Below are 41,286 nucleotides of genomic sequence, written 5' to 3'. Positions count from 1 at the left end.
TCTACACAACTATCCAAAATGGTGGAGTACTTAAAAACAAAAAAGGAGTTAACGTTCCTGGTGTATCTACAAAATTACCAGGTATTACTCCAAAAGACGAAGAAGATATTCGTTTCGGATGTAAAAATGATATTGACTTTGTTGCTGCTTCATTTGTTCGTACAAAAGAAAATGTGCTAGAAGTTAGACGTATTCTTAAAGAAGAAGGATGCGAACACGTTCAAATCATCCCTAAAATCGAATGTCAAGAAGCTATCGACAATATCGATGAAATTATTGAAGTATCTGATGGTATCATGATCGCTCGTGGAGACCTTGGGGTTGAAGTACCAGCAGAAGAAGTACCAATCATGCAAAAAGATATTATTGCTAAATGTAATGCAGCTGGTAAATTCGTAATCACAGCTACTCAAATGTTAGACTCAATGCAAAAAAATCCACGTCCAACACGTGCTGAAGTATCTGACGTAGCGAACGCAATTTACGATGGAACTGATGCAATTATGTTATCAGGAGAATCTGCAGCGGGAGCATACCCAATTGAATCAGTTCGTACAATGGCTACAATTGCTAAACGTACTGAAGAAATGCAAGATTACTCTCGTATTTTAAAAGCACGTTCTAAAAAAATCGTTTCTAAAGATATTACGAATGCAATTGGAGTATCTGTAGGATATACAGCTTTAAACTTAGATTTACACACAATCGTAACATACACTGAATCAGGACAAACTGCTAGATTAATTTCTAAATACCGTCCAAATGCAGCTATTTTAGCTGTAACACCGAGTGAAAAAGTTGCTCGTGGATTAAGTTTAGTATGGGGAGTAGATGCTCAAATCTCTAACCAAGTTAAATCAACTGACGAAATGTTAGAAACAGCTAAAGCTATCGCAGAAACTTCAGGATATGCTAAAAAAGGTGATGCTATCGTAATTACTGGTGGTATCCCAGTTAACACTTCAAGAAGTAATGTAGGATCAACTAACTTCTTAAAAGTTTCTGTAATTGATTAATATAAGAAAATCAAATAAAAAGGACAGAATTCAAAGTCTTAGATTAAAAAAGTTTATGAAAACGTGTAGACGTAGAGGTCTACTGCTATCTAATAAGCTTTAAGGAGTAATTCGGCAAAATTGATTTTGCCGAATTACTCCTTTTTTTATTAATAATAATGTTAGTGAATGACTGTTATATCTGTATCTATTTGTGATGTAAGAATTTTTACAGAAAATACATTAAAACAAAAAACAGCCCTTAAAGGACTGTTTTTCGTTATATGAACACAAAATAAAAATTTAGGATAAATAGTTATTTTGTAGTAATCAGGTTAAAACCTGAAATTAAATTAAAAGTTTATTGTTAAAAAAATTTTAACAACCGAAAGGAAATTTATGACTATATATAGTATAGTCGATTAAATGAAAGTTAAATAACTTCCACAGTTCTAAGAACAATCCAAAGGATTGTATGAGATATATAGATATATCCCCTTTATCTATTGACCCATATAATAATTATCATTTTATTTGAAAATACTTAATAATGTATTCCCAGGATTATATATTTTAGTAGTAATTAATATCAAGATGCAACAAATAGTATAATTGGAAAGAAATAAAAATAATATTAATTATACTAAAATATTTTAATGATAAAATTATCTTACTAACTGTTTACACCTCTATTTTATCAAAATATAGACTGTTGTCAATTGAAATATAACAGGGAAATAATTCTTGTTAAAAATATTTTTACATACTTAATCATGTATATACAAATAAAAATATTGTAAAATTACCGATGATTGAAAATGTTTTGATTATGCAAACTGACAAATAGTGTCATTTGCAAAATTAAAAATTATAAAAAATTATGGGAGTGACTCAAAAATCGTGATTTCCAAGAAACAAGATTTTGTCGAATCATCCCCATAACATATGTAGTGTTGTATTTAATTGTTAAAATAGTATCTTTAAATATATTGTTGTTAGCGAATTATTAATGTAGAATATAGTGTGAATAATATCTTCTCGTCATACTCCAATTATATCTGAATTATCTATTAACAATATTAGGAGAATCTCCAGTAGTTATTACATCAACTGCAGCATTAAGTGCACCTTCTACAAGGTTTTTTACTGCTGTTTCTGTATAGAAAGCAGTGTGTGGAGTATAGACAATATCGTCTCTATCGATCAACTCTTGCATTAAAGAATCATCGAAATCTTTATTTGAGAAATCTTTTGGTACATAATTTCCTTCGTGCTCATATACATCAAGGCTAGCCCCTAATAACTTACCACTATCCAAAGCGCGAATAACAGCTTTTGTATCCACAAGAACACCACGAGCGGCATTAGCGAAGATAGAACCGTCCTTCATTTTGCTAAAGAACTCATCATTTACCATATGAGTATACTCCTTAGTAGCAGGAACATGAATTGTAACAACATCAGATTGAGCTAATAATTCATCGATGCTATCAACATAATCCAATACCTCACGAGCAGCATCAGAAGGGTACAAATCATAACCTATAACTTTACATCCTAATCCTTTGAATAAAGTTGCAGCTTGTCTACCGATATTTCCTGTACCTAAAACCCCAACAGTAAGTGTTCTAAGCTCTCGAGAAATAATATTTTTATTCCATGTAAAATCATGTTTTTCAACGTTATTTAAAATTTTTCTAATATTTCTACTTATATATAATACAGTTGTTACGACATGTTCAGCAATTGCATTAGGTGAATATCTTGGAACGTTTGTCATACTAATTCCTAATTCACGCATATATTTTATATCGTAAATATCGAATCCAGCCATTCTGTTTGCGATAACTTTTACACCTTGCTCTTTAGCGTAATCATAAACTTCTTTTGCAAATGGTCTATTTTGGAACATTACAGCTCCTTGTTTTCCATCTAATAGGTGTTTTGTTTCTGCTTGAAGTTCGCCTTCATGTAGATCAATCTCTACCTCTGGATGTTCTTTTAACCATGCATCAACAAATGGTCTTTCATCTTCTCTCAAGTTAAATAGTGCTAATTTCATAATAGAATCTCCTTTTAATTTTTTTATATTTTAACTGAATATTAGATTGAGAAAAAGAAATAAATAAGTATTAATTGTATCTAATTTTCAGTTAAAACATAACGGTATAAAAAGTAATAACACATAAAAGATAGCGTTTACAATTCTTATTTTAACAGAAAAATAGATTATGTCAATAGGGAGATAAATAATAATACAGAAAATATATTTAATAAACAGAATCCTATATGGATACCTATATAGATGTGTTTATTATGAAATATATAATGAAAGCATAAATTAAATGCATATTTGTTTGAATTAAGTGATAATTGAAATTTTTAATTATTAAATGTTATTTATATTAATTAAAATTACGATTATAAAAATTTTTTATTTAATAGTACAGTTGGGATAGTGTCCTATATAACTATCAAGAACTATTTAGAAATTTTTCTAAATAGTTCTTGACTTTAATATAAGGTGGAGTTATAATCTATTTAGAAAGATATCTAAATAGAATTGCAGTTTGTTATATGAAGGAGTGATATACATGGGATGAGTGAAACTTTAAAGGCAATATCTGATCCAGTAAGAAGAAATATACTAGAAATGTTGAAAGAAGAGAAGAAAAGTGCTGGAGAACTAGCTTCGGAATTTCATTTAACAGGAGCTACTGTCTCCTATCATTTAACTCAGCTAAAAAAAGCGGGTTTGATATTAGAAACTAGGCATAAAAACTTTATTTATTACGAATTAAATGCCAGCGTATTTGAAGAAGTACTGGTGTGGATTTATGGTTTAGGAGGAAAAGATGATGAGAGTAGATAAAAAGAGTTTGTTTTTAGGAATTGCAATATGCTTGTTACCGATATTAATGGGGATGTACTATTATAATGTATTACCTGAACAAATAGCCGTACATTTCAATGCTAAAGGAGAACCGGATAATTTTGTGAGTAAAACTTATGCGATTATTGGTGTTCCTATATTCTTAGCGATAGTTCAGGGAATAATTTCGCTAGTAGTTGATTTTGATAAAACTCCGAAAAAAGGGGCGCTAATAATTAAGGGAATTATACCTTTGATAAGTGTTCTAGTTCAAGGTGGCATAGTAGCATATGCTTTAGATAATAATTTTAATGTACCACAATTAACAGTGTTTGTTATCGGAATAGTGTTTATTATACTTGGTAACTATCTGCCTAAAAAAGAATTTTGGGGAAAATACAATTTTAATCTTTTTGGTTTAGAAAAAGGTGTCAATGAGCAAAAAGTGATTAGAGGTTACGCATTGCATATGACTTTTAGTGGAGTTGCTATATTTATTAGTGGATTCTTTAGTTCTATAGTAGCATTAGTTTTAATAGTTATTTTTGCAATTGCCTCTGCGGTTTTACCCTTTTATTTGGTTAAAAAGTATAAAGGTTAGTAACTTATTCTATTTTAAACTTTTAAAGTAGATTACAGCTAAAAATTATTCTTAGGTTAAATTCCAGTTCTTTTCTTTGAACTGGAATTTATTTTGAAGATTAACTTAAGATTAATTTTAGATTTAATCATTTAGGATATTACTTTTAGAGATTAGAAGTTTATGGTATAATTGAAACTATGAAAATAATTTATGTAAACTAATTATTATTTTCAATGAAATTAGATTAGGAGGACATAGAGTGTTAGAACTTAAAAATATAGTTAAGAAGTATAATACTGGTGGTAGTGAAGTAGAAGTACTAAAATCTGTGAATATTCATTTTAGAGAAAATGAGTTTGTATCGATTTTAGGTGCTAGTGGAAGTGGGAAAACGACGTTATTAAATATTATAGGTGGTTTAGATAAATACACATCTGGCGATATGGCTCTTATGGGGCGTTCTACTAAAGAGTTTAGAGATAGAGATTGGGATAGTTATAGAAATGGGACTATAGGTTTTGTATTTCAAAGTTATAACTTAATATCTCATTTAAGTGTTATTGAGAATGTAAAATTAGCTTTGTCTATCTCAGGGCATTCTAATTCAGAAAATCATGAAAAGGCTAAGAAAGTATTAGAAGATGTTGGCTTAGCGGAGCATCTGTATAAAAAACCTAATCAACTTTCTGGAGGTCAGATGCAAAGGGTGGCGATCGCTCGTGCATTAGTAACTGATCCAAAGATTATTCTTGCTGATGAGCCTACAGGAGCGTTAGACAGTAAGACTAGTGTTCAAATTATGGAACTTATAAAAGAGATAAGTAAGACGAAGTTAGTTATAATGGTAACGCATAATCCAGAAATAGCGAAAAAATATAGTGATAGAATAGTAAGGGTTAAAGATGGAGAGATTCAAGAAGATACAAATCCGTATGTAGCTGAAGAGGTCGCTGATAATGGCTTTACTTTGAAAAAAACTGCGATGGCATTTGGTAGTGCGATTAAATCTAGTTTTAAAAACCTTCTTACGAAAAAATTCCGTACATTTATGACGGTTGCCGCTAGCAGTATAGGGATTATTAGTATAGGTCTAGTATTGTCTATTTCATCGGGAATGGATAAATATATTCAAACGATGCAAAACGAAAACTTATCATCTATGCCGATTATGATTAGTGCAAATCAGGTAAATTTCGGACTTAGTGTTGATGATGATAATTCAGAAAAAGACTCTAATGGCTCAGAATTAGTACCGAAGTCTAGCCGTGATGTACATAGAAACTTGTATTCGGTGGACGCATTAGGAAATGGAGAAACATTTATAAACTATATTCAAAATAATGCAAAGGATTATTATTCCGCGATTGAATTTACTCAAGGATATACAATACAGGCATTGACTAAAAATACAAAAGGTGATGTAATTGCTGTAAAACAAGATCAAGATGCATTAGGTGATGGTATTTTTGGAGTACTACCAGAAGATAAGAATATGATTATGAATCAATACGAAGTGATAAAATCATCTAAAGATAATTTTGAATATCCTAGTGAAAATGAAGTTGTATTATTTACTGCGAAAAATAATGAAATCGACAAAGCTACGTTGAAAGCATTAGGTTTTGATGAAAATTCAAAAGTTAAGTATGAAGATATTATTGGAAAAGAATTTAGCGTTATAGATAATAATAACTATTATAGAAAAATCAGTGATGGTTTTGTTCCGCGTGATGTTGATACTAAGATGTATGATTCGGGAACGAAGGTTAAAGTAGTGGCTATATTAAAAGCTAAAGATAGTTTCACTAGACCTCAGATGACAATCGGATATACAAAATCATTACAAAATAAGATGTTGGAAAAAGAGGCTAAATCTGATATTGTAGTTGCTCAAGAAAAGGATAAAACTGTAAATGTGGCGACGCGTCAGAAGATTGATGCGGATATGGCAGATCAGATTCTTGCGACAATAGGTGGAAAATCTACACCAAGCGCAATTATGCTTTATCCAAAATCTTTCAATGATCGTGATAAAATAGCTGAGGTTATTAATAATTTTAATAAAAAAGTGGCTGACAAATATGGTTCAGACAGCTCAGATTATCATAAATATAGTATTACATATGCGGATATGGCGAAGCAGATGACAACAATTATGTCACAGATGATTAATACAATTTCGTTAATCCTATCGGCATTTGCGGGAATTTCATTAATTGTATCATCTATTATGATAGGGATACTAACGTATGTATCTGTAGTAGAAAGAACGAAGGAAATTGGTATTCTTCGTGCAATCGGTGCTCGCAAAAAAGATATTACAAGAATCTTTATCGCAGAAGCAGGATTAATCGGATTTATTTCAGGAACTGTAGGTGTAGTGGTGACTATGCTTCTATCTATTCCTATTAGTAGAGCAGTTGCTAAGGGATTAGAAGTGGAGAGTTTCACAGCGTCATTAAATGCTCAAGCCTCAATAGGGTTAATAGCTCTTAGTTTAGTACTAACGCTTATCGCAAGTATTATTCCATCGAGAATAGCTGCGAAGAAAAATCCAGTAGAAGCGCTAAGAACGGAATAATAATCTATCTGCTATTTATTCTATAAGAAAAAAGACAGCACGCTATAGTATTAGGTGTGTTGACATTCCTGTTCATAGCAGATGTCCTAGTGGAAATATATTTTTGGACTAATAATTAGGAGAGTTAAAGAATAAAATAAAAACACATTAAGAAAAACTCGAGAAAACCAACTTAATTAAGATTGGAATTTTCGAGTTTTTTATTATTTTATTTTAGGTATAGAAAATATCATTTTAGGTAATAAATGAACTAAACTAACAAATCTTTGATACAATAAGAATGTAAACAACGTTGAGTACAAAATTTATCCTACAGGAGGGAATTATAATGATTAAATTTAAAGAACTTAATAAGGTAGAGTTGCACAATATTGATGGTGGTGGAGATAAGTTGGGATTTGCCCTAGCTAGTTGTGGGGCTGCTATAGCAACAGGAGCTGAAGAGCTGGCATTACTATCTATATATGGATTACCAGGAACGTTAGCAGGAGCAGCAGGACTGTGTGCAATCGGAGTATTAGGTATTCAATATAAATAAAGGAGAATTATATTATGAAATATACAGAATTAAATAAAGAACAATTAGTTAACGTGGCAGGTGGATTCAATTGGGGTGGCACAGCTCTTTGTAGTGTAGCATGGACAGGTGCAGGGTATGTTGTTGGAGGAGTAGCAGGCGGGCTTATTGCAGCACATTATTCACCACTTCTTTGTGCTGGAGCATTTGCCTGGTAGAGATTATGAAGAATATTATAGAATTATCTTTAAGATTTGTGGTATTCTTTATACTTATATACTTCTTAACATTCGGTTTTACAGAGGTTAACCCAGGTATTATTCTTACGTTACTAGCAATATTTGTAATGACAGTATTTGTTCAGGTGTTTGCTTTGGTTAGGAAACTTCCTGCTACACATCGTGTAAAATCGAAAATAATAGGAAATACAAGCACATTAGTAGTAATATTGCTTTTTGCATATATTAATCAAAATTTTGCAGAAGCTAATTTAAAATTATTTATGCTAAGTTTAGGTGTGTTAGCTATTATTGCTACAAAGAATATTATTGAATATAAAACGTTAACTAAATAAAACTAAAAAGCATGGCGACGATATAATTTGTATCATTATATCGTCGCCATGTTTTATTTTTAATTATTGGAGTTTTCTTTAATAGTTTTTTTGATTTTTCGTATTGTGTTTTCTGATAATAGTAATTCGACATTATTTGTAAATACTAGTTTATCTTTTTCTATTTCTAATAAGTTGTCTATATTCATGATGTATGATTTATGACAGTATATAAGTTTTTTATTAAGTTGTGCAATTTCTGATAGTTTTCCATAGAACGAGTAGTTTTTGTTATCTTTTAATACGATTGATATTTTGTGATTTCCGAAAGTTTCGAAGTACAGTATGTCATCTATATGGAAAAATAATTGTCTTGTACCCACTTTTATGGGTATTTTGTTAGTATTTGGATTTGTGACTATTTCTTTTTTATATTGACTATAAACAGATTCTAAAACGGAGCATATTTCTTTTTCTAAACTGACCTTGTTTTTTAAGATATATGCAAAAGGTGAAATCATTTTTTGTAGGATAATGTTTTGCATATTATCATGAGATGTAATGTAGATAAGCTTAGCAAAAGGATCTATATCACGAATTTTTCTACCTAACTCAATACCATTGATTTCATTATTTCCAAGATCAATATCAAGGAAAAAGAAATCTATTTTTTTGCTATTAATGATCTCTAATGTTTCTGTTGCATTATTAGTTGGGAATATAGTAACGTTATTCCAATCATGAATCATAGTGTAGTTTGCAACAGTTTTATGTATAATATCGAGCATTATTTTGTTATCTTCACATATTAAGATTTTCATACATTTCTCCTTCGATAGTTAATATTTGTACAAAAGTATTCCCATCTATTTCAGTATTCAACAGCATATTTAGTTTATTGGCAATTTCATGAGCGGAACTTAGACCTAATCCTCTATTAGTGTCTTTTGTTGAGAATCCTTCTTTGTTAAAATCTGCTATAGGTGTTCCAGTGTTATTAAAGGTATTAGATATTTGGATATCAGTAGTTTTATCGATTTGAATAATATTCATCTCGATTTTTTTATCGTGAGTAAGTTCAAGGGATGCTTCTATAGCATTGTCTAATAGAATACCTAAAACTCTACTTAGTTGCATTTCATCTGTGTAAAAGTCATTTATCTTACCTTGAATATTGATATCAATATCAATGTTATTATTTTGTGCTACTAATACTTTGTTTGTAATTAGACTTTTAAGTGAACTTACTTTTATCGAGTCTAGTTTGGCTATAACGATATTATTGAGTTCTATATTATTGTTGAAGTTCATAATCGTGCTGTTAAAGTATTTTTTTAGTTTTTCTTTATTAAAGTCATCGTTATTGATGTAGCCATCTAATCCTAAAATGATATTATTGAAATCATGTTTGAATTTCCTAATTTCATTATTGTTTTTCTCTAGTGCTAAAATATACTTCTTTTGCTGTTCAAGTTTCTGATTTTCGCTTTTGACTTCCGACTTAATTTTAGTATTTTTTACTAGATTATATGTGATTGAAGAAAATAATATAAAAAATACTGAAATGGTTATAATAGACATATAATATAACGGAATATCTTCTTTTCCTAATAGAGAATATATACTCAAGTAATTATAGAATATAAGTATAAATATTATTATTGATAGTAGAAATATATGAATTTTTCTATATTCTTTTATAAATATCATATCTAAATTTATTTTTACTTTTTTAGTGATAATCACAGTTAAAATACAGTATACAAGTAGATCTACGAAGTTGATAAGTTCTGGTTTAATATGTATAAATATGTATAAAAGTCCTGTTACCATCTCAGAGATTTTTATTAAAACTGTGATATATAAAATGATTATTAAAATATTGAAAATACGTACACGCATCTTGTTATATATAAATGCAAACGTAATTGGTATTGCGGCAAATATTATAATAAAGTATCCCAGGATAGAGAAAGATGCCAGATAGATTGAAGAAAATATTGTAATGAACAGTATATATGATTTGTTGTTGAATTTTAGAGAAAATTGGTTTTCTAATATATATAATATAGGGATTGATAATAATAGTATTTTAATAATACGTTCACCTAAAAGTACATAATGATTTTCCATGTTTTTTCTCCTTTATAATTATAAGTAAAATTTTATCATTATTTACATGGATAATCAATAAAAAATCAGTTTTAGGTATAGAAAATATCAGTTTAGGTAAAATTTGATTTTTAGAAAATAGAACAGTGTATAATAAATATAAATAGTATAATGTTGATAATTAGATGCTTATCAAGAGAGTACTTATAATAATATACATGAGGTGATAAAAAAATGAATAAAATATTAATGTCAATTATGGTTGTATCAGCTATATTTTCTAATACTTCAACTATTCATGCGAATGATACAGTGGTTAATAATAAGATAGAAGAAAAGGGAGTTACAGAAGATGAATATCTTCAAAATGTGGATAGATTTAATAAGTTAAATATGAAAGAGATTTACTCTAAATTTGAAAATAAAGAGACATTTGTACTATATCTCGGAAGAAAAACTTGCCCACACTGTAGAAAATTTTCTCCAATATTGAGAGAATTTAATATTTTATATGGAAATAAGCTAAATTATTATGATATAGAAAGTCCGGATTTAGATAAAGATGCTAAAGTTTTTCTTTCAAAATTAAAAATCCCTGGAGTACCAGCTGTATTATATGTAAAAGAAGGTAAAGTAGTAAATGGTTGGGCAGGAATTGGGATAACAGCTAAGGGTTTATATGATAGATTTTTTAAAGAAGATACTAAAAGCATAGATAAGAGAGAAGTGAAAAACTCTAATATTAATAGAAAAGAAAATAATAAAGAATCAATATATATCAATAATAATATAGAAAAAATTCAAAGTACTAAAAGTAGTGTAGAAGTTAATAAAGTTAAAATTTTGCCTAGAACATCAGGTGTAAGATAAGGAGAATTATCATGAAAACAGATAAAAATAATATTAAACAAAATAAGAAAAATAGTAAGTTTTTAAAATTAACAAAAATTGAAGTAGAAACAATAAATGGTGGAGGATATTTTATGGATTTTTTAGAGTATTTTTGGGTAAAGAAAAAGGAAATAGTGGAGGGAAAACATAATATTAATATTTCTTAATTTAAGGAGCATATAATGAGAAAAAGAATAAAATTTATAAAACAAACAGATCCAAAAGACTGTGGACCAGTTTGTATGGCTATGATTTCTAATTATTATGGTTATAGCGTATCTGTGACAAGATTGCGTGAGTACGGGGGGACAGATCTTCAGGGCACGAATATTGCAGGGCTTATGAAAATAGCTGAGAAGCTAGGGTTTAATGCTCGGGGTGTTCGTGCCGAAGATCCTTCGGCTTTAAACGAAATACCTACTCCATCAATAGCACATGTAATAACAAAAGACGGATTTGCTCATTTTGTTATAATAGAAGAAGTGAGAAATAATATAGTTACTGTTGTGGATCCTGCTAAAGGACGTAGAACAGAAAAAATAGAGGAATTTTGTCAATATTGGACAGGGGTATTGGTATTAATAGAAAAGAATAAATACTTTAAAAAAGGTGATGAAAGCATAAAATTCCTACCGATGATGTTGAGTGTGCTGAAGCCGAATAAAAATCTTATTATCGCCATATTTATAGCGTCTTTATTTTTAAACCTATTTGGTTTTTTAGGAACGTTTTATTTTAAATTTTTGGTTGATGATATAGTACCAAATCAACTTTTAACCAGTTTACATACTATATCGCTTGGGATATTATTTATGTATGTATTACAAAATGTTTTAACATTTGCTAGAAATCATTTGATACTATATTTTGGAATGCGTACAGACATTAGCTTGATGTTGGGTTATTATAAACATGTGCTAAGTCTGCCTATGAATTTCTTTGAAACAAGAAAAGTAGGAGAGATTTTATCTCGTTTTATGGATGCGAGTAAAATAAGAGACGCGATAGCATCGGCGGCAGTAACATCTCTAATAGATATAGTAATGATAATAGTAGGAAGTATAATTCTATATATTCAAAATTCTACTTTATTTTTAATAACGTTACTGACTATTCCGATATACATATCTTTAGCTTATGCTTTTTCTAAACCATATAACAGATATAATGAAGAACAAATGGAATCAAATGCGAAGTTAAATTCATATTTAGTTGAATCGATAAGTGGTATTCAAACAATACGAACATATCAAGCTGAAGATGAAATTTTTGTTAAAGCAGAAAGTTATTTTATAAAACTAATGAAGAAAATATTTAAGCTTGGTATGTACACGAATGCTCAAAGTTCTATAAAAGGTTTCTTAGATTTAGCAGTAAGTTTATTTATTCTATGGATAGGTTCGACTTATGTTATAAGAGGAGAAATGACATTAGGAGATTTACTAACATTTAACGCATTAGTAATATATTTTTTAGGACCTATAGAACGTTTCATAGAATTACAACCTAAAATACAGTCAGCTACAATAGCGACAAAAAGACTAGGAGAAATATTAGAACTCAAGAGTGAGAGTGAAGCGCAATCTGGAACTAATAGTTATAAATGTACAGTGCCACATTATCCATTGTATTGTGTTCATTCTGAAATGAAAGATGTTAGTTTTGGATATGGAAATCGTGGAAATGTTTTGGAAAATATAAATATAAAATTTTATCCAGGGCAACACATTGCCTTTGTAGGAGAAAGTGGTAGTGGGAAATCTACACTTGCGAAATTATTGGTGAGATTTTATCAACCAGACGAAGGAGAGATAAAAATAGATAGTCATAGAATAGAAGCAATAAAAGATGAATATTTACGCTCTCGAATATCATATGTTACACAAGATACCTTCTTTTTCAGTGGAACTATACTAGAGAATCTTTTATACGGTATTGATTTTGTAGAGAGTATAGAGGATGTGGTAAAAGCTTGTGAATATGCGGAAATACATGAATTTATTGAGAGTCTACCTCAGAAGTATGAAACTGTACTAGAAGAAAATGGGAAAAATTTAAGCGGAGGTCAGCTGCAACGCCTTTCTATTGCCAAAGCACTACTGAAAAAACCTAGTATTTTAATTTTAGATGAGGCAACTAGTGCATTAGATTCTATTACAGAACAAAAGATTATAAAAAGATTAAAAACAATAGATTTTGAAACAGGATTTAAAGATGAAAAGCCAACAATAATAATGATAGCCCATAGGTTAAGTACGATAAAACATGCAGATCAAATATTTGTATTAAAAGATAAAAAAATTGTAGAAACAGGTAAACATGAAGAACTGATTTGTAATGAGGGCGAGTATTATGAGCTATGGAAGAATCAAATGATATAGGAGAAACTACTATGGTAAATAAAAATGGAATGAAAAAATTATATAGTTTAAAACAATTAGAAGATAGTAATGTTCTCCTAAATAAAAAGCCACCAGTATTTATAAAGAAACTTCTTATGATATTAGTAGGAGTATTAGTTATATTAGTATTATTTATAACATTTTTTAAGGTTGATATTAGTGTAGATGCTAATGCAAGTGTAGAACCTTCTAAAGATATTATAACTTTAAAAGCTACGTCAAAAGCCGAAATAGAAGAAGTTTATAAGAAAGATGGAGATACAGTTGAAGAAGGTGATAAAATATTAAAACTGAAAAATATAGAAAAAGAAGTAAATTCAAAACTACTTAATGAGACTAAAGAGAATTTAGAGAAGAAAAAACAACAACTACAAAGATTACATGATAGTATTAGTAGTGGGGTAAATAAACTAAATTCAGATGATCCGGTAAGTTATATTGATGAGTATAATAATTATATTCAAAGTATAAATACACTTCAAACAGAAAATAATGTTCAAGCGAATTCGGCACTGAGAGGAAAGAACGATACTTCAGCAGTGGATAATTTAGAAGTGGAAAAAGAAGTGTTAGTTGAAAAAATAAATAAGATTATCGAATTATATAATAATGAGCAAGATTCTCAGATGAAATTGAGATTAAAAGAACAAATATCGCAAGGACAAAGCGATTTATCAAAATTACAAAAAACAATAGATGTATCCTATAAAAATATTAATAAAAGAAATAGCGAAATTAATGCAACGGCAAGTGATATAGCGACTCAGGGAAATGCAAAAGTAGAAAATTTAAAAACTACTACATTAAGTAGTATAAGTTCAAAACTTACTGAAGTAGATGACGCATTAAAGCTGAAAATTAGTGAGGTTAATGGTAATAAAGTGTTAATGAATGATTTAGAAATAAAGGCTGTTCATAAAGGAAGAATAAGATTAGAAAAAAATCTAACAAAAGGCAATGGGGTAGAATTATCACAACCACTAGTAAGTATCCTTCAAGAAGAAAGCAAAAATAAGGTTATCTTATATATTCAACCGAAGGATATTAAAAGTATGAAAAAAGATAAACAAATTACTATTCAGTTTGATAATGAGGATAAAAGTATTGTTAAAGGGAAAGTTCAAGAGATTTCAGAATTACCAACTACTTTTACAACACAAGTTAAGGATTCTAATAAAGAACAAAATATTACTGTCTATGAAGTGAAAGTAGATGTACAAAGTGGAGATGAAAAACTTGCATACGGAATGGTTGGTGCTGCAAATGTAAAAGTGGGAAAAGAGTCTATGTGGAATTATGTAAAAAGACATTTATTTGGTGGTAGTAAAATTAGCATTTAATGATACATTGTAGATTAATTTATAATAATTATGTCTAGGAAGAGATGGTATAGATAAAATTTGTATTGATATTAGAAAGTCGAATTATAGAGAAGCTGACTTTTTTAAATTCAAGGGATAAAACAATTTCTATACTATCTCTTTTTTACCTCCAACGATTTCTAAATATGATATAATAAAATGAACATAATATTTGCGGAAGGATGTAGTGGTGTGAAAGATCATTCTTATTATATGGAGATGGCGCTAGAAGAAGCGCGGAGAGCTTACGCTAAAGGTGAAGTACCTATTGGAGCTGTGTTGGTTATTGATGATAAGGTCGTTGCGAAGGCTCATAATACTCGTGAAGAAAATCAACAGGCATTGAATCATGCGGAAATGCTAGTTATAAAAGAAGGCTGTGAGAAGCAAGGTTTTTGGAGGCTTGATAATAGTTATTTATATACTACTGTTGAACCTTGTGTTATGTGTAGTGGGGCAATTGTTCAAGCTAGAGTCGAAAATGTTATTTATGGAGCGAGTGACCCTAAGTACGGTTGTTGTGGTAGTTGTATTGATTTAGTGGGTGAGAATAAATTTAATCATCAGGCTAAGGTCATCTCTGGGGTGCTTGAAGAAGAGTGCTCTATGCTTATGAAGAGCTTCTTTAAAGAACTTAGAGAGAAGAAAAAGAAATAAACATTCAATATATTTATAAATTTAAATTTTTTTAAAATATAAATATAAAATAATTAAAGATAATAATATATAAATATAATGACGATAAAAATATTCCAAAGAATTGTGTCGTCATTTTTGTTTTAATATATAGTAATAAAATAAATAGTTACTTATTAAAAATAAACTAAAGAAGAAATCTAAAAAAGGCGAAAATTTCTAATTTTTCAACTGTTTTTCGCTATCATTATTTTAAAAAATTTGATACAATAATCATAGAAAGTATAGAGGAGTTCTAATGAAAATAGAAAATGTAATAAAGAAGTTTAATCGGAAGAAAATATACTTGTGTCCTAAGTGTTTATCCGAATCATATATAGAAAATATTAGTTTAGTTTGTGATGATAACCACCGCTATGATTTTTCTAAAAAAGGATATATTCATTTGATTAATAACTACAAACCGACAAAATACAGTGAAGAGCTATTTATGGCTCGTAATGAGGTTTTTAGTAACGGTTTTTATACAAATGTATTAAAAAACATTCAAAATTTAGTAGGAAAATATGCTAAAGATATTGTGCTAGATATAGGATGTGGGGAAGGATATTACATCAAGGAATTAAAAACAGTATTTCCTGAGAAATATTTTTACGGTTTGGATAATAGTAAGGATGCGATAGAGCTTGCTGTTAAAGAAGACAAATTAAACCCTTATATGGTGGCTAACTTAGCTAATCTACCTTTTAAAGATGGTAGTGTCTCGTGTATTCTTAACATATTAACGCCAGCTAATTATGAGGAGTTCTTCAGAGTGTTAGGTGATAATGGATACTTGATAAAAATTATTCCGAACGCAAACTACCTTAGAGAGATTAGAGAGTTGATTGGCGGTAAGGAATATACTAATAGTGATACCGTGAAGTTAATTGAGGATAATTGTACAGTCGTGGATAGAATTACTGTGAGCGATACATTTAAGCTGACTAAGGAACAAGCGCAGAATTTTCTTAAGATGACCCCTTTAACATTTTCAAAAGTTATTGCAGCAGATGATATTAACAAACTGAAAGAAATTACGATAGATTTGGAACTTTTAGTTTGTAAAAAGTAGAGTATTTAGTAAGGGGAAATAATAAAAGAGGAGGGTTATGATATGAATACTACAAAATATGATCATGTTGTTGAGGTTAAAAAACATGCAAAGAGTCCATGGTACAAGAAGTGTCTTGATTTTTCGTTAAATGAAGAAGATACATATCTTATGAGAGAGGCTAGTATTCGTCAAACTAATTATTATCTTTGTGAAAGAGATGGAAGAATATATTTAGTGGATAGTGATAATGAGGTGGAAGAAATTTTTGGAGTGGATCTTACGAATTTTGTGGAGATAGAAATTGATGGATTCATTTATCGAAAATATAGATATATAAAGTGATTTGACAATTGAATAGTGGGCGTTAGTAGTTTGGTAGTGTAGTACAAAAAAGGAGAAATATTATGTACGTAGCATACGATAGTGAGGATGAAGTTTTTAATGCGTTGGATAATGATATAGAAAAAAATAAGGAGTATCATTGTCCGATATGTGGGGGCAAGGTTATATTCAAAAAAGGAGTAAAGATTCAATCGCATTTTGCACATGCTAAAAACTGCTCTTGTGAGTTTGAAACATATAAGAAAGAAAGCAGTGAGCATTTAGAGGCGAAGAAGGATCTTTATGAGCATTTTAGAAAGAAATATCGTAATGTAGAAGTCGAACATATTTTTAAAACAGGAGAAAAAAATGATATTCAAATAGCAGATGTTTTTATTAAAGATAATAGTATTGCTTTTGAGTATCAAAGGTCGGTTATTCCTTTTGAACTTATCAAAGCTAGAACTAAAGGGTATATGAAGGCAGGATTAAAATTAATTTGGTTAATAGACACAAACAAATTCATAAAAGAGTTAAAGAGTTATGATGGTATAAGCTATATTAGGTATGCGCCATTTGTGGATAATTTTTTGAATTATTATCAAGGTAAGGTATTCTTTTATGGCTGGGATAATATAAATAAAAAATTTGAGTTTTATCAAATTTGGGCTCATAATTTGAAGAAAAGAAATGCTGTTTGTATAAAGACTGCATTAAGTATTGATGAGTTTGATGTACCGCTGGACTTGAAACTATTAGATAAAGACTTAACGTCAAAAATATATCCATCTGATGTTGAAAATTATGTATATGAACAAATTAAATATGATAAGACAGTAAAAAATAAAGTTTTGAGTATGTTTTATAATCAGCATATTGAGCTGAATAACATACCAGAAATTATAGGTGTTAATATGCTGGAGCAAGTCCTTATAAGAACACCGCTTATTTACTGGCAAGGTTTGATGTATAGGTTCTATAATGAAGGTAAAAGTTACTCGGAACTTATAAGAATAATGAGCAATATTATAGAATTTAAAGATAGTATTTATATTAATAATGTTCAACAAGGGGAAATTTTCTTAAAAGTATTTAAAGAGTATTATGCTCTATTAGTTGAAAATGTCAAATAAGAGGATAAAATTATGGGGGAGTATATTGAAAGTTTTACAGATGAACAAAAAAGAGTGTTGCTTTCTTTAATAGCTATAGAGAAAGTTACGACTTTAAAGATGCACAGGGTATTTAAAGATTTAAATAGTATAGAAAAGATTTTGAAATTATCTATACCGGAGCTAGCTATATATTTTGGAGATAATGCTGAAGAGATTTATACTAAGCTTCATAATAATATGGACTTTGATTTTGAGAGTTATTTTGAATTTTATAATGTGAAATATATGTTTTGTGATGATGTGTATTATCCGAAGGAATTATTTAGGGTTTATGATTATCCATTTGTTATATTTTATAGAGGTAATAAAGATATATTGCTTTTTAGAAGAAAGATTTCTATAGTAGGAAGCAGAAATAACACATCATATTCTAATGATGCTCTCAATAGTATAGTGCCATATTTAACGATGAATAACTTTGTAATAGTAAGTGGTCTTGCGACTGGGGTTGATAGTCTTGCTCATGAGGGAGCTATAAATAGTAAAGGATACACTATAGGTGTAATAGCTCATGGGCACAATATTATTTATCCAGAACAAAGTTATAAACTCTATAAAGAGTTAGAAAGAAACCATCTTATTATATCTGAGTATTTCCCAACTTCTCCTATTAGAAAATATAAGTTTTTAGAAAGAAATAGGATTGTCGCTGGATTGTCATGTGCACTTTTAGTGACGGAAGCAGCGAAGAGAAGCGGAACGCAAAGAACGATAGATTTCGCCTTGGATATAGGTTCTGATGTATTCTGCCTACCGGGGAAATTTGGCGATAAGATGAGTTATGCGATGAATGAGTACATTAAAGAGGGGGCGATACTTGTAAATAAATTAGAGGATTTTGGTAATGAATTAGGATTTTAGTGTAGATATTTGAAAGGATGATTAGAGTGACGGATATCTTATTTATTAATCCACTAGGTTGGGATAGATATATTTGGGCGAGAGTCTTAGAAAATATACCAGACCAAACCTTTGATTTTATTGAATTTACCGAAGAGAGTTTTAAATCTATATCAAAAAAGGAAATTGAGAAGGTACTATTAAATAAAATGACGAATGTAAGAAGAGGAGGTTATATAGTAACTGCTTCTTATGGTACGGTCGTTTTACTTAACGGTTTAGAGATTTTTAGTGAGTACCTTGATGGTGTTAATCTAATTATCATCGAGGGCTTAGAACCTATACCTCCTGAATCGGTGTTAAAAACATATTTTGAACCAGAGATAAAGTTCACTAGTAAAGAAGAATATCTATCAAAGACACTTAGTGTAGAAGAGAGGCAAGATGAGTTTTTAGTGGAGTTAATCCTAAGAAAACTTAGAAAAGAAGGTAGTGAATATATGGTAAGACCGAACTCGCAGATAGAGTATGATTATTTATCTTTATATGCGGGGGTAGATAATTTACAACTATTGAAAAGAAGTAGGAATGTATTTAATAAACTTATAGTTTTTTCTTACTTTAAATTGGTAGGGATGAATTATACACAAATAGAGGAGTCAGATCATCTTCTTATGGTTACTAAACCAAAGATGATTGTGGATGTATTATTAGGGAAATAGAGAATTATGATAAATTTTATAATAGAAAATTTGATAATGTGTAAAAGGAACGCATTGTTATTACGATATAAAATTATTGTTTAAAGCAAGTAGCTGATTGGAATAATATTAGCTACTTGTTTAATTTTTATATTATAAGCTGTATTAGTTGATAGAAATTATCAAGTATAGTATAATTTACAAGTTGTTTAAGGTCAGAAGGTGATTTTACGGAGAGAATATATAAAATAGATTTATAGAAGGAGAAGATAAGTGAGAAACTTTTTTAATACACTATTAGGTAAGAAAAGTCCAGAGTTTTTTGATGTAATAAAAGGAAGAAAATCGGTTAAGTATTTTGATCCGAGTAGTAAAATGAAGCGTGAAGAAATTATAGAGATGTTAGATGAAGCGAATACAGCTCCTTCATCTTGCAATTTGCAACCTTGGAGATATATTGTTGTGGATACACAAGAGGGTAAAGAGAAATTAGGTAGTGCTAATTTTAATAAAATTCAAAATGATACTTCTGCAGCAATGATTATCGTATTAGGTGATTTGAATTATTATAGCAAGTTTGATGAAATATATGGAGAAGCTGTAGAAAAAGGCTACATGACAAAAGAAGTTAAAGATGGTTTTGAGGAAGGGATGGGTCCTCAGTTAGAAAGTTTACCGCTTGATAAGAATAGAGAAGGTGTATATTTTGATTGTGGGCTTTGGACTATGCAGTTTGCAAATATTGCCCGAGCTAAAGGTTATGACACTAATATTATAGGTGGCTTCATAAGAGAGCGAGTAGCAGAATTATTTGAACTAGAAGAGAATTTGATTCCAGTAATGCTTATAGCGATAGGAAAAAAAGAAAAAGATGGGAGACCTACAGTAAGGTTAAGAGCGGAAAAATTGGTTAGATTTGAATAAACAAAGTGAAAGTGCTAGATTTATGTAGTTTTTAAATATATTTCTTAGAAGTAATAAAAAGATTAATAAAGAGTAGTTTGATAGTGTTGATATTGAAGATGTTGATGCTTTCTAGCTACTCTTTTGTTTTGAGTCCATATTATTTTGATTTTTTTTGGTTACATTATAAAATAGTAAGTATATGTATAGATGATAAAAAGGAGATTTGTAGTGGATAAATTAGAAGCGGTAATTTTTGATTTTGATGGAACAATAGTAGATACAGAAAAGGTATATTATGAAAATATGCGTGATTTAACAGAGGAAGTATTAGGTCAAAAACTTGATAAAATGGATTATATACAAAATGTTTCTGGAACAAATGAAGAAACTAGTAAAAGGTATTATAACCAAAAGTATGGTATGCCTAGTGAGGAGTATGATAAATTCGAAGAAGAAATAACAAAACGTATATTGGATAATTATCATAATGCTCCAGTATTGCCGGGTATTGCTGAAGTGATGGAGTACCTTCATGATAAAGGTATTAAGATGGCTGTAGCTTCAAACGGGAAAAGAGAACATATTGAAACTGGGCTTCAAAGAAAAGGTTTTGATAAATATATTTCTGCTATTGCTACTAAGGAAGATGTAGTTAATCCTAAACCTGCTCCAGATATTTATTTGTTGGCTGCAGAAAAGTTAGGTGCTGATATAAAAAATACGATAGCTATAGAAGATTCGCGTCCGGGGGCGTTAGGAGCTGCATCATCAGGCGCGACACTTATAGTTCAAACGAATGATATAACAAAGTACATGGATTTTTCAGGTGTAAATTATAAATACAAGGATGTGGATCTTGTTCAAACAATAAAGTCAATTGTTGAGAGGGATTAGTATACAAAAACTATTTAGCGGAGTATAATAAGATTATTAAGAGTAATCTTAAAATCAAATATACACAGGGAGACAGTTATGTATACGTCTAATTTAAAAATTAAAGAAGGTTTTACTTCATATGCAACAACACCACTTGGTGGAGAATATAAAATGTTTATAGAAGAAAGTAAAGATGGTCCGATGGATCTATTTGCTACAGCATACAATGGATGTGTTAGTATGTGTGCAAAAGGATATTTCTTCAGAGCATACGAATTAGTAGATTTAGTAATTGAAACTGAATTGGTTGTAGATTACGATAATAAAAAAATTGTAGCTAATGTTCATGTAGATAGAACAGAAGAACAACTAGCAGCAGGAGATAGACAAGGTGTACTAGATAATATTAAATTACGTTGTAAAGTATCTCATTTATTATCATCTGATCTAGAAATTCAATATAATATTTTACCGTTAAAATAAAATAAGATTTTAAAAGAACTTAGGGTGTAAAAACTCTGAGTTCTTTTATTTTTTAAAGAGAAAAATAATTTTTTTCTTCTATATAATATAGTCCATATTGGATAAAGAAAATAGCCCTAAAAAAAAGAAAACATATTCATAAAATTTTTTAAATTTTTTTCGACAAAACACTTGCAATATATGCTTTTACCATGTATAATAATTAATGTTGGTCTTGAAAAAGACTTGCGTTGAAGCGAAAGGTTACTGACACGCCCGGCCGCTTTGCCATGGCATGGCGTGCTGGAGAACTTTCGTGGAGAAGTCGCTACTAGATAGCGGCGAATAAATGTATAGGAGGAGAAATGATGGCAAAACAAAAAATTCGTATTCGTCTTAAAGGATATGATCACAGATTAGTAGATCAAAGTGCAGAGAAAATTGTTGAAACTGCAAAACGTTCTGGAGCAAAAGTTTCTGGACCAATTCCATTACCAACAGAAAAAGCAGTATACACAATTTTACGTTCAGTTCACATTTACAAAGATAGCCGTGAACAATTCGAACAACGTACACACAAACGCCTAATCGATATTATTGAACCAACACAAAAAACAGTTGACGCTTTAATCAGCTTAAACTTACCATCAGGTGTTGACATCGAATTAAAATTATAATTATAGGAGGTGACTTTCGATGACCAAAGGTATCTTAGGAAGAAAAGTAGGTATGACTCAAATCTTCGCTGAAAATGGAGAATTAATCCCAGTAACAGTAGTTGAAGCGAAAGGTAACGTCGTATTACAAAAGAAAACAGAAGAAGTTGAAGGATACAACGCAATCCAATTAGGATTCGACGATAAACGTCCTTACGATAAAGAACGTAAAGACCGTTTAGTAAAAGTTGCGAACAAACCTGAACAAGGTCACGCAGATAAAGCTAACACTGCTCCAAAACGTTTCGTACGCGAAATCAGAGATGCAGAAGTTGCTAATTATGAAGTAGGTCAAGAAGTCCAAGTTGATATTTTTGCAGCAGGGGACTTAGTTGACGTAACAGGAGTAAGTAAAGGTAAAGGATTCCAAGGGGCAATCAAGCGTCATGGACAAAGCCGCGGACCAATGGCTCACGGTTCTCGTTACCACCGTCGTCCTGGGTCAATGGGACCTGTAGCACCTAACCGTGTATTCAAAGGTAAAGCATTACCAGGTCAAATGGGTGGAGTTACAGTTACTACTCAAAACTTAGAAATCGTAAGCGTAGATGTAGAAAATGGATTAATCCTAGTTAAAGGATGTATTCCAGGATCTAAGAAAAGCTTCGTAAAAATCCAATCAGCAGTTAAATCTGGTAAATAATCGGAAAATATACGGAAGGAGGAAATTAGATAATGCCACAATTAGATTTATTTAAACAAGACGGTACTAAAGTTGGTGCAGTTGAAGCTAATGAAGCAGTATTCGGAATTGAACCAAATCAACACGTTTTATTCCAAGCTGTAACTTTACAAAGAGCATCACTTCGTCAAGGTACACACAAAACAAAAGGACGTTCTGAAGTTTCAGGTGGTGGTCGCAAACCATGGCGTCAAAAAGGAACAGGTCGTGCTCGTCAAGGATCTATCCGTTCACCACAATGGCGTGGAGGTGGAATTGTATTCGGACCTACACCACGTAGCTACAGCTTCAAAATGCCTCGTAAAATGCGTCGTTTAGCATTACGTTCTGCTTTATCTTCTAAAGTAGCAGCTAACGAAGTATTTGCATTAGAAAGTTTATCATTTGATACAATTAAAACTAAAAACTTTAAAGAAATGTTATCAAACCTTAGCCTAGAGAAAAAAGTATTATTCGTAGTTACTGAACTAGAAGAAAATACTGTTTTATCAGGAAGAAATATTCCAGGAGTTGAATTCGTAGAAACAACTGGTCTTAACGTATTAGATATCTTAGGAAGCAACAAAGTTGTATTCACTAAAGATGCAGTAGAAAAAGTTGGGGAGGTATTAGCATAATGGAAGCACGCGATATTATCAAACGCCCAGTACTAACTGAAAAAAGTTATTTATTAATGCAAGAAAATAAATACACTTTCCTAGTAGACACACGCGCTCACAAAACTCAAATTAAACAAGCTATCGAAGAAATCTTCGGAGTTAAAGTTGAGAAAGTAAACGTAATGAACTACAAACCAAAATTCCGTCGTGTTGGAAGATACGGTGGATACACTAACAAACGTAGAAAAGCAATCGTTAAGTTAGCAGAAGGACAAACAATCGAAGGATTATTCGCTTAAGAATAACAAAAACCACTAAGGAGGAAAAATGACAAATGGCAATTAAAGTATATAAAGCTATAACTAACGGTCGTCGTAACATGACATCATTAGATTTCGCAGAAATTACAACTAACAAACCAGAAAAGTCATTATTAGCGCCGCTACCGAAAAAAGCGGGAAGAAATAACCAAGGTAAAATTACAGTTCGTCACCACGGTGGAGGACACAAAAAACAATACCGTATTATTGACTTCAAGAGAAATAAAGACAACGTACCAGCAAAAGTTGCTACAATCGAGTACGATCCAAACCGTTCAGCGAACATCGCTCTATTACACTATGTAGATGGAGAAAAAAGATACATCATCGCTCCTAAAGAATTACAAGTAGGACAAATCTTAGTATCTGGTGAAACTGCTGATATTAAAGTTGGTAATGCATTACCACTAGCAAACATCCCTGTAGGGACATTAATTCACAACATCGAACTTAAACCTGGTAAAGGTGGACAATTAGTACGTTCTGCTGGAGCAAGTGCTCAAGTACTTGGTAAAGAAGGTAAATACGTATTAGTACGTCTTAAATCAGGAGAAGTAAGAATGATCTTAGCAACTTGCCGTGCTACAATCGGTGAAGTTGGTAACGAACAACACGGACTAGTAAATATCGGTAAAGCCGGTAGAACTCGTTGGTTAGGTAAAAGACCAACTGTACGTGGATCTGTTATGAACCCGAACGATCACCCACACGGTGGTGGTGAAGGACGTACTTCAATCGGACGTAAATCACCAATGTCACCATGGGGTAAACCTACTCTTGGTAAGAAAACTCGTTCTAAAAAAGCTCGTTCAAACAAATTTATCGTACGTGCTAGAACTAAATAATAAAATTAATCAAAGGTCAGTTGGTGAGGAGCAAGTGCTCTTTACCAAAACCTTAAGTATGCAAAGTATCGGAAAGGAGATAACACAATGGCTCGTAGTTTAAAAAAAGGACCATTCGCTGATCACCACTTATTAGCAAAAGTTGAAAAAATGAACGAACAAGAAAAGAAACAAGTAATTAAAACTTGGTCTCGTCGTTCAACAATCTTCCCAACATTCATAGGACTTACTTTTGCAGTATATGACGGAAGAAAACATGTACCTGTATATGTGACTGAAGATATGGTAGGACACAAATTAGGTGAATTTGCACCAACAAGAACTTACAAAGGTCACGTAGCAGACGACAGAAAAACAAGAAGATAATTATAGAAATTAGTAAAATCAAGGAGGCACATTCATGGAGTCAAAAGCAATGGCTAAGACAGTCCGCATTGCTCCTCGTAAAGTAAGACTAGTATTAGACTTAGTACGTGGGAAAAAAGTGGGCGAAGCATTAGGAATTTTAGAATTCACAACTAAATCAGCTTCTTTACCAGTAGCTAAAGTAATTAAATCAGCTGCTGCTAACGCTGAACACAACTATGGAATGAATGTAGAAGACTTAGTAGTATCACAAGCATTTGCAAATGAAGGACCAACTCTTAAAAGATTCCGTCCAAGAGCAAAAGGTGCTGCAAGTTCAATCAACAAAAGAACAAGTCATATCACTATCGTTTTAAGTGATAACAAATAATAAAAATTAAGAAATTATAAAAGCTAAACTAGTTAAAGGAGGCTACAAACTGTGGGTCAAAAAGTACATCCAATAGGCTTACGTGTTGGAGTTATTCGTGATTGGGATTCAAAATGGTATGCGGAAAAAGATTTCGCTGCTAACTTACACGAAGATTTCAAAATCCGTGAGTTCATCAGTAAACAATTAAAAGACGCTTCAGTTTCTAAAGTAGAAATTGAAAGATTTGATAAGAAAGTAAACATTTCAGTACACACTGGTAAACCAGGTATGGTTATCGGTAAAGGTGGTGCTGAGATCGATAAATTAAGATTAGAATTAAACAAATTAACTGGAAAAAGAGTACACATTAATGTAGTTGAAATCAAAAAAGTTGATATCGACGCTAAATTAGTAGCTGAAAACATTGCTCGTCAATTAGAAGCTCGTGTATCATTCCGTCGTGCTCAAAAACAAGCTATCCAAAGAGCTATGAGAGCAGGAGCTAAAGGAATTAAAACTCAAGTATCAGGACGTCTTGGTGGAGCAGATATCGCTCGTGCAGAACACTACTCAGAAGGTTCAGTGCCATTACATACATTAAGAGCAGACATCGACTACGCTCACGAAGAAGCAGATACAACTTATGGTAAACTTGGAGTTAAAGTTTGGATTAACCGTGGTGAAGTATTACCAACTAGAAAATCTGAAAAAGGAGGTAACTAATTTATGTTAATGCCTAAACGTGTTAAATATCGTCGTCAACACAGACAATCAACAAAAGGTAAATCTAAAGGCGGAAACGTAGTAGATTTCGGTGAATATGGATTACAAGCTACTACTGCAGCAAGAGTTACTTCTCGTCAAATAGAAGCTGCTCGTATAGCGATGACTCGTTATATGAAACGTGGTGGTAAAGTTTGGATTAAGATCTTCCCTCACATGCCTTACACTAAAAAACCATTAGAAGTACGTATGGGATCTGGTAAAGGTGCAGTAGAAGGATGGGTTGCAATCGTTAAACCAGGTAGAGTGATGTTCGAAGTTGCTGGAGTAAGTGAAGAAGTTGCACGTGAAGCTCTAAGACTTGCATCTCACAAGTTACCTGTTAAATGTAAATTTGTAAAACGTGAAGAAACAGGTGGTGAAGCATAATGAAAACAAATGAATTCAAATCAATGATTAGAGAATTAACTTCACAAGAGTTAGAAGCAAAAATCAAAGAATTAAAAGAAGAGCTTTTCAACTTACGCTTCCAATTGGCAACTGGTCAATTAGAAAATACAGCTCGTATTAGTCAAGTTAGAAAATCAATCGCTCGTATGAAAACTGTTATTCGCGAAAGAGAATTAGCGAATAAATAATAATAGGAGGCAAACATGACTGAGAGAAATGATAGAAAAGTTTACGTTGGAAAAGTAGTTTCTGATAAAATGGATAAAACAATCACAGTTTTAGTAGAAACTTACAAAAAACATCCTCTATACGGTAAACGTGTAAAATATTCTAAAAAATTCAAAGCACATGATGAAAACAATGTTGCTAAATTAAATGATATCGTTAAAATAATGGAAACTCGTCCATTATCTGCAACTAAAAACTTCCGTTTAGTAGAAGTAGTAGAAGAAGCAGTTATAATCTAATAAAACTAGGATAAACCCTAAGAAGGAGGCAAAAAGCGCATGATTCAACAAGAAACACGCTTAAAAGTGGCTGATAACTCAGGAGCAAAAGAAGTTTTAACAATTAAAGTTCTAGGTGGTTCAGGACGTAAAGTTGCTAACATTGGTGACGTAATTGTATGTTCTGTTAAAAAAGCAACACCAGGTGGAGTTGTTAAAAAAGGTGAAGTAGTTAAAGCCGTAATCGTTCGTACAAAAACAGGAGCTCGTCGTAACGACGGTTCATATATTAAATTTGATGAAAATGCTTGTGTAATTATCCGTGATGATAAGAGCCCACGTGGTACACGTATTTTCGGACCAGTTGCTCGTGAATTAAGAGACGGTAACTACATGAAAATCGTATCACTAGCTCCAGAAGTATTATAATAAATAAAAGTACAGTAAAGAAGGAGGTTAACAAGAAATGTTCATTAAAAAAGGTGATAAAGTTGTAGTAATTACTGGTAAAGACAAAGGTAAAGTTGGTACAGTAATCGAAGCTCAACCTAAAAAAGATCGTGTTGTTGTAGAAGGTGTTAACATCATTAAAAAACACGTTAAAAATTCTCAAGATGCTCCACAAGGTGGAATCGTTGAAAAAGAAGCAGCAATTCACGTATCAAACGTAATGTTACAAGATCCTGAAACTGGAAAAGCAACAAGAGTACGTTTCGAAACAAAAGATGGTAAGAAAGTACGTATCGCTGTAAAATCAGGAAAAGAAATATAATAATAGTTGAAGAAAGGAGGCACTATTTTAGATGGCTCGTTTAGAAGATAAATTTAAATCTGAGATAACAAAAGAATTAATGACAAAATTTGAGTACAGCAGTGTAATGCAAGTACCAAAAATTGAAAAAATCGTAATTAACATGGGTGTAGGTGATGCAGTGCAAAACTCTAAAGCCCTAGACAACGCAGTAGCAGAATTAGCTTTAATTTCTGGTCAAAAACCATTAGTAACAAGAGCTAAAAAATCAATCGCTACTTACAGACTTCGTGAAGGTATGCCTATCGGGGCTAAAGTTACTTTACGTGGAGAAAGAATGTATGAATTCTTCGATAAATTAGTAACTGTAGCACTTCCACGTGTACGTGACTTCCACGGTGTTTCTAAAAAAGCATTCGATGGTCGTGGTAACTACACACTAGGTGTTAAAGAACAATTAATTTTCCCTGAAATTGATTACGATAAAGTAAGTAAAGTACGTGGTATGGACATCGTTATAGTAACAACAGCTAACACAGATGAAGAAGCTCGTGAGTTATTAACACTATGTGGTATGCCATTCGCAAAATAAGAAAGGTGAGGTAAAAGACACATGGCTAAAAAAGCAATGGTAGAGCGTGAATTAAAACGCCAAAAATTAGTTGACAAGTATGCAGCTAAAAGAGCGGAATTAAAAGCTAAAGGTGATTACATCGGACTTAGCAAACTTCCAAAAAACTCAGCTCCAGCTCGTTTACACAATCGTTGTAGCATAACTGGACGTCCTCACGGATACATTGGAAAATTTGGAATCAGCCGTATTAAATTCCGTGAATTAGCTTACAAAGGACAAATTCCTGGAGTTAAAAAAGCAAGTTGGTAATATATTAGTAGAAGAAAGGAGGATTTATCCTAATGACAATGACAGATCCTATCGCAGATATGCTAACACGTATTCGTAATGCTAACATGGTTAAACACGAAACATTAGAATTACCTGCGTCAAATATTAAAAAGCAAATTGCAGAAATATTAAAACAAGAAGGTTTTATCAGTGATGTAGAATACATCGAAGATAACAAACAAGGAAAACTTAAACTTACTCTTAAATACTCAAAAGGTGAAAGAGTAATTAAAGGAATTAAAAGAATTTCAAAACCTGGTTTACGTGTTTACGCTAAAGCAGATGAACTGCCAAGAGTATTAAACGGACTAGGAATAGCAATCGTTTCAACTTCAAACGGAGTTGTAACAGATAAAGTTGCTCGTAAAAATAACACAGGTGGAGAAGTATTAGCTTACATCTGGTAATATTATAAGGAGGTGCCAATTAAATGTCACGTATAGGTAATAAAGTTATTACAGTACCTGCAGGGGTTGAAGTTAACATCGTTGATAACTTCGCAACAGTTAAAGGACCTAAAGGTGAACTAAAACAACAATTTGATAAAGACATGACTTTCAACATTGAAGGAAGTGAAATCACAGTAGTACGTCCATCAGACTCTAAACGTCACCGTACAGTACACGGAACAACTCGTGCTATCTTAGCAAACATGGTTGAAGGTGTATCTGCTGGATTCAAAAAAGAACTTGAATTAATCGGGGTTGGATACCGTGCTCAAATGCAAGGTAAAAAGTTAGTACTAAGTGTTGGATATTCTCACCCAGTTGAATTCGAAGAAATCGATGGAATTACATTAGGTGTTGAAGGAAACACTAAAGTTAGTATCGAAGGTATTAACAAAGAAGTAGTAGGACAATATGCAGCTAAAGTTCGTGCAGTACGTCCTCCAGAACCTTATAAAGGTAAAGGTATTCGCTACGTTGGTGAATATGTTCGCCGTAAAGAAGGAAAAACTGGTAAATAATAGATAACAGAAAGGAGTGTTTCAAATATGATTACGAAACTTGATAAAAATAAAGTTCGTAAAAAAAGACACGCAAGAGTACGTGTTAAAGTTCAAGGGACTACAGAAGTTCCACGTTTAAACGTATACCGTTCAAACACAAACATTTACGCACAAATTATTGATGACACTAAAGGTGTTACATTAGCACAAGCTTCTTCATTAAAACTTGAAAATGTTTCAAAATCAAGTGTGGAAGCAGCTAAAGAAGTTGGAAAATTAATCGCAGAAGTAGCTAAAACTAAAGGAATTGAAAAAGTTGTTTTCGACCGTGGAGGATACTTATATCACGGACGTGTTAAAGCATTAGCTGAAGCAGCACGTGAAAACGGACTTGTATTCTAATAAGGAGGGAAATAAGTAGATGCGTCAAGAAGAAATCAAAAAAGAATTTGAAGAACGCGTAGTTGCCATTCGCCGTGTAGCTAAAGTTGTTAAAGGTGGACGTCGTTTCCGTTTCTCTGCTTTAGTAGTAGTAGGTGACAAAAATGGTCGCGTAGGATTTGGTACAGGTAAAGCTCAAGAAGTACCAGATGCAATCAAAAAAGCAGTTGAAGCTGCAAAACATAACTTAATTACTGTACCAGTAGTTAACGGAACAATACCTCACGAAATCATCGGACAATTTGGAGCAGGTTCAGTATTAATTAAACCAGCTGCACCTGGTACAGGGGTTATCGCTGGTGGACCAGTTCGTGCCGTATTAGAATTATCAGGTATTTCAAATATCTTATCAAAATCTCTAGGTTCAAACACACCAGTTAACATGGTTCGTGCTACAATCGAAGGATTAACAAGATTACAAACAGTAGAACACGTAGCAGCTTTACGTGGTAAATCTGTGGAAGAATTATTAGGATAAGAGGAGGGAAAAGAACATGACATTAAAAGTAACCCTAACTCGTAGTACTATTGGTCGTCCAAAGAATCAAAGAAAAGTTGTTGAAGCTCTTGGTCTTAAAAAAATGCACCAAACAGTAGAACACAAAGATAACGCTGCGATTCGTGGAATGATCAACAAAGTTTCACACTTAGTAACAGTAGAAGAAAAATAAGAATTATTAATACAAGGAGGTGCTAGTCTAAATGAAATTACATGAATTACAACCAGTTGAAGGTTCTCGTAAAGAGCGTAACAGAGTAGGTCGTGGGATTGGATCAGGAAATGGTAAAACTTCAGGACGTGGTCAAAAAGGACAAAAAGCACGTAGTGGTGGTGGAGTTCGCCCAGGATTTGAAGGTGGACAAAACCCATTATTCAGACGTATTCCAAAACGTGGATTTAACAATGTAAATAGAAAAGAATTTGCAGTTATAAATCTTAACGACTTAAATAAATTTGAAGATGGTACTGTAGTATCACCTGCTCTATTATTAGAAACTAAAGTTATTAAAAAAGAACTTTCAGGTGTTAAAGTATTAGCTAACGGTAAATTAGAGAAAAAATTAACTGTTCAAGCTCACAAATTCTCATCTTCAGCAAAAGAAGCTATCGAAGCAGCTGGAGGAGTTTGCGAGGTGCTATAATATATGTTTAGTGCATCACTAAATCTATTTAAAGTTAAAGAAACTCGTAACAAAATTTTATTTACCCTATTCGGTATATTCCTATTCCGTATCGGTTCATATTTACCGATACCTGGAGTAGATGCTGATGTACTTAAAAGTCAAGATGCAGCAGGATTATTCGGAATATTTAATACATTTGCAGGAGGAGCTTTACAACAGTTTTCTGTGTTTGCTATGGGTATCATGCCTTACATCACAGCGTCTATCGTAATTCAACTTATGCAAATGGATGTTATTCCTACATTAACTGAGTGGTCAAAACAAGGTGAAGTAGGTCAGAAGAAAACACAAAAATTAACAAGAGTCTTAGCAATTATCTTAGCGTTTATCCAATCGCTTATTATGTCATATGGATTTAATAATGCCTATCATGGATTAATTAAAGATACTTCTATTCTAGGATTCATTACAGTAGCTGTAGTTTTAACTGCTGGTACAGCATTATTACTATGGTTAGGTGATCAGATATCTCAATATGGTGTTGGTAATGGTGTTTCTATCATTATCTTAGCGGGTATTATTGCTCGTTTACCAATGGAATTCATCCAAGTTTATGAATCTCAAATTAAAGATGCTGAAAACCTTACACTAGCAATTTTAAAAGTTGTTATTGTAGCAATTATTGTAATAGGTATCGTGGCTGCGGTTGTATATATGCAAGAAGCAATACGTAAAATCCCTATTCAATACTCTCAACAGAGAGCAGGTCGTAGAATGTTAGGAGCAAGATCAACTTACTTGCCTCTTAAAGTGAACAGTGCCGGGGTTATCCCAGTAATCTTCGCTATTGCATTCTTACAATTACCTAGAACTATTGCGATATTCGCACCTAATAACGAAAAGTTACAAAAAATTGTATCATATTTCGATTTCAGTCATGTTCTAGGATTAACACTATACGTAGTATTAATTATTGCGTTCTGTTACTTCTATGTAATGGTTCAAGTTAACCCAGAAAAAATGGCTGATAATTTAAGAAAACAAGGAAGTTTTGTTCCAGGGGTTAGACCAGGTAAAAAAACTGAACAATACATTACAGGTATTTTATACAGACTAACGTTTGTAGGTTCAATATTCCTAGCAGCTGTTTCGGTTCTTCCAACAATATTCACAAGCATTGCTAAATTACCAGCATCTGTTCAAATTGGTGGTACAAGTTTAATAATTGTTGTCAGTGTAGCACTAGAGACAGTTAAACAACTTAATACTCAATTAACAGAGAAGAACTATAGAAGTTTTATTACAGGACGAAAAGGTGGTAAATAATTATGATGAATATTATTTTAATGGGATTACCAGGAGCGGGTAAAGGTACTCAAGCAGAACAAATTAAAGCGAATTATCCAATTCCGCATATTTCAACTGGAGATATGTTTAGAGCTGCTATTAAAAATGAGACTCCGCTTGGAAAAGAAGCAAAAAGTTATATTGATAAAGGACAACTTGTTCCTGACAGTGTAACTATAGGATTAGTTGAAGAAAGATTGAATCAAGAAGATGCAAAAGAAGGCTTTTTACTTGACGGTTTTCCAAGAACAGTAGAACAAGCTGAAGCCCTTGATCAAATTTTAGCAAAAACTAATAGAAAAATCGATAAAGTATTAAATATCGATGTAGATCCAGCTATTCTGTTACCTCGATTAACAGGTAGAAGAATCTGTAAACAATGTGGAAACACTTATCACTTGATTTTCAACCCTACAAAAGTTGATGGTGTTTGTGATAATGATGGTGGTGAACTATACCAAAGAAGTGATGACAACGAAGAAACAGTTGGTAATCGCTTAGAAGTTAACATTAAACAAACAAAACCACTTTTAGACTTCTACAGTCAAAAAGAAGGTGTAGTCGAAAATGTTAATGGTGACCAAGACATCAAAGTAGTTTTCCAAGATGTACAAAATATATTAGACAAACTGAAATAGTCAGGGAGGAAAAGTATGGCAAAAGATGTCATTGAAGTAGAAGGTTTAGTAGTAGAAAACTTGCCGAATGCAATGTTTAAAGTAGAATTAGAAAATGGTCATATTATTTTAGCTCATGTTTCTGGAAAAATCAGAATGAATTATATAAGAATTTTACCAGGTGATAAAGTTACAGTAGAAATGAGTCCGTATGACCTGACAAAAGGTAGAATAACTTATAGATTCAAGTAAGTTATAAACTCAAGGAGGAAATAACGATGAAAGTAAGACCATCAGTGAAAAAGATCTGTGACAAATGTAAAGTAATTCGTCGTGGTGGTAAAGTATTAGTGATTTGCGAAAACGCAAAACATAAACAAAAACAAGGATAATTAATTAGGAGGTGCAAACTTAATGGCACGTATAGCAGGAGTCGATATTCCACGTGAAAAACGCGTTGTTATATCACTAACTTATGTATATGGTATAGGTTTAAAAACTTCTCAAAAAATCTTAAAAGAAGCTGGAGTTTCTGAAGATGTGAGAGTTAAAGACTTAACAGGTGAACAACTAGATAAAATTCGTGAAATCGTAGATAACTACAAAACAGAAGGTGACTTACGTCGTGAAGTTTCATTAAACATCAAACGTCTAATGGAAATCGGATGTTACAGAGGAATCCGTCACCGTCGTGGACTTCCAGTAAGAGGGCAAAATACTAAGAACAACTCTCGTACTCGTAAAGGTCCTAAGAAAACAGTTGCGAACAAGAAAAAATAATTAGGATAGGAGGAGAAACACAACTATGGCTCGTAAACAACAATCACGTAAACGTCGTGTGAAAAAAAATATACAAAATGGTGTTGCACACATTCGTTCTACATTCAATAACTCAATAGTAACAATTACAGATGAACATGGTAATGCAGTATCATGGTCAAGTGCAGGAGCGTTAGGATTCAAAGGTTCTAGAAAATCTACTCCATTCGCAGCACAAATGGCAAGTGAAGCAGCAGCTAAACAAGCTATGGAACACGGAATGAAATATGTAGATGTAACAGTTAAAGGTCCAGGTGCAGGACGTGAAGCAGCTATTCGTGCTTTACAATCAGCTGGATTAGAAGTTACATCAATCAAAGACGTAACTCCAGTTCCTCACAATGGATGTCGCCCACCTAAACGTCGTCGTGTATAATATTAACATAGACAAAATTTAGGAGGTTTAACATAATGTTAGCAATAGAAAAACCAAAAATTCAAATCATTGAAGAATCATCAGATAAAAGATTTGGTCGCTTTGTAGTTGAACCACTTGAACGTGGATATGGGACTACATTAGGTAATTCATTGAGAAGAATGTTAATCTCATCATTACCAGGAGCAGCAGCAAGAAGTATCGATATTGAAGGAGTTCAACATGAATTCCAAGCAATTAAAGGTGTTGTAGAAGATGTTACTGAAATCATTATGAACGTTAAAAACATTGCGTTTGTAGTTCATTCTGAAGAAGAAAAACAAGTATCAATCAGTGTTAAAGGTCCTGCAGTTGTAACAGCAGCAGACATTGCTATCGATTCTGATATCGAAGTAGTAAATACTGATCAACACATTGCAACAGTATCTGAAGGTGGACAATTTGAAATGATTATTTACGTTGGAAAAGGACGTGGATTTGTACCAGCTGATGGTAATAAAAAACGTGACTTACCAATCGGAGTTATTCCAATCGATTCAATTTACACACCAGTATCAAAAGTTAACTATACAGTAGAAAAGACTAGGGTAGGTCAAAGCACTGACTTTGATAAACTAATCTTAGATGTTACTACTAATGGTTCAATTACAGCTAACGACGCTTTAGCATTAGCATCAAAAATTCTAATTTCACACTTAGAATTATTTATGGAAATGTCGGAAGAAGCAAAAGCTGCTGAAATATTGGTAGCTAAAGAAGAAGATAACAAAGTTCAAATGTTAGAAATGACAATTGAAGAATTAGACTTATCAGTACGTAGTTACAACTGCTTAAAACGTGCAGGAATTAACACAGTACAAGAATTAGCTAACAAAACAGAACAAGAAATGATTAAAGTAAGAAACTTAGGTCGTAAATCTCTAGAAGAAGTTAAAATTAAACTTCAAGAGTTAGAACTAGGATTCAAAGAAGAATAATACTAACAAGGAGGCACACTAATGGGTTACAGAAAATTAGGACGTACATCAGCTCACCGTAAAGCGATGTTAAGAAACTTAGTAACTGCTCTACTAGTACACGGTAGAATTGAAACAACTGTTACAAGAGCGAAAGAAGTTCGTTCATTAGCAGAAAAAATGATTACATTAGGTAAAAAAGGTGATCTAGCAGCAAGACGTAATGCAGCTAAATTCATCCAACCTGTTGCAGTAGCAACTGAAGAAGGTAAGAGTCAATTAGCTCTTAAAAAATTATTTGAAGAAGTAGCACCTAAATATGCAGACCGTAATGGTGGATACACTCGTATTCTACGTGTTGGACCACGTAAAGGTGACGGTGCAGAAACAGCTATTATAGAATTAGTTTAATATAAATTTTTCATACAACAATAACATACTACATACACACACAACTAAACAACACATACAACAAGAATTTAAACTAATTTTTTTGGCAAAAGAGTGCTTGAAATGCGTAGGAAAAGGCTACGTCGTCTAGCTCTAATGTATCCTAGCATATAGCTAGGATACCCTTTTGTCCCTTTAAAAATTAAATCTAATTATACTTTAAAAGATTACCAGGCAAGGTAGTCTTTTTTATTTTGCACGTTAAGATTTTTAGAATCTTTGATTCGTAAAAATCATTACGTGCAAAATACGCAAAAGGAACTAAATTTCTAAGGAATGAAGAGACGTAAGAAATTTTTAGTTCCAACTGCGAAGTGATAAAGTAGAATTTGAAAATTATGAATTAGCATACATTACGTACAACGTACGCAAGGACGTACCAAGAAGCAAGGCGATAGCTGAAGGTAATTGGAATACGTCTACTGCGCGCGTCGTTGAGATTTCTAGAATCTTTGATTCGTAGAAATCGTTACGTGCAAAATACGCACAGTTGCTCCAATAGGTTTATTCTTGGCTTCTTGAGAAGAAACGAAAGAAGCTTAGAAGAAAGCTAAACAAAGAAATACCAAGAATGAAGAGTGGAGCGATGAAATGATTGGTATATTTCTACTGAGAACGTAGTGATTGGAAAGCAACCACTGCGAAGTGGCAATGTAGAATTTGAAAATCATGAATTAGCATACCTTACGTACAAAGTACGCAACGTAGACTTACTTTACAAATATACAAAATATAATTATAGAACCATATGACATTGGTTCATATGGTTCTTCTTATAATATTTACGCATCTGATCTTGCAAACTTATTTCTCATATTACAACTTGCAGTATATAAAGCCTTATCTAATAAATCATTTGTCTGTACTTTAAGTTCTTTAGCAATGATATCGTTAGCTTTTTCAAGATATTCTTTAGCATCTTCTTTAGTAACATTATTAGCTAAAAATTCTTCATCGTATTTGTTAATAAGTTCTCTTGATTGAGATTGAACTTTAAGTTGATAACGTTCAACATGTGAAGCAGTATCAGCAAAATGAGCATCACAAAGAGCAGCTATTAAACGATTAGTCCAGTAGAAATTTTCAGTTGTTACTTGGTTAGTAGTATTAGCTAAATATTCTGGTGTGCGATTAATGTTAGTGTAGAATGGAACTATCGCATTAAATACACAAGATCCAACAGCTAACCATTGAATTGATTTAAGTTCATCAGGCATATAAGGTCTAATTTGTACTAAACCTAAGAAGTTTGTACGATTTATACCGATTGGACGTAGAGTTCCTTTTTTAACTGAGTGGATATTTTTAGAGTATGAATCATATTCTGTTCCTTGATAGTGATGAGATAGAGCATATTTTATATCTTCTACAGTAATTTTTTTCTCAGGAATTCTAGCCCAAGGAAGATTGTCAGAATTAGGACGATAATCAGCATTTATACCATCGTATGTATTTGATGTAGGATTGAAATAACGCTGAAGTATCCATGCACGCGGTGTGTTATATGTGTGGTCAGTATCACTACTACTACCAAAAGCGTGACGTGGATTAAAATTACCATCGATTGATAAGTCTAGATGATATTTATCTACAAATTCTTTTAAATCAGTAGAGCACATATACTCTTTTTTTGCTCCCAAAGCATCCTTAAAATCAAAAGCATCTATACCTAGTTGGTTAGGCATAATAACATAGCTATCATCAGGGACGCGGCGAGCCATCCAGTGATGACCACCAATAGTTTCAAACCACCAAATTTCTTCTTCATCTTGAAACGCAATTCCATTCATTTCATAAGTACCATATTTTTCAAGTAAATCACCTAAAAATGTTACACCTTCACGTGCACTTGCAATATATGGTATTACAATCGTATAAATATCTTCTTCCCCAATTCCTCCTACTTTTTCAGGAATATAATCTGTATCGCCTGGTTTTCCTACTGCAGCTTTATATTCTACTAAAGGATCAGCTCCAAGGACACGTTCATTAGATGTTATAGTCTCTGTAGCGCTCATAGAAACATTAAACTCATTAGCACCACATTGTCCCCAAACTCCATTGTCTAAAATAGCATTTGGTACTGCTGTATAACGAACAGGATTATCTGGTAAATCTATCTCAACTTTAGAAATAACAGATTTGTATTTTCGCGGTTGTTCTTCTGGGCTTACGTTGATAAATCTTTTTGCTCTAAATACTCCAGATGGTGAATCTTCAGTACGTGCCACCATAGTTGAACCATCAAAACTAGCATTTTTACCTACAAGAATAGTTGTACATCCCATAATAATCTCCTCCTATTTGTACAAAAAATATTCATTAATATTATTAACTAATAAGAAAGATTATTCTCGAAATTTTTTTAAAAATATGACTTTCATAATATTTCCTCCCTAAACGAAATATCTTTAATTTTATTTTAGTACTTATAAATATAATATTCAAGAGAAAAGAGGTTAAGTAATAAAAATATTAAAAATTTAAAGAAAGTGTTTATATGAAATTATGTGAATGTTGCAGAGTTAAACTAATTAATATGTTAAAATATTGAGTTAAGAAAATAAGAAAAATGTGTTTTTCCTGTTAATTATATGATATAATAACCTTGGAAATGATTTAAGAAAGGTGAGAGATTAGAAAGTAAGAGTAATGAAAAACGTAAAAGATGGTAATATTTAAAACTGTGTAATAATATATAGTTTTTTTATTTTATTACTCAACTAATCTTTGTTGGAGAAAAGTGATGTATGAAAAATTATTGATGAAAACAGCCTTGCTTGCAGGAAAAATTTTGATGGAAAATGGTGCTGAAGTTTATAGAACAGAGGATACACTGGAGAGAATTATTAGAAAAGGTGTAGGAGAAGTTAGGACGGATGAATATTATACACACGTAACTTTAACGGGTATTTTTATAAGAATAGAAGGGATAGGGACAGATTTTAGAAGGGTTAATGATAGAACATATAACTTAACTAAAACAACAGCCGTAAACACTTTATCAAGGGCCTATACAGCCGGTCAAATTTCTCTAATTGACATGTATGATGCGTTAAAGAGAGTTCAAGCAGAAAAAAGTCCAATTAAAGATTGGTTTAAAGTACTTTGTTCAGGCGTTCTTAGTGGCAGTATTGTGTTGATTTTTGAAGGTAGTTTTTGGGATGTGATTCCGGGTAGTATAGCAGGAGCAGTTGCCTTTTATGTTTATATAAAGGTTATTAGTTATCTAAAGGCACCGTTTATATCAGAGTATATTAGCACCTTCGTAGGAGGAATAGCGGGATATTTAGGCTTTATCTTATTAAATGGTCAGTCGCTTAGGCTTGCTATGATTGGGGCAGTAGTTCCACTTGTACCTGGTATTACAATAACGAACTCTATGAGGGACATTATAGCTAAGCAGTTTATTTCAGGAACTATACGTTTTATTGAAACGTTCTGTGTGGCTTTTGCCTTAGGTGCAGGAATTGTAACAGTTTATTATCTTGTTAGATTGCTAGGAGGTACATTATAATGATTGCAGTGTTAAGTCATGGTTTATTATTACTATATCATTTTATCTTTAGTTTTATATCATCGGTGTCGTTTGCGATTATTTGTGATGTTCCTAGAAAAACTTTAGTAACAGGTGGGATAATAGGTGCAATAGGTTGGTGTGGATATTGGGAAATGTGGAGTCATGGACATAGTGTTTTTATGTCTAGCTTAGTGTGTTCACTACTTTTAGCTAACATAAGCCAAGTTTGTGCTATTAAATTTAAGAATCCACTAACGGTTTACTTCGTGCCTGGGTTGGTTCCAGTAGTACCTGGGGTTACTATTTACGATGCTTTTAGAACATTATTATTAGATGAATACGGAAATTCTGCAAGAATTTTCCTAAATAGTTTTTATGGAGCGGTAGGATTAGCAGTAGGAATTATTATAGCTGATTCTATTTTTAGAGTAGTACTAAATCCATTGTTACAAAAAAAACATAAATAAAAAATTTAGACATAATAATTTATTAAAAAAATTTATTATTATGTCTTTTTTTACTTGTAATGTATGGCGATATGTGGTACACTTTAAGTGAAAGGTGTATGGTGAAGAGTGATACACTTAGAAAGGAGGTTACTATGTTTCAAATTGATTCATTATCAGATAAGCCAATTTATAAACAAATAGTAGATCAAATTAAATCTATGATAAGTAAAAACTTATTGCAAGAGGGAGATAAATTACCATCGGTAAGAGAATTTTCTAAAATGCTGGGTGTTAATGTTAGTACAGTTCAAAAAGCTTTTCAACAGTTGGAAAGTGAAAAGATAATTACAACAATCGTAGGGAAAGGTACTTTTATTACTAATAATTTTGATAATATTATCCCGAATTATGAATTAATAGATTCTATAATTAAGGATTTAGTTAGGGAAGTAAAAATAAGGGGAATCTCGGAAGAAGATTTATTAGAAAAAATTAAGTTAGAATTTCGAAAGGATGATTAATTATGGATAATGAGAAAAAGATTGATGGAAAGTTAAAAGAATTAATCATGGAATGGAAATTTCTAGGGTTATCGATGGAAAAATTATGCGAAGTCATATCAGAAAAGATAAAGGAGAAAAATTATGAAACTTACGATAGATAATATTAATAAAAAATTTTCAAAAAAGATAGTATTAAACAATGTTAGTTTCACCGTAAGTTCTGGAGAAATTGTAGCACTTATTGGTAGGAATGGAAGTGGGAAAACAACATTATTAAAGATACTATCAGGAATATATAGTCAAGATTCTGGGGAAATAGGAATTGAAGGTGTAGATAATAAAAATATAAAAAAACAACTGATTTATATACCGGATAGATTCGATTATTTCAAAAATTCTAAAATCAAGAAGGTTTGCGAATTTTATAAGTTAGCTTATGAAAATTTTGATGAACAATATTTTAAAACGGAATTAGAAAATATTAAATTATCACAGACCAACAGATTATCTGAATTATCAAAAGGACAGTTAACTATTTTTAGTTTAATTTTGGGGATTTCTTGTCGAACTAAGTTTATCCTCTTAGATGAACCATTGGATGGGATAGATGTAATAAATACTAAAGTAATAACTAACTATATTTTAGATGCTCAAAGTGATGGGATTGGATTATTAATTAGTAGTCATCAATTAAATGCTT

58 protein-coding genes are annotated in these 41,286 nt (G+C 31.9%); 54 read left to right on the top strand and 4 right to left on the bottom strand.

Translation table 11 applies throughout. The annotated features are described in order from the left end of the window. Window positions 1-1,016, top strand: a 1,016-nt coding sequence (pyk, locus tag RWQ73_RS04145) for a pyruvate kinase (protein ID WP_314406800.1), incomplete at its 5' end; no start/stop codon positions are given. Window positions 1,017-2,058: 1,042 nt separating this feature from the next. Here the strand turns inward: pyk and RWQ73_RS04140 are convergent. Then, window positions 2,059-3,057, bottom strand: a complete 999-nt coding sequence (locus RWQ73_RS04140; protein ID WP_314406799.1) for a D-2-hydroxyacid dehydrogenase — start codon at window positions 3,055-3,057, stop codon at window positions 2,059-2,061. 537 nt (window positions 3,058-3,594) lie between these two features. Between RWQ73_RS04140 and RWQ73_RS04135 the strand changes: the two genes are divergently transcribed. The 6 genes from RWQ73_RS04135 (at window position 3,595) to RWQ73_RS04110 (ending at window position 8,122) form a co-directional block, all read left to right on the top strand. After that, window positions 3,595-3,867 carry an autorepressor SdpR family transcription factor gene (locus RWQ73_RS04135; protein ID WP_003144186.1) on the top strand — a complete coding sequence of 91 codons (273 nt, stop codon included), beginning with the start codon at window positions 3,595-3,597 and terminating at the stop codon, window positions 3,865-3,867. Further along, on the top strand, window positions 3,854-4,468 hold the full coding sequence (locus tag RWQ73_RS04130; protein WP_314406798.1) for a DUF1648 domain-containing protein: 615 nt from the start codon (window positions 3,854-3,856) through the stop codon (window positions 4,466-4,468). The genes RWQ73_RS04135 and RWQ73_RS04130 overlap by 14 nt, the downstream gene beginning before the upstream one ends. 241 nt (window positions 4,469-4,709) lie before the next feature. Beyond that, window positions 4,710-7,031 (top strand): ATP-binding cassette domain-containing protein, encoded by a 2,322-nt coding sequence (locus RWQ73_RS04125; protein WP_314406797.1) that lies wholly within the window; start codon window positions 4,710-4,712, stop codon window positions 7,029-7,031. Window positions 7,032-7,359: 328 nt separating this feature from the next. Then, a complete protein-coding gene (locus tag RWQ73_RS04120) occupies window positions 7,360-7,569 on the top strand; it encodes a class IIb bacteriocin, lactobin A/cerein 7B family (protein ID WP_314406796.1) in 210 nt (69 codons plus the stop codon). Between the two features lie 14 nt (window positions 7,570-7,583). Next, complete coding sequence (locus RWQ73_RS04115; RefSeq protein ID WP_314406795.1) at window positions 7,584-7,766, top strand: Blp family class II bacteriocin; 183 nt, start codon at window positions 7,584-7,586, stop codon at window positions 7,764-7,766. Between the two features lie 5 nt (window positions 7,767-7,771). Beyond that, window positions 7,772-8,122: a hypothetical protein gene (locus tag RWQ73_RS04110; RefSeq protein ID WP_314406794.1), complete on the top strand. Its 351-nt coding sequence runs from the start codon at window positions 7,772-7,774 to the stop codon at window positions 8,120-8,122. 59 nt (window positions 8,123-8,181) lie between these two features. Here RWQ73_RS04110 and RWQ73_RS04105 read toward each other — a convergent pair whose 3' ends face one another. Both RWQ73_RS04105 and RWQ73_RS04100 read right to left on the bottom strand, forming a co-directional pair. Beyond that, window positions 8,182-8,922, bottom strand: coding sequence for a LytTR family DNA-binding domain-containing protein (locus RWQ73_RS04105; protein ID WP_314406793.1), 741 nt, complete (start codon window positions 8,920-8,922; stop codon window positions 8,182-8,184). Continuing rightward, entirely contained in the window at window positions 8,903-10,234 is a 1,332-nt protein-coding gene (locus RWQ73_RS04100) for a GHKL domain-containing protein (RefSeq protein WP_314406792.1), read from the bottom strand. Before RWQ73_RS04100 ends, RWQ73_RS04105 begins: the two co-directional genes overlap by 20 nt. 213 nt (window positions 10,235-10,447) lie before the next feature. On the opposite strand from RWQ73_RS04100, the gene RWQ73_RS04095 reads away from it, so the two are divergent. From RWQ73_RS04095 to rplQ, 42 genes are all read left to right on the top strand, one after another. Then, on the top strand, window positions 10,448-11,083 hold the full coding sequence (locus RWQ73_RS04095; protein ID WP_314406791.1) for a hypothetical protein: 636 nt from the start codon (window positions 10,448-10,450) through the stop codon (window positions 11,081-11,083). An 11-nt stretch (window positions 11,084-11,094) separates the two neighbouring features. Beyond that, entirely contained in the window at window positions 11,095-11,271 is a 177-nt protein-coding gene (locus RWQ73_RS04090) for a hypothetical protein (RefSeq protein WP_314406790.1), read from the top strand. 15 nt (window positions 11,272-11,286) lie between these two features. After that, entirely contained in the window at window positions 11,287-13,485 is a 2,199-nt protein-coding gene (locus RWQ73_RS04085) for a peptidase domain-containing ABC transporter (protein WP_314406789.1), read from the top strand. An 11-nt stretch (window positions 13,486-13,496) separates the two neighbouring features. Continuing rightward, window positions 13,497-14,846 (top strand): HlyD family efflux transporter periplasmic adaptor subunit, encoded by a 1,350-nt coding sequence (locus tag RWQ73_RS04080; protein ID WP_314406788.1) that lies wholly within the window; start codon window positions 13,497-13,499, stop codon window positions 14,844-14,846. A 180-nt stretch (window positions 14,847-15,026) separates the two neighbouring features. Beyond that, window positions 15,027-15,524: a tRNA adenosine(34) deaminase TadA gene (gene tadA / locus RWQ73_RS04075; protein WP_314406787.1), complete on the top strand. Its 498-nt coding sequence runs from the start codon at window positions 15,027-15,029 to the stop codon at window positions 15,522-15,524. A 277-nt stretch (window positions 15,525-15,801) separates the two neighbouring features. Further along, window positions 15,802-16,617: a methyltransferase domain-containing protein gene (locus RWQ73_RS04070; RefSeq protein ID WP_314406786.1), complete on the top strand. Its 816-nt coding sequence runs from the start codon at window positions 15,802-15,804 to the stop codon at window positions 16,615-16,617. A 42-nt stretch (window positions 16,618-16,659) separates the two neighbouring features. After that, window positions 16,660-16,941 (top strand): hypothetical protein, encoded by a 282-nt coding sequence (locus RWQ73_RS04065; protein WP_314085938.1) that lies wholly within the window; start codon window positions 16,660-16,662, stop codon window positions 16,939-16,941. Window positions 16,942-17,003: 62 nt separating this feature from the next. Beyond that, a complete protein-coding gene (locus RWQ73_RS04060; RefSeq protein WP_314085935.1) occupies window positions 17,004-18,053 on the top strand; it encodes a competence protein CoiA family protein in 1,050 nt (349 codons plus the stop codon). Between the two features lie 12 nt (window positions 18,054-18,065). Continuing rightward, on the top strand, window positions 18,066-18,956 hold the full coding sequence (dprA, locus tag RWQ73_RS04055) for a DNA-processing protein DprA (protein WP_314085933.1): 891 nt from the start codon (window positions 18,066-18,068) through the stop codon (window positions 18,954-18,956). A gap of 17 nt (window positions 18,957-18,973) precedes the next feature. Continuing rightward, window positions 18,974-19,657, top strand: a complete 684-nt coding sequence (locus tag RWQ73_RS04050) for a hypothetical protein (RefSeq protein ID WP_314085931.1) — start codon at window positions 18,974-18,976, stop codon at window positions 19,655-19,657. Window positions 19,658-19,909: 252 nt separating this feature from the next. Beyond that, window positions 19,910-20,560, top strand: a complete 651-nt coding sequence (locus RWQ73_RS04045; RefSeq protein WP_314085928.1) for a nitroreductase family protein — start codon at window positions 19,910-19,912, stop codon at window positions 20,558-20,560. Between the two features lie 210 nt (window positions 20,561-20,770). Next, a complete protein-coding gene (locus RWQ73_RS04040) occupies window positions 20,771-21,436 on the top strand; it encodes an HAD family phosphatase (RefSeq protein ID WP_314085925.1) in 666 nt (221 codons plus the stop codon). A 78-nt stretch (window positions 21,437-21,514) separates the two neighbouring features. Continuing rightward, complete coding sequence (locus RWQ73_RS04035) at window positions 21,515-21,901, top strand: hypothetical protein (protein ID WP_314085922.1); 387 nt, start codon at window positions 21,515-21,517, stop codon at window positions 21,899-21,901. Window positions 21,902-22,248: 347 nt separating this feature from the next. Continuing rightward, complete coding sequence (gene rpsJ / locus RWQ73_RS04030) at window positions 22,249-22,557, top strand: 30S ribosomal protein S10 (RefSeq protein ID WP_003147624.1); 309 nt, start codon at window positions 22,249-22,251, stop codon at window positions 22,555-22,557. A 19-nt stretch (window positions 22,558-22,576) separates the two neighbouring features. Next, on the top strand, window positions 22,577-23,239 hold the full coding sequence (gene rplC / locus RWQ73_RS04025) for a 50S ribosomal protein L3 (protein WP_003144195.1): 663 nt from the start codon (window positions 22,577-22,579) through the stop codon (window positions 23,237-23,239). A 32-nt stretch (window positions 23,240-23,271) separates the two neighbouring features. Then, on the top strand, window positions 23,272-23,895 hold the full coding sequence (rplD, locus tag RWQ73_RS04020) for a 50S ribosomal protein L4 (RefSeq protein WP_048802796.1): 624 nt from the start codon (window positions 23,272-23,274) through the stop codon (window positions 23,893-23,895). Beyond that, complete coding sequence (rplW, locus tag RWQ73_RS04015; RefSeq protein WP_003144216.1) at window positions 23,895-24,176, top strand: 50S ribosomal protein L23; 282 nt, start codon at window positions 23,895-23,897, stop codon at window positions 24,174-24,176. Before rplD ends, rplW begins: the two co-directional genes overlap by 1 nt. 35 nt (window positions 24,177-24,211) lie before the next feature. Beyond that, on the top strand, window positions 24,212-25,042 hold the full coding sequence (rplB, locus tag RWQ73_RS04010) for a 50S ribosomal protein L2 (protein ID WP_003147626.1): 831 nt from the start codon (window positions 24,212-24,214) through the stop codon (window positions 25,040-25,042). Window positions 25,043-25,129: 87 nt separating this feature from the next. Further along, a complete protein-coding gene (rpsS, locus tag RWQ73_RS04005; RefSeq protein ID WP_003144310.1) occupies window positions 25,130-25,408 on the top strand; it encodes a 30S ribosomal protein S19 in 279 nt (92 codons plus the stop codon). A 34-nt stretch (window positions 25,409-25,442) separates the two neighbouring features. Further along, window positions 25,443-25,778 (top strand): 50S ribosomal protein L22, encoded by a 336-nt coding sequence (rplV, locus tag RWQ73_RS04000; RefSeq protein ID WP_060914794.1) that lies wholly within the window; start codon window positions 25,443-25,445, stop codon window positions 25,776-25,778. A gap of 51 nt (window positions 25,779-25,829) precedes the next feature. Further along, window positions 25,830-26,483: a 30S ribosomal protein S3 gene (rpsC, locus tag RWQ73_RS03995; protein WP_314085910.1), complete on the top strand. Its 654-nt coding sequence runs from the start codon at window positions 25,830-25,832 to the stop codon at window positions 26,481-26,483. Between the two features lie 3 nt (window positions 26,484-26,486). Then, window positions 26,487-26,912, top strand: a complete 426-nt coding sequence (rplP, locus tag RWQ73_RS03990) for a 50S ribosomal protein L16 (protein WP_003147629.1) — start codon at window positions 26,487-26,489, stop codon at window positions 26,910-26,912. Beyond that, entirely contained in the window at window positions 26,912-27,121 is a 210-nt protein-coding gene (rpmC, locus tag RWQ73_RS03985; RefSeq protein ID WP_003147630.1) for a 50S ribosomal protein L29, read from the top strand. The genes rplP and rpmC overlap by 1 nt, the downstream gene beginning before the upstream one ends. A gap of 15 nt (window positions 27,122-27,136) precedes the next feature. Continuing rightward, the gene (gene rpsQ, locus RWQ73_RS03980; RefSeq protein ID WP_003144356.1) at window positions 27,137-27,400 is read left to right on the top strand and encodes a 30S ribosomal protein S17; all 264 of its coding nucleotides are present in this window, start codon (window positions 27,137-27,139) and stop codon (window positions 27,398-27,400) included. Between the two features lie 39 nt (window positions 27,401-27,439). Then, window positions 27,440-27,808, top strand: coding sequence for a 50S ribosomal protein L14 (gene rplN, locus RWQ73_RS03975; RefSeq protein WP_003144098.1), 369 nt, complete (start codon window positions 27,440-27,442; stop codon window positions 27,806-27,808). A 37-nt stretch (window positions 27,809-27,845) separates the two neighbouring features. Further along, window positions 27,846-28,151, top strand: a complete 306-nt coding sequence (gene rplX, locus RWQ73_RS03970; protein ID WP_003144415.1) for a 50S ribosomal protein L24 — start codon at window positions 27,846-27,848, stop codon at window positions 28,149-28,151. A 31-nt stretch (window positions 28,152-28,182) separates the two neighbouring features. After that, entirely contained in the window at window positions 28,183-28,722 is a 540-nt protein-coding gene (gene rplE, locus RWQ73_RS03965) for a 50S ribosomal protein L5 (RefSeq protein WP_314085905.1), read from the top strand. Window positions 28,723-28,743: 21 nt separating this feature from the next. Continuing rightward, window positions 28,744-29,013, top strand: a complete 270-nt coding sequence (gene rpsN / locus RWQ73_RS03960) for a 30S ribosomal protein S14 (RefSeq protein ID WP_003144337.1) — start codon at window positions 28,744-28,746, stop codon at window positions 29,011-29,013. 32 nt (window positions 29,014-29,045) lie between these two features. Continuing rightward, on the top strand, window positions 29,046-29,441 hold the full coding sequence (gene rpsH, locus RWQ73_RS03955) for a 30S ribosomal protein S8 (protein ID WP_314085903.1): 396 nt from the start codon (window positions 29,046-29,048) through the stop codon (window positions 29,439-29,441). A gap of 23 nt (window positions 29,442-29,464) precedes the next feature. Then, window positions 29,465-30,001: a 50S ribosomal protein L6 gene (gene rplF / locus RWQ73_RS03950; RefSeq protein WP_003147633.1), complete on the top strand. Its 537-nt coding sequence runs from the start codon at window positions 29,465-29,467 to the stop codon at window positions 29,999-30,001. 27 nt (window positions 30,002-30,028) lie between these two features. Further along, entirely contained in the window at window positions 30,029-30,385 is a 357-nt protein-coding gene (gene rplR, locus RWQ73_RS03945) for a 50S ribosomal protein L18 (RefSeq protein WP_048802798.1), read from the top strand. 19 nt (window positions 30,386-30,404) lie between these two features. Continuing rightward, on the top strand, window positions 30,405-30,902 hold the full coding sequence (gene rpsE, locus RWQ73_RS03940; protein WP_314085901.1) for a 30S ribosomal protein S5: 498 nt from the start codon (window positions 30,405-30,407) through the stop codon (window positions 30,900-30,902). 16 nt (window positions 30,903-30,918) lie between these two features. Then, complete coding sequence (gene rpmD / locus RWQ73_RS03935; RefSeq protein ID WP_003144406.1) at window positions 30,919-31,095, top strand: 50S ribosomal protein L30; 177 nt, start codon at window positions 30,919-30,921, stop codon at window positions 31,093-31,095. Window positions 31,096-31,126: 31 nt separating this feature from the next. Beyond that, window positions 31,127-31,567: a 50S ribosomal protein L15 gene (gene rplO, locus RWQ73_RS03930; protein WP_314406785.1), complete on the top strand. Its 441-nt coding sequence runs from the start codon at window positions 31,127-31,129 to the stop codon at window positions 31,565-31,567. A 3-nt stretch (window positions 31,568-31,570) separates the two neighbouring features. Continuing rightward, entirely contained in the window at window positions 31,571-32,875 is a 1,305-nt protein-coding gene (gene secY / locus RWQ73_RS03925) for a preprotein translocase subunit SecY (RefSeq protein ID WP_314406784.1), read from the top strand. A gap of 5 nt (window positions 32,876-32,880) precedes the next feature. Next, window positions 32,881-33,534: an adenylate kinase gene (locus RWQ73_RS03920; protein ID WP_314406801.1), complete on the top strand. Its 654-nt coding sequence runs from the start codon at window positions 32,881-32,883 to the stop codon at window positions 33,532-33,534. 15 nt (window positions 33,535-33,549) lie between these two features. Next, on the top strand, window positions 33,550-33,765 hold the full coding sequence (infA, locus tag RWQ73_RS03915) for a translation initiation factor IF-1 (RefSeq protein WP_003144387.1): 216 nt from the start codon (window positions 33,550-33,552) through the stop codon (window positions 33,763-33,765). A gap of 26 nt (window positions 33,766-33,791) precedes the next feature. After that, window positions 33,792-33,905: a 50S ribosomal protein L36 gene (gene rpmJ, locus RWQ73_RS03910; RefSeq protein WP_003144208.1), complete on the top strand. Its 114-nt coding sequence runs from the start codon at window positions 33,792-33,794 to the stop codon at window positions 33,903-33,905. Window positions 33,906-33,927: 22 nt separating this feature from the next. Continuing rightward, window positions 33,928-34,293, top strand: a complete 366-nt coding sequence (gene rpsM / locus RWQ73_RS03905; RefSeq protein ID WP_003147638.1) for a 30S ribosomal protein S13 — start codon at window positions 33,928-33,930, stop codon at window positions 34,291-34,293. Between the two features lie 25 nt (window positions 34,294-34,318). After that, the gene (gene rpsK / locus RWQ73_RS03900; RefSeq protein ID WP_003144405.1) at window positions 34,319-34,708 is read left to right on the top strand and encodes a 30S ribosomal protein S11; all 390 of its coding nucleotides are present in this window, start codon (window positions 34,319-34,321) and stop codon (window positions 34,706-34,708) included. Window positions 34,709-34,743: 35 nt separating this feature from the next. Further along, entirely contained in the window at window positions 34,744-35,685 is a 942-nt protein-coding gene (locus RWQ73_RS03895) for a DNA-directed RNA polymerase subunit alpha (protein ID WP_003144079.1), read from the top strand. Window positions 35,686-35,706: 21 nt separating this feature from the next. After that, window positions 35,707-36,075, top strand: a complete 369-nt coding sequence (rplQ, locus tag RWQ73_RS03890; protein WP_003144119.1) for a 50S ribosomal protein L17 — start codon at window positions 35,707-35,709, stop codon at window positions 36,073-36,075. An 821-nt stretch (window positions 36,076-36,896) separates the two neighbouring features. On the opposite strand, the gene RWQ73_RS03885 is transcribed toward rplQ, so the two are convergent. Next, entirely contained in the window at window positions 36,897-38,402 is a 1,506-nt protein-coding gene (locus RWQ73_RS03885) for a C69 family dipeptidase (protein WP_314406783.1), read from the bottom strand. 458 nt (window positions 38,403-38,860) lie between these two features. On the opposite strand from RWQ73_RS03885, the gene RWQ73_RS03880 reads away from it, so the two are divergent. From RWQ73_RS03880 to RWQ73_RS03860, 5 genes are all read left to right on the top strand, one after another. Next, entirely contained in the window at window positions 38,861-39,631 is a 771-nt protein-coding gene (locus RWQ73_RS03880; RefSeq protein WP_314086053.1) for a threonine/serine exporter family protein, read from the top strand. Then, window positions 39,631-40,101 (top strand): threonine/serine exporter family protein, encoded by a 471-nt coding sequence (locus RWQ73_RS03875; RefSeq protein WP_314406782.1) that lies wholly within the window; start codon window positions 39,631-39,633, stop codon window positions 40,099-40,101. Before RWQ73_RS03880 ends, RWQ73_RS03875 begins: the two co-directional genes overlap by 1 nt. 134 nt (window positions 40,102-40,235) lie before the next feature. Then, the gene (locus RWQ73_RS03870; RefSeq protein ID WP_314406781.1) at window positions 40,236-40,604 is read left to right on the top strand and encodes a GntR family transcriptional regulator; all 369 of its coding nucleotides are present in this window, start codon (window positions 40,236-40,238) and stop codon (window positions 40,602-40,604) included. Window positions 40,605-40,606: 2 nt separating this feature from the next. Further along, window positions 40,607-40,747, top strand: a complete 141-nt coding sequence (locus tag RWQ73_RS03865; RefSeq protein WP_314086045.1) for a hypothetical protein — start codon at window positions 40,607-40,609, stop codon at window positions 40,745-40,747. After that, the coding region (locus RWQ73_RS03860) for an ATP-binding cassette domain-containing protein (RefSeq protein WP_314406780.1) at window positions 40,728-41,286 on the top strand (559 nt) is incomplete at its 3' end. The genes RWQ73_RS03865 and RWQ73_RS03860, both read left to right, overlap by 20 nt.

The sequence above is a fragment of the uncultured Gemella sp. genome (assembly GCF_963525875.1).
In the GTDB taxonomy this organism is placed as follows: Bacteria; Bacillota; Bacilli; order Staphylococcales; family Gemellaceae; genus Gemella.
The sequence above is the reverse complement of the archived record's forward strand: the minus strand, read 5'-3'. Positions and strand labels throughout refer to the sequence as shown.

What these genes read in the sequence shown, in the direction of transcription:
- RWQ73_RS04140 (WP_314406799.1), bottom strand. Translation starts at nt 3,057, where the DNA reads ATGAAATTAGCACTATTTAACTTGAGAGAAGATGAAAGACCATTTGTT.
- RWQ73_RS04135 (WP_003144186.1), top strand. Translation starts at nt 3,595, where the DNA reads ATGAGTGAAACTTTAAAGGCAATATCTGATCCAGTAAGAAGAAATATA.
- RWQ73_RS04130 (WP_314406798.1), top strand. Translation starts at nt 3,854, where the DNA reads ATGAGAGTAGATAAAAAGAGTTTGTTTTTAGGAATTGCAATATGCTTG.
- RWQ73_RS04120 (WP_314406796.1), top strand. Translation starts at nt 7,360, where the DNA reads ATGATTAAATTTAAAGAACTTAATAAGGTAGAGTTGCACAATATTGAT.
- RWQ73_RS04115 (WP_314406795.1), top strand. Translation starts at nt 7,584, where the DNA reads ATGAAATATACAGAATTAAATAAAGAACAATTAGTTAACGTGGCAGGT.
- RWQ73_RS04110 (WP_314406794.1), top strand. Translation starts at nt 7,772, where the DNA reads ATGAAGAATATTATAGAATTATCTTTAAGATTTGTGGTATTCTTTATA.
- RWQ73_RS04105 (WP_314406793.1), bottom strand. Translation starts at nt 8,922, where the DNA reads ATGAAAATCTTAATATGTGAAGATAACAAAATAATGCTCGATATTATA.
- RWQ73_RS04100 (WP_314406792.1), bottom strand. Translation starts at nt 10,234, where the DNA reads ATGGAAAATCATTATGTACTTTTAGGTGAACGTATTATTAAAATACTA.
- RWQ73_RS04095 (WP_314406791.1), top strand. Translation starts at nt 10,448, where the DNA reads ATGAATAAAATATTAATGTCAATTATGGTTGTATCAGCTATATTTTCT.
- RWQ73_RS04090 (WP_314406790.1), top strand. Translation starts at nt 11,095, where the DNA reads ATGAAAACAGATAAAAATAATATTAAACAAAATAAGAAAAATAGTAAG.
- RWQ73_RS04085 (WP_314406789.1), top strand. Translation starts at nt 11,287, where the DNA reads ATGAGAAAAAGAATAAAATTTATAAAACAAACAGATCCAAAAGACTGT.
- RWQ73_RS04080 (WP_314406788.1), top strand. Translation starts at nt 13,497, where the DNA reads ATGGTAAATAAAAATGGAATGAAAAAATTATATAGTTTAAAACAATTA.
- tadA (WP_314406787.1), top strand. Translation starts at nt 15,027, where the DNA reads ATGAACATAATATTTGCGGAAGGATGTAGTGGTGTGAAAGATCATTCT.
- RWQ73_RS04070 (WP_314406786.1), top strand. Translation starts at nt 15,802, where the DNA reads ATGAAAATAGAAAATGTAATAAAGAAGTTTAATCGGAAGAAAATATAC.
- RWQ73_RS04065 (WP_314085938.1), top strand. Translation starts at nt 16,660, where the DNA reads ATGAATACTACAAAATATGATCATGTTGTTGAGGTTAAAAAACATGCA.
- RWQ73_RS04060 (WP_314085935.1), top strand. Translation starts at nt 17,004, where the DNA reads ATGTACGTAGCATACGATAGTGAGGATGAAGTTTTTAATGCGTTGGAT.
- dprA (WP_314085933.1), top strand. Translation starts at nt 18,066, where the DNA reads ATGGGGGAGTATATTGAAAGTTTTACAGATGAACAAAAAAGAGTGTTG.
- RWQ73_RS04050 (WP_314085931.1), top strand. Translation starts at nt 18,974, where the DNA reads ATGATTAGAGTGACGGATATCTTATTTATTAATCCACTAGGTTGGGAT.
- RWQ73_RS04035 (WP_314085922.1), top strand. Translation starts at nt 21,515, where the DNA reads ATGTATACGTCTAATTTAAAAATTAAAGAAGGTTTTACTTCATATGCA.
- rpsJ (WP_003147624.1), top strand. Translation starts at nt 22,249, where the DNA reads ATGGCAAAACAAAAAATTCGTATTCGTCTTAAAGGATATGATCACAGA.
- rplC (WP_003144195.1), top strand. Translation starts at nt 22,577, where the DNA reads ATGACCAAAGGTATCTTAGGAAGAAAAGTAGGTATGACTCAAATCTTC.
- rplD (WP_048802796.1), top strand. Translation starts at nt 23,272, where the DNA reads ATGCCACAATTAGATTTATTTAAACAAGACGGTACTAAAGTTGGTGCA.
- rplW (WP_003144216.1), top strand. Translation starts at nt 23,895, where the DNA reads ATGGAAGCACGCGATATTATCAAACGCCCAGTACTAACTGAAAAAAGT.
- rplB (WP_003147626.1), top strand. Translation starts at nt 24,212, where the DNA reads ATGGCAATTAAAGTATATAAAGCTATAACTAACGGTCGTCGTAACATG.
- rpsS (WP_003144310.1), top strand. Translation starts at nt 25,130, where the DNA reads ATGGCTCGTAGTTTAAAAAAAGGACCATTCGCTGATCACCACTTATTA.
- rplV (WP_060914794.1), top strand. Translation starts at nt 25,443, where the DNA reads ATGGAGTCAAAAGCAATGGCTAAGACAGTCCGCATTGCTCCTCGTAAA.
- rplP (WP_003147629.1), top strand. Translation starts at nt 26,487, where the DNA reads ATGTTAATGCCTAAACGTGTTAAATATCGTCGTCAACACAGACAATCA.
- rpmC (WP_003147630.1), top strand. Translation starts at nt 26,912, where the DNA reads ATGAAAACAAATGAATTCAAATCAATGATTAGAGAATTAACTTCACAA.
- rpsQ (WP_003144356.1), top strand. Translation starts at nt 27,137, where the DNA reads ATGACTGAGAGAAATGATAGAAAAGTTTACGTTGGAAAAGTAGTTTCT.
- rplN (WP_003144098.1), top strand. Translation starts at nt 27,440, where the DNA reads ATGATTCAACAAGAAACACGCTTAAAAGTGGCTGATAACTCAGGAGCA.
- rplX (WP_003144415.1), top strand. Translation starts at nt 27,846, where the DNA reads ATGTTCATTAAAAAAGGTGATAAAGTTGTAGTAATTACTGGTAAAGAC.
- rplE (WP_314085905.1), top strand. Translation starts at nt 28,183, where the DNA reads ATGGCTCGTTTAGAAGATAAATTTAAATCTGAGATAACAAAAGAATTA.
- rpsN (WP_003144337.1), top strand. Translation starts at nt 28,744, where the DNA reads ATGGCTAAAAAAGCAATGGTAGAGCGTGAATTAAAACGCCAAAAATTA.
- rpsH (WP_314085903.1), top strand. Translation starts at nt 29,046, where the DNA reads ATGACAATGACAGATCCTATCGCAGATATGCTAACACGTATTCGTAAT.
- rplF (WP_003147633.1), top strand. Translation starts at nt 29,465, where the DNA reads ATGTCACGTATAGGTAATAAAGTTATTACAGTACCTGCAGGGGTTGAA.
- rplR (WP_048802798.1), top strand. Translation starts at nt 30,029, where the DNA reads ATGATTACGAAACTTGATAAAAATAAAGTTCGTAAAAAAAGACACGCA.
- rpsE (WP_314085901.1), top strand. Translation starts at nt 30,405, where the DNA reads ATGCGTCAAGAAGAAATCAAAAAAGAATTTGAAGAACGCGTAGTTGCC.
- rpmD (WP_003144406.1), top strand. Translation starts at nt 30,919, where the DNA reads ATGACATTAAAAGTAACCCTAACTCGTAGTACTATTGGTCGTCCAAAG.
- rplO (WP_314406785.1), top strand. Translation starts at nt 31,127, where the DNA reads ATGAAATTACATGAATTACAACCAGTTGAAGGTTCTCGTAAAGAGCGT.
- secY (WP_314406784.1), top strand. Translation starts at nt 31,571, where the DNA reads ATGTTTAGTGCATCACTAAATCTATTTAAAGTTAAAGAAACTCGTAAC.
- RWQ73_RS03920 (WP_314406801.1), top strand. Translation starts at nt 32,881, where the DNA reads ATGAATATTATTTTAATGGGATTACCAGGAGCGGGTAAAGGTACTCAA.
- infA (WP_003144387.1), top strand. Translation starts at nt 33,550, where the DNA reads ATGGCAAAAGATGTCATTGAAGTAGAAGGTTTAGTAGTAGAAAACTTG.
- rpmJ (WP_003144208.1), top strand. Translation starts at nt 33,792, where the DNA reads ATGAAAGTAAGACCATCAGTGAAAAAGATCTGTGACAAATGTAAAGTA.
- rpsM (WP_003147638.1), top strand. Translation starts at nt 33,928, where the DNA reads ATGGCACGTATAGCAGGAGTCGATATTCCACGTGAAAAACGCGTTGTT.
- rpsK (WP_003144405.1), top strand. Translation starts at nt 34,319, where the DNA reads ATGGCTCGTAAACAACAATCACGTAAACGTCGTGTGAAAAAAAATATA.
- RWQ73_RS03895 (WP_003144079.1), top strand. Translation starts at nt 34,744, where the DNA reads ATGTTAGCAATAGAAAAACCAAAAATTCAAATCATTGAAGAATCATCA.
- rplQ (WP_003144119.1), top strand. Translation starts at nt 35,707, where the DNA reads ATGGGTTACAGAAAATTAGGACGTACATCAGCTCACCGTAAAGCGATG.
- RWQ73_RS03885 (WP_314406783.1), bottom strand. Translation starts at nt 38,402, where the DNA reads ATGGGATGTACAACTATTCTTGTAGGTAAAAATGCTAGTTTTGATGGT.
- RWQ73_RS03880 (WP_314086053.1), top strand. Translation starts at nt 38,861, where the DNA reads ATGTATGAAAAATTATTGATGAAAACAGCCTTGCTTGCAGGAAAAATT.
- RWQ73_RS03875 (WP_314406782.1), top strand. Translation starts at nt 39,631, where the DNA reads ATGATTGCAGTGTTAAGTCATGGTTTATTATTACTATATCATTTTATC.
- RWQ73_RS03870 (WP_314406781.1), top strand. Translation starts at nt 40,236, where the DNA reads ATGTTTCAAATTGATTCATTATCAGATAAGCCAATTTATAAACAAATA.
- RWQ73_RS03865 (WP_314086045.1), top strand. Translation starts at nt 40,607, where the DNA reads ATGGATAATGAGAAAAAGATTGATGGAAAGTTAAAAGAATTAATCATG.